We start from the raw sequence: 55,589 nt of genomic DNA, 5'->3' as shown, positions 1-55,589 counted from the left end.
GGAAGTTCTTGCCCGGCTTAAAGAAGAGGGACTCGGCACCATCCAGGGAACTGCGGCTGAGATTCTCGTTGATTCCGTGCGGGAAGTGATCTGCCCCCGCAAAGTCCCCACAGCTGACTGGATCCGGATCATCAAAGAGGCGCACGGAATTGGCCTGCGCTCAACGGCAACGATCATGTACGGGTCGTACGAAACATCCCGGGACCAGATCGAGCATCTTGCCATCCTGCGGGGCATACAGGACGAGACGCACGTGTTTACCGAGCTTGTTACCCTGCCGTTCGTCCACACCAACACCCCTCTCTACCAGCAGGGGATTGCCCGGGCCGGGCCGACCGGGCGCGAAGATCTCCTTATGATCGCGGTATCCCGGCTCTTCCTTGATAATTTCAACAATATCCAGGTGGCATGGGGAAAGGTCGGACTCAAGATGACCCAGCTCGCCCTCTTGTCCGGTGCCAATGATCTCGCAGGCACCATGTTCACCGATGATGTGACCGGCAATGCCGGGGCATCGGGTTCTGACTATCTCGATCCAAAGGATATGGAGCGGATCGTTGCCGATATCGGGAGGAAGCTCCGCCAGCGGACAACGCTCTATGAACTCGTGTGAAAAATACGATAAACCCGGTGGGAAAAACCGGTACGAGAAAGTGATTTTTTATCTCTGATACGGCAATCAGAGCAGTTCCAGCGCAGCACGGCCGGTCATGCCATTCTTGATCCCGCGCCCCATGGCAGAGCGGTTTGCTTCCTTGACGATCCCTTTTAAGAGATCTTCCGTATCGACAATCGACGGACCGATCGATGGTCTGATTTTTGCTGCCGGGTAACTGAACGAGTCAAGCGCTGCGACATCGAATGCACCGCATCCGATCATTCCCACATCCGTCTTGATTGCGACGAGGTTCGCCGGGCCGAGGGGAATAATATACCCGTCAGCCACTTTTCTGGTCAGTTGAACGTCTACCTGCTGCATATCGCTCCTGTATTCATGGTTGGCGCGAGGGAATAATAATCATGTGGCATGGGAATACCGTACAATCACAACTGACCGGGCGTTACGGACCGGTAATTGCGTGGAGCGAATCATGGACCCCTACCTGCAGACCCTGCTCAATGATGTGAAAAACGGCCATAGGCTGAGTGAAGATGAATGCCTGAAGCTGTTCTCTGTCCGCGACCGGCAGGTCTGGCAGATTGCTGCTGCGGCCGATGATATGCGGGAGCAGCGTGCGGGTAAGGCCGTATCCTGGGTCCTGAACCAGAACATCAACGTGACCAACCTCTGCGTCAATGCCTGTGGGTTCTGCGGGTATTCGAAAAAACCCGGCGAGGAGGGGATCTACTTCCATGACAAGGCGGAGATCCAGAAGAAAGCGGCACTGGCAAAGACCCGGGGCGTTTCTGAGATCTGCACGGTAAGCGGCCTTCACCCGGACTTCACTGCACAGTCCTACATCGATGTCTACCGGTGGATCCATGAAGCGGCACCGGGAATCCATCTCCACGCAAGCAACCCGATGGAAGTTGCCTATGCGGCAAAAAAGAGCGGGATGAGCACAAAAGAGGTACTGGTTGCGATGAAGGGAGCAGGGCTGGGATCGCTGTGCGGGACGGCAGCCGAGATCCTGGTGGATTCCGTGCGGGATACGATCTGCCGCGAGAAGATCCCAACCGCCGAATGGGTGCGCATCATCAAAGAGGCACACGGGCTTGGTATCCGCTCAACTGCCACTATCATGTATGGCCACTGCGAGACTGACGCAGACCGGGTGCGCCACCTTACGATCCTGCGGGAGATACAGGATGCCACCCACGGGTTTACCGAGTTTGTACCGCTGTCGTTCATCCACATGAACACGCCGATTTACCGCGCCGGCATCGCCCGGGCGGGAGCGACCGGGAGAGAGGATCTCCTGATGGTGGCCGTTGCACGCTTATTCCTTGATAACTTTGCCAATATCCAGGTCTCGTGGGTGAAAGAGGGGATCAAGATGGCGCAGCTGGGGCTTATTGCCGGCGCCAATGATCTCGGCGGGACCATGTTTGAAGAGAGCATCTCCAAGGGGGCAGGAGCGGTCAATACCGATTATCTCGATCCCAAAGAGATGCAGCGTGTGGCAGAAGATGTGGGCAGACCGCTCCGGCGCCGTACAACCCTGTATGAGCTCCTCTAGTGTGAGCGGGACGGGGGCATTTTCTGATTTCCAAAGACGGATTCACCATGCGAAGACACGACCGTGAGATAACCGATCGCTCCGAGATGGAATCCATTCTCAGGAACGCAGCCGTGTGCAGGCTCGGGTGCGATGATAACGGCAGCCCCTACATCGTGCCGCTGTCGTTCGGTTACCAGGACGGTGCTATCTATATGCATTCCGCCCGTGAAGGACGGAAGATCGCCCTGTTAACGGAGAACCCGGAGTGCTGTATTGAAGTTGACGAATGCATTGAAGTTGTGCGCGAGAAAAAACCCTGCAACTGGGGCATGCACTACCGGAGTGTCATCTGCCGGGGAAGAGCACATTTCGTTACTGACCCTGAAGAGAAACGGGAGGGGCTGAACTGCATCCTGCATCACTATGGTGCAGAATCACACCCGTTCTCAGAAAAAGAACTCGATGGTGTCTGTGTGATCAGGATTGATATTACGGAAATGACGGGAAAAAAGTGCGGGGGCTGATCTCGTCAGCGATGATCCTTTTTGACCAGGCGAACGATCTTATCCCCGATCTTCTGTGCTTTCTCCACGGCTTCTTTATCGGCGAGCACTTCGCCCTCATGATACCCGTTGCCCTTGACCGATCCCAGTGACGAAAATTCATGGGAGCTTAAGAATCCTTCCAGCGTCTGGATCGTCCGGTTTGCACCTTTCTGCGCCTGTACTGCAACCGCGACTCCCTTTCTTCCGGCAAGTTTCCGGTCATGATACAGGGAATATGTCCGGTCGATGAAGTTTTTCAGATGACCGCAGACATCGTAGTAATACGTGGGGGATCCGATCACGAGGACATCGCAGTCAAGTATCTTGTTAACGATAATATCCCAGTCATCGTTCTCGATCACGCACCACTTCTTTTCCTTGCATTTCTCACAGCCCAGACACGGGTGGATCTTCTTTCCTGCAAGCGAGACAAACTCCGTCTTGATCCCCGCACTATGACAGCGTTCGAGAATGACGTTGACCAGATCTGCGGTGTTGCCATCCTTGCGCATGCTCCCTGAAATCCCCAGCACCTTCATATGTTATCCTCCACGTCCGGGTTCATGATTGTTTTGGTGGTTGGTACCAGTCCGAGATGCCGGAACGCAGACCCGATCTCATCCCGTGGATCACGCTGCCGGTAAAAAAGGTGAGAAGAACAGGCGCAGTCGCTGCACCCGAATTTCGGAACCCCGCCCCCGTCCAGCTCCTGTGCAAGCCGGCATTCGAGGCGATCGCCCGTGACTGCAGAGACTGCATATACAAGAGAGAAGCAGGTTGACGTGTGAAGATAGTCCACATGCCATTTCGGATGTTTATCGCGCTGTGCGGCAAGACGGATATGACGCTCAAGACGTTTCAGGCCCCCGCTGCCCAGCGCTGAACCAACGTAGCAGTGCCACCCGGGCCGGAAGTGGATCTCACCGAGCGCACCTATCCGGACCGCACAGCGGGCATTTTTGAAGATGAGACAGTAAATTCCCTTATCCATAACCACTCTTGATCAGGCTGAGCGCAGCGGCGATGTGCCGTCTCCCGCCATCTTCTACCGGCGACCCGTGACCCGGGAAGAGCCCCTCCACATCGAGCGGTGCCAGCCGTTCTAGCGACCGCTGGAGCTCTGCCCGGCTCCCGCCCGGGAAATCGTAGCGCCCGAAAGCGCCATCGGTAAATACCGTATCGCCGCTGATGAGGAGCTTTTCTTTTTCGCAGTACAGGCAGATGCTTCCCGGGGTGTGGCCGGGTGTATGGATGACCGTAAAATCGCCAATAACATCTCCTTCTTTCAGCATGATGTCAGGCATAATCCCGGGCGAGCGGGCGCCAAAGTGCATCGAGAGGTTCAGCGACTCGTCAAGCAGGCCCCGGGCATCGCTCTTATGGATAGCGACCTTGGCCTTGCACATATGCGCGATCTCTTTTATGCGGGCGGTATGATCGAAGTGGCAGTGGGTGAGGACGATGGTCTCGATCCGCTCCTTGTGCGGTGCTACCGCCATGGGCATGACCCCGGCATCCACGAGAATATTTCCCACGATATAGGAGTTTGCCCAGACATCACCGTTTGTAAGCCACTCGACCTGCATGCACAATAATAAGGACTCCGCACAGATGTGTCTTATGGATTTGCTGGTCCGCAGGTGTTCTTGCGGTGTTCCGGAAGATGTGGCAGCGGCAGCCCGGACTGAGGGCATGGATCCCGCACGCATGGCACGACTGGTTGCGGCGGGCAGGGTCGTCATCCCCGCAAACCCCAGCCGGAAGCACCAGCGGTGCGCGATCGGCGAAGGGTGCACAGTCAAGATCAATATAAACGTCGGCACATCGGGAAGCAGGTGCGATGTTGCGATGGAGGAGCTAAAGGCACAGGCAGCGCTCGATAACGGTGCCGATGCCATCATGGACCTCTCGACCGGCGGCGATCTTGTTGCGATCCGGAAGAAGATGCTCGCGCTGGATACAACGGTCGGGACCGTGCCGGTCTATGAAGCGGTGCGCCGGGCAGGCAATGCGATGGATGTGGATGCCGACCTGCTCTTTAAGGTCATCCGCGAGCACTGCCAGCAGGGTGTGGACTTCTTAACGCTCCACTGCGGCGTGAACCGGCAGGCACTCGCGGCGCTCCGGGGCGATCCCCGCCTGATGGGCGTGGTGAGCCGGGGCGGCTCATTCCACTGCGCAATGATGATGCAGCGGGACGAGGAGAACCCGCTCTACGCTGAATACGATTACCTGCTGGAGATCCTCGCGGAATACGATGTGACCGTCAGCCTCGGGGACGGGATGCGCCCCGGCTGCTTACAGGATGCCGAGAAACTCGCCAAGTCAGTCGAGTATATCACGCTCGGCACGCTGGCAAAACGGGCACAGGCAAAGGGTGTCCAGCGGATGATCGAGGGACCGGGACATATGCCGCTCGACCAGGTGGGCTACAATGTGCGGATGATCAAGGAGATCACCGACCATGCCCCGCTCTACCTGCTCGGACCGCTCGTCACCGATATCGCGCCGGGTTACGACCACGTGGTCGCAGCCATTGGCGGGGCGACAGCCTGCCTCAACGGTGCCGACTTCCTCTGCATGGTCTCGCCCAGCGAGCATCTTGCGCTGCCGGATGTCGCGGACATTATCGAAGGAACCCGGGTGGCAAAGATTGCTGCGCACGTCGGGGACACCGTCCGGAAGCACGAGGGCTGGCGGATGGAGCGCGAGGTCCAGATGGCGGAGGCCCGGCATGAGCTGGACTGGGACGAGCAGTTCCGGCTGGCGCTCTATGGGGAGCATGCCCGGAAGATCCACGAGCGGGACGGGGAGACCGAGACCTGTTCGATGTGCGGGGATCTGTGTGCGGTCAAGATGGTGAACGAGCTGTTCGGGACTGCACCTAAGGGGAAAGGGAAGAAGGGGAAGTAAATCTCCAACCCGTTTCGTTTTTATTCACAACCCCGGATTCCATTTTCCTCAAAAAATATAACCTCGGACGATTCTATCATCTATACTAAGAGATGCATCACCTTGTCCAGGATCAATCCGTCCCAGAATAAGCGGTCGTTTGACGAGATACGGCAGGATCTCCGGTCACACCTGCCGGATCTCCGGGAGCGGTATGGTATTACCTACCTGGGGATATTCGGCTCCTATGTCCGGGGCGAGCAGAAAAAGACAAGCGATGTGGACATCCTTGTGGAATTCGACCGCCCGGGAACCCTCCTTGATTTTATCCATCTCCAGAATGATCTTGTGGACCTCCTCGGCGTTAAGGTGGACCTTGTTGAAAAGAACGGGCTCAAACCGGCGATCAAACCCTATGTGCTCGCAGAAGTTGTGCCGGTATGACCAGCCCGAAAGAGAAACGGAGTGCAGGGGAATACCTGTCAGATATGCGGGATGCGATCCATGCCGCCCGCGAATTTTCGCAGGGTGTGACATTCGAAGAGTTCCGGAACAACCGGGAGAAACAGTTTGCTATCATCCATGCCCTTGAGATCATCGGGGAAGCGGCTAAGCAGGTACCGGCATCGGTAAGGGAAGAGTACCCTGATATCCCGTGGCGTGATATTGCGGGGATGCGTGACCGGCTCATCCACGGTTATTTTTCCGTGAATCTTGAACGTTTATGGAACACTGTTCAGGAAGACCTGCCCCATCTTGAGGAATTACTAAAAGATAGCATCCCCTGATGCATTCGGCCGAGGCCCGGCACGAGCTCGACCAGGACAAGCCGTTCCGGCTGGCGCTTTCTCCAGACTGCCAGATTAGGAATATCCCCCCCGTTCTCATCAGGCGTCTTTTTACCCAGTCAGGCATTATCTGGAAGACCCTCTGGAGTTCGGACGGTTATGTGCAATACCTTATTCTTGCAGAGATCCGATCTCTCTCCGGGTCAGAATATGCAGATCGCCGAGATCGATGAAATCTACAAAAAGGTACCGCTGGAGAAGATCCCGTGGAACATCAAGACACCCCCGGACGCTCTCACCGATCTCGTGAAGAGCGGGAAGGTCCGGCCGTGCAGGGCGGTTGATCTCGGGTGCGGTGCCGGCAATTACGCGGTCTGGCTTACCGGGCTCGGGTTTGATGTGACCGGCGTCGACAGTTCCCCGGCCGCGATAGAGATCGCACGCAGGAATGCGGTAAAGAACGGCGTCCGATGCACGTTTGTTGTCGCGGATCTCCTTGGCGACCTTCGCCCCGTGGAGGGCACGTTTGATTTTGCTTACGATTACGAGCTCCTTCACCACCTCCTGCCGGAAGAGCGGGCGGTCTATATCAAAAACGTACACCGGCTTACCCGCCCCCATGCAGTTTATCTCTCGGTCTGTTTCAGCGAGGATGACCCCCAGTTCGGGGGAGTGGGCAAAACCCGGAAGACACCCATGGGGACCATTCTTTATTTTTCGTCCGAAGATGAGATCCGGGACCTGGTATCTCCGCACTTTCGCATCCTTGAACTGAAGACGGTGGAAGTCGCAGCGAAGTTCGGGGGAACCCATACGGCGATTTATGTGCTGTGCGAGAGAAAGTGAACGGGATTTTGGTCACATAAGGGCTGGCGGATGGAACGCGAGGTGCAGATGGCCGAGGCCCGGCATGAGCAGTTCTGGCTGGCGCTCTATGGGGAGCATACCCGGAATATCCATGAGCGGGACGGGGAGACAGAGACCTGCCCGGTGTGCGGGGATCTCTGTGCGGTCAAGATGGTGAATGAGCTGATCGGGACTGATAAGAAGTGCAAAGGGAAGCAACAAGAAAAAAAGTGATTCAAGAATCCTAGTCTATTTCATTAATTATTTTTTCAAATATCTCACTTTCACAATCTCTTGCATAAAGATCAAAGCGATCAGCCCTATATTTGACGATCAAATCTTGAAAAACGGAATTTTTTTCTTTTTTGATGCTTTTAAGACGATTAATTATTTTTAATTCACATTCTTTTGATAATGGACTATCAATCTTTTTCAATCTGATATAAAAAACCAGTTGAATTAATGATTTAATGAATTGATGGAGTGAATATTCTAATTTCTTATTGTTTTTCATTGTGGCATAAATATGATTCAGAGCTCTGAATGTTTCTGTTGTTGTTTGACACAGATTATTCTCAATAGAAATCTCAGCTAATTCACCAAGTCTTTTTATTGTTTCACTTGTTGGAGAACTCAATTCATAATCTGCTGATAAATTCCCCAACCGATCTAATGATTCAACTACTTCACGTAATGATCTCTCAAAAATCGTTTCATCTGTACATTTGGCTGCTGTATAATAACCAATAATTCCAATTGATTGAATGATTTCTGATATCTCATTATATTTCTTGTATTGAAGTCTCAGTTGTCCAATTGAATTGAGAGCACCAACTGGATCACAGATTGCATACCTTTCCTCGCTAATTATTTTTGGATCCGATTTCCTGACAATTTCATCCCCAATATTTGAGATATCATTCACAATTTTCTCTCGAATTTCTTCACTTCTTGGAAAATTAACTGATTTTATAATTATACTACTATCGATCTGATCCAAAGCTGAAATTGCAGAAGATGTTATATGTCTTATTTTCTTTTCTGCTCCATGATTACCTAGTCTATAAATGGAATCAACGATCAAGTGCGTAACATCTTCATAATTTTTTTCTGATGAGTATAAACCGAGATTTTCTAATGCATTTATCGCTGAAATGGTATTGGATCCGATCAAACTATTGGATTTTAGCTTTCCAAATTCTTCCAATGTATCGATTATTATTGAGAAAATGTCTTTATCCCCTTTATCGAGAGCGAGTAAACCTGCCCTTTTCAGATTCTCACAGAAATAATCCGAGACGGTGTCGCTTGATCTGATTGTAGTGTCATTTTGTAAAATTACAGACATGCGTATTAACAACCGTTTGAGCGCGAAATCAAGAATTGAGATGTCATATTGTTTAACCGATATATGGATGACATCAAAAATTGGTTGAAGTGGATCATCTGGGTTATAATCTGAATACACTCTACATTTTGGGAAATTCTTTTCGGATATTGAGTCAATGAGTCTTGAAATGAGGATATCACTTTTTAGCAAGTTTATCGTATTCAGAATATATGGTATTAAAGCCAAAAGTGTGAAAATCCCCAATAAGTATGCGAAGGATACAAAATATCCCAACTTTTCTGTAATATATGGTGATCCATCAATTTCTTTTAAAATCAAGAACTCGTAGGTAATTGAAATTATATAAATTGTAAGTAAAATCCAAAGATCTGGATCCTTTTTAAAAATGTCAACCGTTTTGAAAGAATATTTCTGTGCAGTTAGCTGAACCGCAATCAAAGTTAATGAAATTACTATAGAAATAATCGCAGCTTGACATTGCACCAAAGCACTTAGAAAATATCTACAACTATCTAAATTTGAATTAGTAAAATTTAGATAAGTTATGAATGCTCCTCCCAGAACAAACACGGCGAAAAAAATGCTAAAATAAATTATAATTCTCGCAGGGACGAGATTGGTGAGCTCCCATTCCTGTAATCTGTTATTGAAATGGTTGGTTTTGTAAGGTTCTTCTTCACCGTCAAAATCAATTGTATCTTTTAGGGGAGGTATGTCGCCATCATTCGAAGGAATATCATTTATCGCATTCATATTCCCACGACAAGTTGAAAGACTTGCATCTCTCCAAATTCGATTTCTGCTAAATTAAAACATTGTGTTTAATTCGAAAAATTAACCTTCTGATAAACCTTCACTCAATTTCCTGCTTGAAAGTACAGCATTATGGTCTGAATGATGGGGAGGACCCCCCTCTCCAAAACCCGAGAGGGGGACCCCCACCCCCCTGTCCGGGCCAAGACAGGCTCCCACCCCCCCATGCCGGCATCCGCCCCCCCCTCGCTTCGTGTGGAGTCCCGTCGGAAGAACCTTTTGCCGGTCCGTCCCGGGGAGGGGGGTGGTACCCTGTCTAAAAAGTGAGGGGGGGTATACCCACCCCCTCTCCAAAAAACGTGGGGGGGTCCCCCTCCCCCCCTGTCGTACGAAAGACAGGGTCCTACCCCCCCTCCGGGTGCACGTACCCTGCCACGGCTTCGCGTGGAGTCACGACGGAGAGGGTTTTTTACGGGCGGTCAGAATTCAGGGTGGGGGGTGCCCCTCCTCAGCATGACAGGGGGGACCCCCTCCCCCTCTCCAAAATAAGAGGGGGGGATACCAGCGTACCCTACCCCCCCTCTTGTCCAAGACAGGGTACCCCCTCTCTTGCACGAGACAGGGTACCCACCCCCCATGTGAACCGGAGAATCGGGAATGGTCCGCTTATTTCACCGTGTCCTTCCCGGCACAGCATCCGCAACCCGGGTCATTCAATGTAAATGGGCGGTGGGGCCAGTCACCGCTCCCTCATTTTGCAAGTGCAACAAACCCCTTTTTTCAATCGAACTATGATTTCAAAATTTTCATCGCGATCACGATCCCGATTGAAATCCTTTCACCGATCAATCAAACCTTGATTTTCATTTTTCAATCAAACTCTGGTTGAAAAATTTTCAGCAGACTTTGATTTGAAATTTTCAAGCGAACCTTGATTAAGAAAAGGCTCTGCGTATTCCCTCTCCGTCGTAGACTGGCTCCCCGGACTGGTGCAGATCAGCTTAACTTTTTACAACCGCACCTTGATTGAAAAATTTCAGGCAGACTTTGATTTTATTTTTTCAACCAAACCTTGATTTCAAAATTTTCATCGCGATCATGATCGTGATTGAAAATCGTAGCCGGATCAATCAGACTTTGATTGAAAAAATTTTACCGGACCATGATTAAAATTTTTCAAGTAGACCTTGATTGATAAAAGTTAAACAAATCCTACTTATTTATCTGAATTTATTGGGGGAACCCTCTACCTCCCCATGAGGACTAGAAGAGCGTGAATAGTCAGCTTATTCCTTCGTGTCCTTCCCTGCCATGGCATCCGCAACCTGCGCCATGGTGACCGGCAGGGTTTTTGAAAACGGGATCGACCAGCCGAACAGGAGGGCGTCAATGGTTGCCGTTCCCTGGATTGTTACCTGTATCCCGCCCCGGGTAACAAAGGTCGCGAGTGCCCCTAGCAAAGCGGCGTTCCGCGAGGTGACCGGGATACGGAGCACGGTGCTGCCCCGGGCAGGGATCTTTATCCGCCCGGTATTGCCGGCAGCGATCTCCGTATCCTGATGACCCGAACTGCACCGGACCGTAAACGGCAGTTGCCGCAGGGTGATGCCGAGGGGGTTGGGATTCTCCACGCGGATCATCACCTCAAGGTCGAGGGATGAGAGCGAGAACTTCCGGACCCTGACATCCTCCAGGGTGACAACCGGGTCGTGCAGGACTGGCATGATATGAACGTTCGATTGCCCTGCCTATAAGCATGCCCGGTATCGCCGGGCTATTTCCTCGCCCGGAGTTCCTGCTCCATCCGGATCAGCGCAGTCTTTGTTTCCTCGTCGCTCATGTTCGGATCCTTGAACCGGGTGAACCGCTCGCATATCAGGTCCGGGCACTTCCCGCAGTGCGGGAGTTTCCGCTCATTCACACAGCAGTCATAGACCGGGCAGCACTCAATGCTGGCATAGGCCGTCCAGAACGGTTTACCTTTGGTTGCCTCACACCCGGGGCACTCTGTTTCATGATGGTCGCACCCGCTGCAGGAGTACCCGCAGACGGTCTCGATCTTCTTTGTCATAGCACGACGTTTTGTATCCCCTTCTGATAAAGAAGGGGTCCATGGAGCGTGAAAGTGGGAACCGGTATCAGGATAGAAACCGGTCAGAGATCGCGTCGAAGAGCCTGATATTAGTTGTATGCAACGTATCGAAGGAATATAACGGGGGATTTGGTGTTATGCACCCGGTCTCCCGGTGATCTTCTCCAAAACCGCATCAACGATCTCATGTTCCGTAATATCCACGGTCTTTGTGAACGGCAGGGTCCAGCCGGCTAAGATGTGATCGATCACCGCGTTTCCCTTGATCTCCAGCCGCACACCGCCTTTTTCAGCCAGTGCTGCAATCGCCTCAATGAGCACGAGGTTGTCGGTCGTAACCGGGACATCGATCTCTGTGCTGCTGTTGGCATCGATCTCCAGCCTGCCCGTGTTCCCCGAAGCGATCTCCTCCATGCGCCCCCCGGTCTGGAAAAAAATGGTGAATGGGAGCTCCCGGAGCGTTGCGCTGATGGAATTGGGATTCTGGACCCGGAGTTTCACCACAAGGTCCAGTGATGTGAGGTGGAAGGCATGGATCTTCACCCTTTCAAGGGAGACGACGGGCTCGCGCAGCTCGGGCATAGTTCAACGATGGGACAGCTATGCAGATATAATTTCAGTATCATCAGGCCGGTCACGTACTTTCCCCCGTGCATACGATGCGGCGATACCGATCAGGCTGAGTATGAAAAAGACCGTAAATGCGATATTGACACTCTGCTGCAGTTCGGGATACACTTCCGGAGAGATCCGGACAGTCCCGATGACCGCAGAAAATACGAGCATCGCGATGGCGAGGCTGAGCATCTGGCCTATAGACCTCATCGTGGAAACCATGGCAGAAGCAAGACCGAGGTACCGCACCTCCACGGAACTCATGATGGCGTTGGTGTTCGGCGAGGAGAAGAGACCATAGCCGAAACCGAGAATGACAAGCCCTGCAATAATGACCACAAGCGGTGTTGTGGGGGAAAGGAACATCAGAATGCCAAGGCCGACCGAGGTGCATGCCATGCCGGCAGTGGCAAGGATCCGGGGTTCGATCCTGTCCGAGAGGTGGCCGGCAGCCGGGGAGATAATCATCTGGACAACCGGCTGGGCGATGAGGATCAGACCCGTGGTCTGGGGGTCGATGCCGCGGTTGAACTGCAGGTACAGGCTGAGGAGAAAACCGACGGCAAAAACCACGGCGTAGTTGATCAGGGCTGCGAGATTGGAGAAGAGAAAGACCGGGCTCTTTTTGAACAGTGCGATCTCGACCATCGGTGACGGCACGCGCTGCTCCCACCAGAGAAACAGGGCAAGGACCACAATACCGAGCACCATCCAGGAGATTCCCGACAGGGATGGCAGCAGGGTGAGACCATAGATGCAGCCAAACAGCATCACGCTGTACAGGGCTGCCCCGGTCAGATCGAAGCGCCGTTCTCCCGTCTCTGCCCATTCCCCGGGGATATACAGTAAGGTGAGCACGATCACGAGGAGTGCAAGGGGAATATTGACGAGAAAGATGCCGGGCCAGCCAATATTTTGCGTAAGAACTCCCCCGATGAATGGCCCAAGGGAGAGTCCTGCATACACCGTTGCCGTGATGATCCCGATCGCCCGCCCCCGTTCCCCGGGCGGGAAGACTGAAGTGACGATGGCAATCGACGTCGAGAACACCATTGCACCCCCGAGTGCCTGGATGACCCGGGCCGTGATGATGACGGAACCCGACCACGAGACGGCAGCAAGGAGTGATCCTAATGCGAAAAGGACATTTCCTATGATGAAAAACCGCTTCCGCCCATACAAATCGGCAAGTTTGCCAAACGGGACGATACAGATTGCGGCCGTGAGCATGTATGCCGAGGTAACCCATCCCAGCGTGACGGCATCGATATCAAACGACGCGCTGATGGCTGGCAGTGCAACATTCAGGGAAGAGACGGTATACGGGACAAGGAAGGATGCAAGTGAGGCGACTACCAGAAGGACCCGCTTCTCTTTCTCCCCGCTCATGGAAGAAATGGTTGGATCTGCCGGGAGATGAGGATTATTGTCTGGTTATATCCTGCCGACCACAAAGCACTCAAAACCCTCAGTCCAATTTTGAGAGTATCATGTCATTACCACCGTTTTTTTACAAGGTATTCGAATCCCTCCCCCGGCAGGGCCCGGGGTGTTCGGGTGCAACAAGGAAAGCATTTTCATATCTTCCCCCCCTCCCCCCGGGGGCACGGGTCCTTGATATCGGGTGCGGGAGCGGAACCCAGACCCGGGACCTTGCCGCACTGACTTCCAGTTCCATCACTGCGGTTGACAACCACCAGCCATTTCTCGATGCGGTCAGCAAAAAAGCAAAGGAGGATGGCACGGCGGGACGAATCAAAACCGTTTGCGCTTCGATGGATTCCCTCCCCTTTGATCCGGGACAGTTCGACCTCATCTGGTCGGAGGGAGCTATCTTCATTGTCGGCTTTGAGAAGGGCCTCAACCTCTGGAAACCGCTCTTGAAAAAAGGCGGCTACATGGTCGTATCAGATGCCAACTGGTTCGAGCCCAATCCCCCGGAAGAGCTCATGAAATGGTGGGAGAGTGAGGGATACGTCCCCGTGCCTGAAGAGGAGATGAAGGAGCGGATCAAGCGGGCCGGGCTCCGCCTTGTTGCAACGTACCGGCTGCCGGAATCCGGGTGGTGGGAGAACTACCATGTCCCGATGCTTGCCCGGATTGCAGAATTCCGAAAGACACACGGGCTGGATCCCGGCAATGCTGCGCTCCTCGATGCCTTGGAGCACGAAGCGGACATGTACCGGAAGTATAAGCGGTACTACGGGTACACGTTCTTTGTGATGGAGAATCCTTAAGACCGACCACTATCCTGAAATTATCCTATAGACCTCAGGTACATAACGATGTCAGATGATATTGACGAACAAATCCGGTCGCTTGCCCACACCCTCGGCGTGGATAATTTCGGCGTTGCGGATCTCTCATCTGCGCATGATTTTATTCTGGCGCAGGGAGGGGAACGGGTTGCAAAGTACCCGAGAGCGGTTACCATCGGCATGGTTCTGCAGGACAGCTTGGTCAATCTCCTGCCGGAAGAGGACCTTGCCGCCGCGATCCTGTACCGTCACAGCAGTTACGATGTAGTCAACCTGGCCCTTGACCAGATAGCGCTCCGGGTGGCAAACACATTGCAGCGGGCCGGATTCGATGCGTTCCCCGTTCCAGCCTCAAAACGGACGGACGATGAGCACATCAGCGGCATATTCTCCCAGAAACTCGCAGCACACCTTGCAGGACTGGGCTGGATCGGCAAGAGCTGCCTGCTGATAACGCCAGAACACGGTCCCCGGGTCCGGTGGGTCACCGTTCTTACCAATGCACCGCTCCTCCCGACCGGGTCCCCGATGGAGCAGCAGTGCGGTAAATGCACTGCATGTGTGGATATCTGCCCGCAGCATGCCTTTACCGGAAGACCGTTTCACCCTGATGAGCCCCGGGAGGCCCGGTTCGATGCGGCAGCCTGTGACCGTTATTTCAAGAAACTCGAAAAAGAGCAGGGTGTTGCCGTTTGCGGGTTGTGTTTGTGGGCGTGCCCGCACGGAAGGAAGGCGGGGAAGAAGAGTAAGAAACAGAGGAGATAATCCCTTTTGCCAAATTCCCAGAAAAAATTTTAATGGACGGGCGGCTCAACATGAAAGGTCCGAATGATGGTTAAATACCTGATAGCCCTGGAGATTTCCGCTGACCGGATCGAAAGCGATGATAAATAAGACAGATTTTCCTTTTAAGTAGTAGACACCATCCCAACCCATGGGAAACACAGATACATCCTGAGCATCATACTGGCGATACTGCTTCCGGGCGAAATCAGCGATAAGTTTCCTCGCAGAATCCGGATCGTTCTTTATTGCTGCCGGCAGGTTCCCGATCCGGATATCCGAACAGGAATTATCCACGAAAGCCTTGATCACCATCCCGGAATAGGAATCCACCTCGAAAGAACAATTGCCGGCAGATGCGACAGAATAATCTCCGAGATATTCATTTCCGCACCGGTAAAGTCTGACCGTCCTTCCCTGGTATGTCTGGTTGACAAGATGATTATTGAGAAAAGCACGAATGGACTCTTGGGTACCTTCCTCACCTATGGGGCCGGTAGTACCAATAAGATATTTGTGCATTTCGCTAGTGATATCCGGCTGCGGGACCTTTCCATTCAGCTGGGAAAAGTTCCGAATAATTCCAAAGAAGTTCTTTCCATACAATTCTTTTTGATCAGGGATAGTTCCCGCAGGAATGATCAGAAGCTGAGGTGTCCCAAGAATTTCATTCGTCGCATTGATCACCCAGACAGGTTCAAGATACACTGAAGTATTCTGGCTTGGGGCAGAATATCCCGGTTTCATATCATGGATTGTAAGATTATATTGGCTGTCCGGGCTTGTTCTCTCGCTGTTTTCCTTGAACCTGCGTAACGCTTCTGACGCTGGAATGACATGGACCAGTCCGTCTTCTTCAAGAGAATACCATTTTTTCGAGAGTACGCTCAGGTTTCTCCCGGAATTCAGATCTATCCACATATCCCCTGCATTTCCGTAGATGGGCATTCCGTACGGACTCTGACGGTAAGAGAGACGGCGGTTTCCCAGTCCTGAACGATGTCCAGACGTACCTCCAATAGACCATAGCGAGTCAACAATAGATTCCACTGCCGCATCGGGTGGCATGCCTCCGAAAGGTTCAAGGGCGGTCATTGCAAGAATTTTGCTGTCTTCCGGGGAAGGTGTGTTCTCCTTCCACTGCGGCCCGGAAAAATTAACATATTGGAAGGTATCGATCCCATTGATCCGGAACAGAGGTACGCATGAGTCTTCCAGATTCCCGAACCAATCAATATGGCATAGAGTGTCCGAAGTTGAATTCAACGGAAGATCCTTTTCAGAAGAGAGAAGAAAAACAGATCCGGCTGCAATTATAATGACCAAAATACAGCCAATTATTGCTATAGCGCGTAAGGATGAGTTTTTGTTTTCGGTCATGACACCCTGCTCTCGGAAAAAAATTACCAGATATGAACAAACAACTGAATTAACTAAGAAGTCAGTATTTTATTGAATCTATAAATATTGAACTTATTTGACTCCCTAGAAAATCTTTGGCCTTCGAAGTAAATAATTGACTAAAAAACTAATGTTCAATGCCTAAATTATTAAGAATTTCTGCAAAGCTAAAAAATCGAAAAAGGATTGTGAAAATCACATTTTCGTCAGTTTCAGTATCCGGATAGCCAGCCACGCCGCGTTATCGCCATTGTCCACCCCAACGCATGCGACCGGGACACCCTTTGGCATCTGGGCGATCGAGAGCAGGGCATCCATCCCGTTCAGCGTCCCGCTCACCGGGACACCTATGACCGGTTTGTCGGACCTGGATGCAATGACTCCGGGAAGCGCAGCGGAAAGGCCGGCAATCGCGATGAAAATTTTTGCATTGCTGGTTTTGATATACGCATCCAGCTTATCGGGATCCCGGTGAGCGGAGATGATCTGGGCGTCATATGACACCTTGTTCTCGTCAAGGACCTTTTTGACCTTGTCCGTAATGCCTGCGTCCGATGCAGATCCCGAGATGATCGCCACGTCTGCCATACTTGCCATCCAAACATATATTGTGCTTATATAGATATACTATGAGCAGATCTCCATGGAAAAAGAACTTCTCCTGATGTTGCCGGGCCCGGTCCCGATGCCGGAACGGGTCAGGTATGCTATGATTCGTCAGGCAATGAACCACCGCAGCGCCGAGTTCGGTGCCGCGTATGCCGACTGTGTGCGGGTCCTTAAAACCGCCTTTGGAACGACAAACGACCTCATGGTAATCAGCGGGTCCGGCACTGCCGGCATGGAAGCCGCGATTGCCAACGTGGGAAAGGACAAGGAGATCGCGTGTCTCGTTAACGGGAAGTTCGGCGAGCGGATGCTGAAGATCAGCCAGCGCTACGGAAAAGCGCACGAGATCAAGTCCGAATGGGGAACCCCCCTTGACCTTGCAGCGCTGGAAGCCCGGCTGGAGCAGGGTGCCCAGGTGGTCACGCTCGTGCACAACGAGACGTCCGCAGGTATCAAAAACCCTGCGCAGGAAGTCGGGAAGCTTGCAAAGAAGCACGACGCCCTGTTCATCATGGACGGCATCACCTCCATCGGTGGCGACACTGTTGAGGCTGACAAGTGGGGCGTTGATATCGCCATCACCGGCTCGCAGAAATGTTTTGCCGCACCTGCGGGTCTTGCGATGGTCTCGGTGAGCAGCCGGGCATGGGAGCGTCTTACGAAGAACCCGCCCTATTACCTCGACCTTGCCGCGTACAAAAAGAGTGCCGCCGGAACCCCGATGGAGACGCCGTATACCCCGGCAGTCCCGCTTTTCTTAGCGCTCCGTGAAGCCTGCCTCATCATCGAAGAGGAAGGTCTGGCAGCCCGGATTACCCGCCATCACAGGATGTCGGGGGCAGTGCAGGCCGCAGCAAAGGCATGGGGTCTCTCCCTCTTCCCGAAGATCGATGCAAAGCACGGGTATTCCTCAACGGTCACCGCGGTTGAGTATCCCGCTGGTGTCAAGGATGACGAGATGCGTGCGACCATCAAGAAGATGGGCATCGTTATCGCCGGCGGACAGGATCACTTGAAAGGTAAGATCTTCCGCATCGGCAGCATGGGTGCTGTCAGTGCACCCGAAATCCTCGCGACACTTGCCGCAACACAACACGCTCTGAAGAAGTCAGGGTTCAAAGTGCAGGGCGATGGAGTTGCTGCTGCCTGCGAGGTGCTGGGATGAAGGTGGGCGTTGCCGATACCACCTTCTCACGCGTCAACATGGGAGCGATCGCCATCGACGAGCTCAAGAAGCACGCGAGCGTGGCGATCGAGCGGTCAACGGTGCCGGGAATAAAAGATCTCCCCGTTGCCTGCAAGAAACTGATCGAGGAGCGCCGCTGCGATATCGTAATCGCACTCGGCATGCCGGGCGGAAAAGAGAAAGACCGGCTCTGTGCCCACGAGGCATCGCAGGGACTTATCACCTGCCAGCTCATGACCAACACCCATATCATCGAGGTGTTCGTGCACGAGGACGAGGCAAAGGATGGCAGGGAGCTTGCCTGGCTTGCCGAGCAGCGTACCCGCGAACATGCGGTCAACGCTGTCAAACTCATCCTTCGCCCCCGGGATCTGGAGAATGAAGCCGGTACCGGCCAGCGGCAGGGATTTGAGGATGCCGGCCCGGCCCGCCGCTAGTGCATTGCAGAAGCGTACGGGTTTATGAAGTTCAATAAAAAAGAGATGATCAGCTATGTGTGAAACACAACCAATAAAACTGGGATTTGTTGTCGCGGAATTCAATCGTGACATCACGTACATGATGGAGATCGAAGGCAGGGAACATGCCGCATTCCTCGGCGCCGAAGTAACGGACTGTATCTATGTCCCGGGCGCGTACGACATGCCGCTTGCGATCAAGAAGATGCTCCAGGCAGGAAAAGTCGATGCAGTCATCACCATCGGGTGTGTGATCGAGGGCAACACGCAGCACGACGAAATCGTAGTGCAGCATGCAGCCCGGAAGATCATCGACCTCTCCTTAGAGTTTGGAAAGCCGGTAACCCTCGGCATCTCCGGGCCCGGTATGACCCGGCTTGAGGCGAACGAGCGGATCGATTACGCAAAACGTGCCGTGGAATCTGCCGTCAAGCTTGTCAAGCGATTGAAATGAGATCGCTCTCGGAAAAGATTGCCGCGGTAGCTCCCTCCGCAACGATTGCGATTGCCGATAAGGCCAAGAAGATGACCCGGGAGGGGATCGACGTCATCAGCATGTCGATCGGAGAGCCGGACTTCGATACGCCGAAGCATATCAAGGATGCGTGTATCGATGCGCTGAACCGGAACGAGACGCACTACGCGCCGAGCAACGGCATACCCGAGCTCCTGTCTGCCATCAGCGAGAAGATCACCAAGGAAAACCGTTTCCCCTGCACCCCGTCACAGGTGATTGTTGCCTGCGGTGCCAAGGATGCGATCTACGAAGCGATGGAAGCCGTCATGAACCCCGGTGACGAGACGATCCTGCTCACGCCCGCATGGGTGTCGTACGAACCCTGCGTGCAGATCGCGGGGGGAAAGATCGTCAAGCACGCGGTCAGTCAGAAGACCTTTCAGCTCGATGACTCCCTGCTGGAGCGGGTGAACGCAAAGACCAAGATGATCGTGGTCAACTCACCCTCAAATCCATCGGGTGCGGTGTTTGATAAGAAATCCCTGCAGCTGGTTGCCGATCTCTGCGAGGATCACGATATCTACGCGATGTCGGATGAGATCTACGAGAAGTTGGTGTACGGGAAAGAGCACATCTCCCTTGCGGCACTCGGCGATATGGCGCACCGGACTATCACAATAAACGGGTTCTCGAAATCGTATGCCATGACCGGCTGGAGGCTCGGCTATGCGGTGGCACCGGTTGAGATCATCCGCGAGATGTCCAAGGTGCAGCAGCACTCGATCAGCCAGGCAACCACGTTTGCGATGTGGGGCGGCGTGGCAGCACTTAAAGGAGACCAGCAGTGCGTAGAAGCGATGCGCACTGAGTTTGACAAACGGAGAAAATACGTAATCTCCGAACTGAACCTGATGGGCTACGAGACGGCGCCGGCAGACGGTGCCTTCTATGCGTTTGTCAAAGTTGGTGGCGACGATATGGAGATTGCCACCCGCTGGCTCGAACAGGGGCATGTGGCCGCAACCCCGGGCAGTGCCTTCTATGCCCCCGGGTGGATCCGGCTCTCGTATGCAACCTCGATGGAGAGGCTCAAGGAAGCGATGGGACGGATTCGCAGGGTTGGCGGGAAATAATCCCCTTTAAACCCCGTCCCCGTTTTTCACGTCTTTTCTCCACCAGATCTTTGCAAACGTGGAATCTCCTGATATGACAATCTCCGATCCTTCTGTCCGGATCAATGGTTTGAGATAGTTATCCAGTACCCGTTCCTGTTCCGGCTTCGTGACATTGAACCGGCGCCGGAAAAAGGCGGTCATCTCATCCATTGTCGTAAACCGGTACTCTTTTTTCAGCGGCAGCATCTCCACGTTTGCATAGATCCCCATCTGGTAGAGGACACCAAAGAGGCAGTCTGCTTTTGGCCCAGAATGGTAGAGCAATCCGTGAAGAGGTTCCCAGAGATCGGCATACATCCGCTCCCAGAATGGCAGATCCACAAACCAGAACAGGTACACAGAATCCCGCGATACCGTATCCATCTTCCTGAGAGCCAGCCGGATATCTTCCATGGTAAGGGAGAGCGACGCGATCACCACATCGTACTGTCCGGAGAGATCGCGTGCGGGAATGATATCCTCCCAGCGTTTTTTGATGATGGAAATATTTGTTATTCCCTCCGTTCTCATCCGCTCGCTGAGGATTTCTGCCATCCCTTCCCCCGGCTCTATCGCGGTAATCTCCTTTACCCGTGGCGCAAGCGGAATCGCGAGCGTGCCCGGCCCTGCACCGATATCCAGTACCCGGGACTCTTTTGTAACAGCCAGACCATGGATGGTGGTCTCCACCCGCTCGTCGTATTCACGGCGGGATGTGGAAGCGTACCGCTCGGCATTCTCCCGCTTGTTCCAGTTATGCGAGGGATCATCATGATGCTTTGATGACTCGTGCAGAACCTGTCGTGCTCTCCAGATCCCGTTCCAGTCGGGATCAGAATTCAGGGGTATGGGTGCCGCGCTCATACGATCCAGTATGTACGCAACCGGTTAAAAGGTTCTGTTAAAAAAATGAATTTTCTGCTCACTCATGCCTGAGAGCATCGATCGGATTGAGATTAGCAGCACGCCATGCGGGGTAGATACCGCAGATCAGGCAGATGATAATGCCAAATGTCATTCCATAGGCAATGTGGATCAGGCTTGAGGGAACGAACAGGTATTTTGTGGTCTGCAGCATCAGGCTGCTGATCGCGTACCCTCCCAAAAGGCTCAGTACGCCCCCGATGACACTGCCGATAACTCCTAAAATGACTGCCTCATAGAGGAACATTGCCATAACTTCTTTTCTCTGTGCCCCGATACTGCGCATGATGCCGATCTCTTTGATCCGTTCAGTAACCGACATCATCATGATATTGAGGATGGATACACCGGCGACAAGCATCGATATGCCCCCGATTGCAGAGACGAATGTGGTGATCTGGCCGAATGCCTGGAAGATGGTCTCCATGGTTTTACGGGTATCCATCACATCGACGGTTGTATCCCTCCTGTTCATCTGTTTCTCGATGGCGGTTTTTACGCTGGCAATTTCGTCAAGATTCTTGACTTTCACGACGATCTTATCGTAATCGTTCCGGTTATAGGTAGTATCGAACCAGTCCTTGGTGACTACAATGGCAGAATCTGTGCTTACATCAAATGCCATGCCCCGTTCCTCGATGATACCGGTCACCCTCAGGGTGCCTTTGCTCCCGTCAGTTCCTATGGCAATCCGGGAGCCGACTTTGACATTGTTGTCTTTGGCAAAGGTTGATCCCACAAGACACCCGGAATTTCCCCTGCTGTACCCCCCCTCCTGAAGTTTCAGGAAGTCCGGGACATCATCAGGGTTTAGTCCGTAAACTGCTGCGACTATATCATCACTGCCCACACCGAGTTTCATGCGATCCGAGGTCTGGAGAACCGGTATCGCCACATTCGGTGCGGACACCCGTTTTATCTGCTGGAAATCCTGCTCGGAGATCGTGAGGGCTGTGGAACCACCCCCGCCCCCGCCAAACCCGCGGGCATTTCCCCCCGAATGAGGCGTGACAATGACACTGTCCCCAACCGTTCTCAGGCTGTCGGACACTGAGAGGACCATGCTGTTTCCTAAAATACCCATGGATGCAATGGCGACAACGCCGATGACAATCCCGAGCATTGCAAGGGATGAGCGGAGCAGGTGGATCCTGATATTGCGTTTTGCAATCTCCCAGAAAATCATGTCACTATCCTCCCGTCAGCGATTCTGATTGTCCTCCGCGAGTATTCGGCTATGTGCGGATCATGCGTCACCATGATGATAGTGGTGCCTTTTTTATTCAGGTCAGTCATCAGGTCCATGATACCAGCCCCCGTCTTTGAATCAAGGTTTCCTGTTGGTTCATCGCAGAGGAGGATATCGGGGTCATTGATGAGTGCCCGTGCAACGGCAACCCGCTGCTGCTGTCCCCCGGACAGTTCGGTGGGGGTATGGGTGAAGAGGTTCTCCTCCAGTTGCACAGACCTGAGCACTTCTTTTCCCCGTTCCGGGTTTACCGCTTTCTGGGATTTCAGCATCATCGGAAACGTGACATTCTCGATGATATTGAGAAGGGGAAAGAGATTGAAATACTGGAAGATGAAGCCAATGCGATCCCGTCGAAGGTTGGTCAGCTCGGTATCCGACATATCCCCGATGCGGGTACCGCTGATGTAGATGTCGCCCGTAGTGGGGGTGTCGAGGCATCCCATCAGGTTCAGGAGAGTGGACTTGCCTGAACCCGAGGGTCCCATGACGGAGATGAACTCCCCCCTCTCCACCTGGAAAGAGACTCCGTCCAGCGCAGTGACGTCACCTGCGGGTAACGGGTATACTTTTGTTACGTCCCGAAACACCATGACCGGTTGTTCGTTCATGGTTGTTTCACTGCTTGTATTTCTTCAGGTATACGACCCATCCGCCGATGAATAGTGCAAGGATGACAATTACTGCGACTATCGGGATCATGGGAAGACCCGTGCTTTTCTGAGTTGTTGCATTATATGCTGATATTTTTACATCCTGGACAGAGTTGTACACGTTCCCATCCGCATCCTTGTAGGATAACTGGAGGGGAATGGTTGCGGCATCTGTTGCTGCGAATGTCACTTCGAAGCTGCCGAAATCATCGGGTTTGAGGGCGCCGACCACGTAGGTTTTGTACGGGTCCTGCGGCACTGCAGGCGAGAGAGCTGCGACCATCACGGTATTTGCAGTTTCAAGGCCGGCATTGTTGACATCACCGGTGATGTGGTAGGTACCGGCATCGCTTTTTACCTGCACATTGCTGATAACGGGATTTGCCTGTTTCTTATCAACACCAAAGGCGATCGGGATCTCCATATTCACTGAGTGGGGATTATCCCCGTTGTCGTAGTTCAGGAGGAGATTGAGGGTTGTTGGCTGTTCGGCGGTCACGGTAAAGTTTACCGGAACTGTTGCACCGGATGCAACACTCCCTACAAACACCCGGGACGGTGATGTGGTAATGCCGGTCCCTGAAACATCGAGGATTACATTCTTCACGGTGTTCTCCCGTGGATTTGCAACCTGTGCATAGATGGTCTTTTTCTTGCCCTGCGAGAATGTATCCGGCTTATCAAGGATGGTCAGCACAAGTGGCGTTTCATCAATCTTGACCACTGCCCGGTAAAAAAGGCTGTCTGCATCGCGGAAGCTAAAGGAAAACGTCGGGTAGTATGTCCCGTCCACACCATCAGCGATAACGGAAAAAACAAACGATTGTTTTTGTCCGGGGCCAAGACTGGATGAGGAATCATAGGGATTGCCTGTTGATTTTATGGAGTCACTGGATAATGTGGCATGATTTATATTAACCCCCGTGCCGTTATTGCCGTTTGTTACATCAACGGTAAGGGTACCTTTGTCCCCGGGAAAAAAAACCGCTGGATTATAGGTTACACCGGATACGTAGACTTTGTCTGCAGCAACAATCGATTCGGGCGTGGTGAAATCTGCAGCAACTACGCCAACCATGGCGCATGCCAGCAGAACCAGACTGATAAGGGGGACTAATCGAACGGTATTCATTTACATCACCGTTATTGAATAGACCATGTAGAGAATATACACGACAACGGGGATACCGACACAGAGTGCCGCATCGCGGGGTGAGAGCTTCCGGGCTTGTTGCATACCGAAGATCCAGATGTTGGCACTCCAGAGAAGAAAGACGATCGAGATGATCATCGCGATCTGGCTGAGTTCCATCATTGCGGGATCATGCATCAGTGCTTTGACTGCTTCTGTCATAAGATCGGGATTCTGGGCTGCTGCAGCAGAGAGCTGGGGGACATGAATCCGGGGAATGTAGTCCAGTGCTATGACGAAGGTGATGAGTGTTCCAAAGACCTGGGGCAGGTAGCCGTAACCGATGAATTCTAGCGTTCGTCGAAACGTTCCTTCTCCTTTGAAGACAAAGGAGAGCGCATACATCACGCCAGCCCATATCACCCAGAATATGAACGTGCCGATAAGGGCACCGATGACCGTTGAAAGTACGATGATCGTGCCCATGCCGGGCAGGATCCCGTTCAGCAGCTGTCCGGTCAAACCTCCAAGAAGGTACCCGTACATGGCACCGACAATACCCCCGGCGAGGACAACGAGCACCGGGAATTTCAGGCTCTCTTTCTCATTCATTGCATTCTGGAAGAATGCACCGGGTCTGATGAGTAGATTAATTATTGATTGTTTCATCTGATGTTCTCCGATTTATGTTGAACACAACTGTTGTTGCAGGAATAACAACTTCATTACAGATACCATTCTGGATATCTTAATGATATGGCTGACGGAATCAAAAGTTTGTTGCTCTCATCAATCGCTACTCACTTCAATCCGGCTCAGAGAAATCTTCAATTTTTTTATCAATAGCGTTTGTGAAACGGATGGGCTGGAAGTGTACCCTGCGTTCCCGGTACTCCTGGAACTACAATGCAGCATCTTGGCAGGAACAAATGAAATGTCTGATCATTCTCTCACGATTCAGGCATCCGGGTACTTTTTTTTATCGAAATATGTTGCATAATACGATTGTATTACATTTGTTGCAGGTCTTTTTTAATGGACACATACACTCATAATTTTTCATATTTGTACAGCAATGTATATATTTGCACAATTCAATGACTACATATGCAGACAAAAATCCTTCTCGATGAGGAGCAGATTCCAAAACAGTGGTATAATGTTCAGGCGGACTTGAAATCCCCGCTCGATCCGCCTCTCCATCCGGCAACCCACAAACCGATAGGTCCTGCGGATCTGTCAGCAATTTTCCCGATGGATCTGATACGGCAGGAAGTAACAACCGATCGTCATATCGATATTCCCGAAGAAGTTCGGGATGTGCTTCGCCTCTGGAGGCCAAGCCCCCTGTACCGTGCCCACCGGCTTGAAAAGTTCCTCAAGACCCCGGCAAAGATCTACTATAAGTGGGAAGGTGTCAGTCCCGCTGGCAGCCATAAAACGAACACGTCTATCCCGCAGGCATATTACAACATGAAGGCAGGAATCGAGAGGATCGCAACTGAGACCGGTGCAGGGCAATGGGGTTCTGCCATGTCCTTTGCCACGATGCTCTATAATCTGGAGTGCACGGTCTACATGGTCAGGTCGAGCTATACCCAGAAACCCTACCGTAAATCGATGATGCACGTCTGGGGAGCAGAATGCATACCCAGCCCGAGCACCAAAACGAATGCCGGCCGTGCGATGCTGGAAAAGGATCCCGAAACCCCGGGAAGCCTGGGAATGGCCATCTCTGAAGCCGTGGAGGATGCAGCATCCCACAGCAACACCAACTACGCGTTGGGCTCGGTGCTGAACCACGTCTGCCTCCACCAGACGATTATCGGGCTCGAATGCCGCGAACAGCTGGCAATGGTCGATGACTACCCGGACGTGGTGATCGGATGCGTTGGTGGCGGCTCCAACTTCGCCGGTATCGCGTTCCCGTTTGCCGGTGACAAACTGACCGGGAAGCACAAGGATGTGGATATCATCGGAGCCGAACCGGCATCCTGTCCGACCCTGACAAAAGGATTATTCACCTATGATCTTGCTGATGAGGCCGGCTATACCCCGCTCCTCAAGATGTTCACGCTCGGTCATGACTTTGTTCCCCCCTCTATGCATGCCGGAGGTCTCCGCTACCACGGGGATTCGCCGATTGTCTCCCGGCTTGTGCACGATGGTGTGATGCGGGCCGTAGCTTATCACCAGAGCGAGGTCTTTGATGCAGCCCAGACCTTTGCCCGGACGGAAGGAATCATCGTAGCTCCTGAAACATCCCATGCGGTGAAATCCGCAATCGATGAAGCGCTCAGATGCAAAAAGAGTGGTGAAGCAAAGACAATCCTGTTCAACTGTTCGGGTCATGGCAATTTCGATATGACCGCATACGATGCCTACTATTCCGGGCAACTGGTGGACTATGAATACCCGGACGCGCTGATCAAGGAATCCCTTGCCCGGATACCGAAGATACAATAAGTTTTACGATACAACACCTTTTTTCATGCAAAGAATCGGTTTTCTGATCAACCCGGTAGCCGGTATGGGCGGCGCAGTGGGGCTGAAGGGAACCGATGGTAAGGCAGATGAAGCCCGGCTTCGTGGGGCCTTTCCGCAGGCACAGAACCGGGCGCGTATCACGCTGGCGCTGCTCTCACGGCAGGCCGGGCTGAGTTTTGTTACCTGCTCGGGAGCTATGGGAGAGGCTGCACTCAAAGAGGCCGGTATGCAGAATTATCAGGTGCTCTATCATTACAATGGCGATAGCAGTGCCGATGATACCCGGAAGGCTGCACAGATTTTCCGGAAATCTGCAGTTGACCTGATCCTTTTTTGCGGCGGTGACGGGACCGCCCGGGACATCTTTGATGTGGTGGGCAGGGATGTGCCGATCCTCGGGATCCCGGCAGGGGTGAAGATGTACTCTGCGGTCTTTGCTATTGATCCGGCAACCGCAGCAGAACTCGTAACGGGATTTGATAAATCTGCACTCCGGGATTCAGAAGTGATGGATGTCGATGAAGATGCGTACCGGGCAGGTGAACTGAAAACCCGGTTGCACGGGATTGCCTGTACACCGGTTCTGGCGGGAAAGGTCCAGTTCTCCAAGCAGGTATTTGAAGAAGGGGATGAGGAGCGTGCAAAGAAGGAGATTGCCCGTTTCATCCGCGAGATCATGATCCCTGACGTGCTCTATATCCTTGGTGCAGGAACAACCACCGAATCCATTGCCCGGGAGATTGGGGTGAATAAGACCCTGCTGGGCGTTGATGCCGTGAAAAACGGGAAGATGGTTGCAATGGATCTGACCGAAAAGGCACTCTGGGCGTTGCTTGAGCATGGGCAGGAGGCAAAAATTCTCCTCAGCCCGATAGGTGCACAGGGCTTCATCCTCGGGCGGGGCAACCAGCAGATCAGCACCCGCATTGTGAGAACGGTGGGGATCGGAAATCTTATCGTAGTTGCAACGCCGCACAAACTAAGAGAAACCCCGGTCCTCTACGTTGACTCGGGGGATTCATCGCTTGATGCCGAATTTGGTGACACGGTGCTTGTGGTTTCCGGGTATCGCATGGCCCAGAAAAAACGCATATACCAGCCAGAGCGCGGAAAAAAAGATTAGCTTTTCTGGGGTGCCTGCGGCGGTTTCAGCATCGTAAATGCGATGACAAGACCGATGATTGCCAAGACAAGCACATAGGGAAACACCCCTAGATATGATCCCGTTGCTGTTTTGATGAACCCGGCGAGTTGTGGTCCGGCTATTGCACCAGCTCCATACGCAAGGAAGATTACTCCATAACACCGGGGGTAATCGCTAGTACCGAAAAAGCTGCCGGCAGCTGTTGGCGCGATTGCCAGCCAGCCCCCGAGACACCCCCAGAGCACGGCAAAGGCAATGATGTACACCAGCACGGACTGGACCTGCCACATCAGCAGGGATGCCAGTGCAATGAGGACAAACGAGACCATCGCCGCATTCCTTGGTGTGAACTTATCCGTCAGCGAACCAAAGACGGGGCGTCCGCCGCCATTGAAGACCGCAAAGAACCCGACCAGCATCGTGGCAAGCCCGGTCTCGATACCCACATCGGTACCCACCGGTTTTGCAATCGAGATGGCCATCAGCCCGGCCAGGCAGCCGATGAAGTAGCAGGCCCAGAGCGCATAGAATGACGATGTCTTGAGCATTTGTTCGCGCCGGAACTCACAGGTGACATGCTGACCCGCTACGGGTGCAGGGGGTGTCCACCCCGCAGGTTTCCACCCGGTTTTCGGGAATTTCAGGGGCATGGCTAACAATATCGTTAAGATGATCATCACAACCCCGAAGATCCGAAATGTGTTCATTACTCCATAGGAACCGATGAAATATCCTGCAAGGTTGGCCGTGATGAGTGCAGAGAACCCGAACCCAAGGACCGTAAGACCTACCGCGAGTCCGCGGCGATCCGGGAACCAGCGGGCGGATACTGCGACCGGTACCCCATAGGCAATACCGACACCGACACCCCCGATGATACCATACATCACATAGAGCATCGGGACTGAGTTTGCAAACGATGCCAGCAGCCAGCCGAGGCCGGTCAAAATCCCGCCAACGATCGTCACGTTCCGTGGCCCGTACTGTTCTATATATTTCCCGGTGAGCGGCATGGCGATGGCAAAGAATGCCAGAAAAACCGAAAACGGCAAAAGGATATCATTGGCTGTTACCTGCTGGCCAAGTGTGCCGGTAAAATAATCGGTAAGCGGCTTGACAAAGACACTCCACGAATAGATCGAGCCTAAACACAGGTTGATGACCATACCGAGGATAACAAGCACCCATCGCCCTTTTTCGGGTTCCATGCCGAATAGTTTTTCCTGTACTGTCTCGCTCATTTTCCCTCACAAAAAGGTTAGATTATTCCTCCAGCGTTGAGATATCGCCGGGGTCTATACCCATCTCTTTTGCTTTTAAGACGCGGCGCATGATCTTGCCACTCCGGGTCTTGGGCAGTTTGTCCACGAAATCGATCTCGTGAGGCATTGCGATAGGTCCGATGGTCGTCCGTACGTGATGGAGGAGATCCTGCTTGAGATTATCACTCGGCTGGTTCCCCACGCGGAGGATGACGAACGCCTTGATTGTGTTCCCTTTCACCACATCCGGCTTTCCAATGACTGCCGCTTCGGCAACAGCGTGGTGGGAAACCAGTGCGCTCTCAACTTCTGCGGTGCCGATGTTGTGACCGGCCACGATGATGATATCATCCGCCCGCCCGAGGATCATGATATACCCGTCCTTGCCCTTGACCGCAAGGTCACCTACTGCATAGACACCTTTTATCGTTTCCCAGTATTTCCGGTACCGCTCATCATCCTTGTATACCGTCCGCAGCATGGCTGGCCAGGGTGATTTAACCACGAGAAGCCCGCCGGTACCGGGCTTGACAGAATTACCGTCCTTGTCCACGACATCTGCCTCGATACCCGGGATAGGTTTTCCGGCAAAGCCGGGGCGCATGGGCTCCCCGATCATCGTTGTAATCATATGCATGCCGGTCTCGGTTTGCCACCAGGTGTCAAGGATCGGGATCTTGTCCTTACCAATGACATGGTAATACCACTCGAATGCTTCAGGATTCAGCGGTTCTCCGACAGAGCCTATGATTCGAAGGGAGTTCAAATTGTACTTATTAGGCCAGACCTCTCCCATCTTCATGAACATCCGGATTGCTGTCGGGGCAGTATAGAAGATCGTGATCTTCTGCTCCTCTATAAGATTCCAGAAGCTGCCCGCATCCGGGTAATCGGGGGTCAGTTCGGAAATAAAGACGGTTGCACCGACGGCAAGAGGGCCGTACACTATGTAACTGTGACCCGTGATCCAACCGGGATCTGCAGTACACCAGAAAATATCATTGTCCTTCAGATCGAAGACATATTTACTGGTGTAATAGGTGCCTACCATGTACCCGCCGCAGGTATGCATGATACCCTTCGGTTTTCCGGTAGATCCGCTGGTATAGAGGATGAAGAACGGATCTTCGGCATCCATGACTTCCGGCGGACAAACATCGGACACCCCCTCCATCATCTCGTTGAAATCCAGCTCGCGCTCGTGGAGATCCACCGGAGGATCCCGCCTCCGCAGAACGATAACATGTTCCACGGTGGGAGCATTCATGATCGCTTCGTCGACGATTGCCTTGAGCTGGATTGCCTTGCCGCGGCGGATCGAGATATCTGCGGTGATGACCACTTTTGCTTCGGCATCCTGGATCCGCATGTTCAGGGCACCGGCGCCAAATCCTCCGAATACGACATTGTGGATCGCGCCGATGCGGGCGCAGGCAAGCATGGCGATGAGCTGCTCGGGGACCAGCGGCATGTAAATACAGACACAGTCCCCCTTCTTCACGCCAATCTTCTTCAACGCATTTGCAAAGCGTGAGACCTGTGAGAGGAGCTTCTGGTAGGTAAAGATACGTTCCCGGCCCTCTTCGCCCCGCCAGATAAGGGCCACCTTGTTGCGGCGGTTATCATTCACGTGGCGATCAAGGCAGTTTGCCGTGATGTTCAGCTTGGCATTGGTAAACCACTTGACATAGGGGTAATTCCATTCTTTGACGGCATCCCATGGTTTGATCCAGTCAAGCTCCTTTGCCATATTTTCCCAGAATCCATCCGGGTCGGCAAGAAAGTCTTTGTATACTTTCTCGTAGTCTCCCATCCATGCATTTTTTCTGTACTGTGGGTCGGGTGTGTATGATTTCACATCCTCGACGAGTTTGACATTAAAATCCTCTGTCATGTGCCCACCAATTTAACATTATTAATCATGCAAAACATCCTATATATAATTTGTCGAAGACCCGTTCGACAAATCTGCCCACGGAGATTGGTTTCCGGTGTGAAAAAGAGAAAACGAAGATATTGTTTTTATGGTTCTGGTTCAGCGCGCAGGGGAATCCGCAGTCCGTGGGTTGGATATAAAAAGGGTTATCTGTCCGGGTTTTTCAATATAGGATCGATGCTCGACAAATTCAAGGGGTGCCTGCTGGGTGCAGCGATTGGCGATGCGCTGGGTATGCCCAACGAGAGCGGTGCTCCTAACCTGAACAAGATGAAGTATGGGTACCGCCGCCCCTACAAAGGCCATCCCAACGAAGGCCTGAATCCTGGACAATATACTGATGATACCCAGATGATGATCCTGGTTGCAACCCTTCTTGCTGACGGAAAATTCAATGAGGAGCGGTATGTGACCGCTCTGCGTGAACTCTATGCGAGAGGAAACCTCCGCTTTCCCGACGGGTCTGTTTCCACGGTGTGTGAACAATCGGTAAAAGAGAATGTTCCCCAGAAAGGGGTGAAATCCACCACCTCCGGCTGCCTCCCGATTGCGATCCCGTTCGCCTTGGCATTTCCTGATATGAATGAAGGATGTGAACGATCAGTCCGGGCGTGTAATGTCACTCATTCCCACCCGGCAACCCATGCAGCAGTCTCAACCTTTGTCACCCTCATCTATCATGCTCTCCACGACAGCCCCGATCCTGTTGGAAAAGCTCTGCATAAGGCACAGGCGGAAGACGAATTGCTTGGGGGAAAGATCAGGAATGCACTTGTATTAGAGAAAGAGGGAATGGAAACCGAGACAGCTCTACTCAAAATCGGTAATGATGTATCGGTATTCCAGACATTGCCAATAGCGTTTTTCTTGATCAGCAGGTATTCTCACCCGCCGGATCTGCTCACGGTTGCGGCCAACACCGGGGGAAATACCGATACCATCGCGTGTATCTGTGGCGCATATCTCGGTGCAGCAAAAGGGATCGGAGCACTTCCCGCAGATCTGCTCGAAGGACTTGAAGACCGCCAGCGGATAGAACTGCTCGGTCAGCGGCTGTATAGTGTGTATTCCCGCAAACTGGATAAGGTGTAATTCCTTTTTTTTAATTCGGTCAAATTTCCCGTTTAGCCCGCTCCCCGCTTTAAAAAGCATTAAATTTTGACAATCGGATACTCTTGTTATGAAAATTGCGATTATCGGGGCCTCCGGCTATGCCGGTGGTGAACTGGTTCGCCTGCTCGTTCAGCACTCAACGGCAAAAGTCACGTGTGTCACGTCACGCAAACTGGCAGGAACCCCCCTTGATCAGGTCCATCCTCACCTGAAAGGGTTTACCAGCCTCAAATTCGAAAATCCCGACATGGATTCCATCGATGCCGATGTGGCATTTCTTGCAGTTCCCCATACGGCGGCGATGACCCATACCGGCAAACTGCTGGAACGGGGAATCAAAGTCGTCGATCTCAGCGCAGATTACCGGCTGCCAAAAGACATCTACGAGAAGGTGTATGGCGTTGCACATTCCGATTATTTCCCTGCCCCCTACGGTATTCCGGAGCTTCACCGCAAGGAGTGCATCAATGCAAAGTTTGTCGCAAATCCCGGCTGTTTCCCCACGGGAGCGACCCTTGCAGCAGCCCCCCTTGCAAAATATGCCCATACGGTCATCTTTGACTCCAAGACCGGCGTGAGCGGTGCGGGCGACAATCCGTCTGCCACCACCCACTATCCGAACGTCGGGGACAATGTCGGACCCTACAAATGGACGAGCCACCGCCATCTTGCCGAGATGAAACAGGAACTCTCCGGTCTGGGTTCAAAAGCAAACGTCTACTTTACTCCCCATCTTGTACCGGTGAACCGCGGTATCCTTACCACCGCCCATATCCTGCTCAAAGAACCCCTTGGACAGAAAGAAGTAGAGAAACTCTACCAGGATTTCTATAAAGATGAATATTTTGTCCGGTACCAGAAACCCTCGCTTGCTGCAGTCCGGGGCAGCAACTTCTGCGACCTGATGGTGGAGAGCGAAGGAATGCGTGTCGTTGCAGTCTCTGCAATCGATAATCTGGTAAAAGGCGCAAGCGGGCAGGCGATCCAGAACATGAACCTGATGTGCGGGCTTTCCGAACAGGACGGGCTCGTCAGCGCAGGGATGCTCCCCTAGGTGACTAAAATGCTGGTAAAAGACGCAATGACGAAAAACCCGGTGGTATGCACTGCCGAAACCCCCCTCCGTGATGCGGTTGGTCTGTTCCGGAAGCATCATATCGGTGGCCTGCCGGTGATGGAAGGCGGGGAACTTGTCGGTATGCTTACCGAGTCGGATCTCATCTCGCTCCTTGAATCCGAACGGATCTCTGATGATCTCTGGCTGCCGTCGCCTTTTGAGATCATCGAGATTCCTATACGCGAGTATGTGAACTGGGAAAAGACCAAACATGCCCTGCGCAATATCGGGGATATGCCGGCAAAGAAGGTGATGACTCACCATGTGATCACCGCTACTGAGGATATGGATGTTGAAGCTGCAGCATCCTTAATGCTCAGGGAAGGTGTTACCCGCCTGCCGGTGATGCAGGGGAAAAAACTGACCGGTATTCTTACCCGGGCAGATATTATTAATGCAGTCGGTGCATCCTATCCGGAATCAAATGGTACGGGTGCCTAAATGACATTACGGAGTATCTGTGCAGTCAAGGGAGTCACTGCGTATGGCATGAAAGAAGGAAAGTTCGGTCTGGCCCTTATCCGTGCAAGTGGCACTGCCGCCGGGGTTTTTACCGAAAACCTTGTCAAAGCAGCACCGATAGAACTCATGCGCAAGCAGATAAAGAAAGGCACAATGGAAGCGGTTATCGCAAACAGTGGCTGTGCCAATGCTTATACCGGGAAGCGCGGGTATGAGGATGCAGTTGCAATGACCGAGTTTGCTGGCACTGCACTCGGGGTCGACGCGAAACAGATCGGGATTGCCAGCACAGGGGTCATCGGGCGCTATCTCGATCTCCCGCTCATTGAGCGCCAGTGCAAATTGATTGCCCCGAAACTTGATCGCACATTCGAGGCAGAAACCCTTGCTGCACAGGCAATCATGACAACCGATCTCTACCCCAAGCATGCACTGGTGGAGAAAGAGTCGTTCTGTATCGGCGGTATAACGAAAGGAAGCGGCATGATCGCCCCCAACATGGGTACGATGCTCGCATTCATTTACACCGATGCCGAGATCGGCGCAAAACCGCTTTCCGAAGCCCTGAAAATGGCAACAAAGAGGACATTCAACCGCGTAGTTGTCGATGGTGACATGAGCACCAACGACATTGCGCTCTGCACGGCAACAGGAGCTGCCGGCAAAGTGCATGCAAAGGAGTTCTCCGCTGCACTCGAGGAGTGCTGCCGCTCCCTTGCTATGCAGATTGCCGCTGATGGCGAAGGGGCGTCGAAGCTGCTTGAAGTGACCGTCACGGGTGCACCGAAAGAGGATGATGCAGCAAAGGTTGCCCGCACCGTGATCGAATCCCCGCTTGTCAAGACTGCGGTATACGGCGAGGATCCCAACTGGGGCCGTGTGGTTGCGGCAGCAGGCCGGGCGGGTGTGAAGTTCGATCCCAACGCCGTCTCACTCTGGATCAGCGATGGCAATGTGAAGTACCCTCTCGTTAAATCCGGTGAAATCATCGCCGATCTCAAGAATGCGAAGATGGCCATGCACGGAAAAAAGGTGATCTTTATCCTCGATCTTGCCGCAGGAAAGGCAGAAGCGACTGCCTGGGGTTGTGACCTGACAGAGAAGTATGTCGAGATCAATGGGAGGTACACCACATGATGAAACGCGAAGACGTGCTCATGGAAGCCCTGCCGTACATCCAGCAGTTCCACGGCAAGACCATCGTGATCAAGCTCGGCGGCCACGCAATGGTGGACCCGGTAGTGCTGGAGAACGCAATCCGCGATGCCGTGCTCCTGCACTACGTGGGGATCCGCGTGGTCCTCGTACATGGCGGTGGCCCGGAGATATCCGAGAAGATGAAGGCGATGGGAAAGGAATCCGTCTTTGTCGGGGGTCTCCGGGTGACCGACCCGGAAACCCTTGAGATTGCCCAGATGGTGCTCGTAGGCAAGATCAACAAAGGGATCGTCTCGCTGATTGCGAAATGCGGTGCCCGGGGTGTCGGGCTCTCTGGTAGCGACGGCAACCAGATTATCGCAAGGAAGATGGATCTCCAGAAGATCGAAGTTGAAGGTGTCCAGAAAGAAGTGGATCTCGGGCATGTTGGCGAGATCGAATGGATTGACCCGGCACTCCTGAATACACTGCTCGATACCAGCTACATCCCGGTTGTAGCCCCGATAGCGATTGACCGGTTGGGTGCGAGCCTGAATATCAACGCTGACACGGCAGCGGGCGATATTGCCATTGCCCTCAAGGCCTACAAACTCGTGAATATGACGGATGTTGACGGTGTCATGGATGCAAAACGGACAATGGTATACCGGAAACTGACCATCAATGAAGCAACTGCCATGCAGAAGTCCGGGGCGATTGGTGAAGGCATGATCCCAAAAGTGGGCTCGGTGATCAAGGCAGTAGAAAATGGCGTGAAATATGCCCACATCATCAATGGTAATATCGAGCACAATCTCATCCTCGAACTCTTCACCAGAGACGGTGTGGGGACAATGATCTCATTAAAATGATTTTTATGAGATTTTCGTAGAGGTATTTTATTAATTGGCAATCTACCATTCAATATCAGGGTTTTTAAGGATGGATAAAACAATAAAAATCGCCGTCGGGTTCTTCATCGTTGTGGCTCTTGTATGTGCAGCATTTTTTATCCTGTCCCAGAATGCCGGAAATACTCCTATACCGGGTTTTGGAAGTCCCGTGCAGGATAAAGTGACAGTGTATTTTCTCTATGGTGAAGAATGCCCGCACTGCCATAACGTGATGCCGTTTATCGAGTCACTGAAGAAAAAATACCCGGAAGTGGATTTCCAGATCCTCGAAACCTGGCATAACCAGACCAACTGGGCTCTTTCCCAGTCATTGAACAAGAACCTTGGTGTGAAAAATGCCGGTGTTCCTGAAGTGATTATCGGCAACATTGTTCTCATCGGCGAACGGGATATACCCGCAAAACTGGAAGCTGCCATTATCGCTGAATTAAAAAAAACCGGTAATTGACGGGCAGGAATCCAAGCGATCCCCCATCAACCATTCAGATGCCAGAATTCAACCCACCCTGCTGATAAGATAAAAGGATCATTTTCTTAAAAATAGCAGAACCGCATATTCTTTTATCGTCCTGAACAATAGGTTATGAGACTCTTGTTATGGAAAAAACACAAAAGTTTTTCCTGATCGTGCTGGCAGCCATCATCGTCAGCGCCGGGTTTTTTCTTGCTGCCCCTTCTTTCAATCCCCTTAAGACAGCAACCCCCCCTCCCTCAACAGTCCATACATCTGATCCTGTAACCGCATTCTATTTTTACGGTGACGGTTGCAGCCACTGTGAAAAGGTTAAACCCCTTCTCGCGGCTCTTCAGACAAAATATCCTGAACTCAACCTCACCCGGCTTGAGATCTATAACCATTTTGAAAACCTTCAGAAGTTCACGGAAATGAGCGGCAAGTACGGTATTGCCCGTCCCGGAGTCCCCGCAATCTTTATTGGAAACACCTCATTGTCCGGTGATGTCGAGATCACAAACCGGTTTGAATCTGAGATCCTTATCGAGAAACAGCGGCTCGCGTCCTGTAACATTACTGCCCAACCCGTAATACCGGAAGAGGATCCCAGCTGCACGCAGGAATCCCCGCTCAGTCTGCCGCTGGTTGTCTTTGCAGCTATCGTTGACAGTGCCAATCCCTGCGGCTTGTCCGTCCTGGTCTTCCTGTTGATCCCGATGGCTGCTGCCGGGAGCAGGAGGCGCATCCTGCTTGTCGGTGGTGCCTACATCACCGCGATGTTCCTGTTTCATCTTCTGGTGGGAATCGGGCTTTTCTCGGTGATCTCCTTCTCCGGGTTCTCACGGGTGTTTGCCATTATCGGGGGGGCCGTTGCTCTTCTTCTGGGGATTATAACGATCGCCGATGTGCTCCGGAACAAGGAGACCTTTATCCTGTCCATACCGGAATCGCAAAAAGGCATGCTCGGGAACTATATCCGCATCGCGTCGCTTCCTGCAGCATTTATCCTGGGGATCCTTGCCGGCATCCTCGGCTTTTCCTGTACCGGGGGCATCTATATCAGCATCCTCGGTCTCATGGGAAGGGAGATGACGGTGATGGCCGGGTTACCATGGCTTGTACTGTACAACCTTGTCTATGTCCTCCCCCTTATCCTGATTACCCTTCTCGTTGCGTATGGCATATCCCCTGAACGGGCTGACAGCATGAGAGCGAAGTACAAGAGGACGATCAGGATGATTATCGGTGTGATACTGGTTGCGCTTGGGGCTGTCATCCTTCTCGGGTGGATGGGGTAAATCTCCCGGAATTTTTTTAACTGTTTTTAAAAAAGCAGAATCAGGGAAGATTCCCGTCCCCGGAACATTCGTGCTGGCGCTCCTCGCTCATCGCAATGAGCTGCTCGAATATTTTCTGGACGGCGACAGGATCGATTTTAGCTTCAACCGCCTGATCAAAAACCGTGTTCAGGACTTCGGAAGCCCGGTGCTCATCGTGAACAGGAATTCCCGCATGGATCTTGATTCTGGCAATCTTTATTGCAAGATCCTGTCGGTGTGCAATGAGCCGGATAATCTCTTTGTCAGTCTTGGTGATCTCTGCCCGTACGGTCTCCAGGGACATATGATATACATTTCTGATTCTTTACATAAACGTGTTTATCCTCGCATTAACACCAAAGCAGATATCGGAAGAGCACCCTATCTGATCCGGTGATTTCATGCTCGAACGTATTTCCCGCAGGGAAGAGTTTGATCTTTTTATTGCGTGGATAGCGATATCCCTCTCGTTTGCGATTATCAAGATCGCACCCTATGGTATAACTGGCCCTGTCAGGTCAATAGATCCTGTTGCTGCACTGGTTTTTTTAGGCATCGCCCTCCTGACAGCCGGTATCGGTTTTATCTTTCATGAGATGGCCCACAAGTTTACCGCAATAAAATTCGGGTACTGGGCGGAATTCCGGAAAGACAATACCATGCTGCTGTTCGCGGTGCTCCTTGCAGCCCTAGTCGGTTTTGTCTTTGCTGCCCCGGGCGCAACGGTCATTTACAGCAATTCAGGGAGCGGGCAGGGTTTAACCAAGCGGGAGAACGGTATTATTTCAGCATCCGGACCGGTTGTTAACCTCCTGCTCTGCATCCCCTTTGCCGCACTAGCACTCTTCGGAGGCCATGCGATCGGTGGCCTGCTTACCTATATCGGTATCTTCGGCATCCAGATCAACGCGATGATAGCAGCGTTCAATATGCTTCCCATCAGCGTTCTTGACGGACGGAAAGTCATGGCATGGAATATCCCGATCTTTGCCCTGTTAATAATTGCCTCGTTCGGGACACTCATAGGATCATTCTATCTTCTCTGATCCGCAATTTTTTTTAAAATATAGATGGAACGCTTACTCATTCCGTTTTTAATTTTTCAATAACCCCAACTACTTTCTGCCCTTTCTCAAACGCTTCCTTAAGTGCAGTCGGGTGGTTCTTGATCCCCTTGAATTCATCCATATTATTGGCGATGATATTATCGTAGTATTCGAACCCGGTACCGTTGAATATGGCTGTTATCGCAGGAAATGCCCCGTCAAAGACATGGTCCCAGTTCTGCCCGGCCGTGGAGATGAAGAGACCTTTATGCCGTTTTATATGTTCATCGGGGAAATAGAGTGTTTTTAAGATGAATTTCCGGGCCCAGAGATACTGTCCCCGGTCAATCAGCCCTTTGAGTTCGGCAGTGATTCCCATCGTATAAATGGGAGATGCCACGGCGATACAGTCCGATGCCAGTATTTTTTCAAAGAGAAGGATTGCATCATCTTTCACAACGCAGTCGCCGGTTTTATGACATGCATTACAGCCCCGGCATGGGGCGTAATCCAGATCCTTGAGCACCACTTTCTCAACCAAGGCACCGGCAGCACGTGCCCCATCGAGAAAACTATCGAGCAGCGTTTCCGTATTTCCACGTCGGTGCGGACTTCCGGATATGCCGAGGACGCTGACGGTCATAACTTCACGCCGCAAGCCGTTTTTTGATCTCGGCAAGCATGGTCTTCCCGAGTTTCTCGGCATCAGTCCGGGCGGCAGGGTGTTTCTCGATCGCCCCTTTTTCATCGACTCCATTGATCATCAGGTAGGAGATGTCAGCATCCTTGATGTCAATGACATGGAAGAAACATTTCACTGACGGGATTGCAGCGTCAAAGACATAGTCCCAGTTTTGCCCGGCAGAAGCGAGAAATCCCCCAAGCCTCTTACCCTTGCGTTCCGGGGGAACAATGGGGAGCTTAAGTACATATTTTCTTGAACGGAAAACCTGCGCCCGGTCGATCAGGGCTTTTGGCTGCGAGGCAATACCCATGCAGTAGATCGGAGAGGAGAGCAGGATGATGTCAGCAGCGATGATCTTGTCATGATACATATCCATGCCATCGCGCTGCACGCAGGCATTGAGTTTCTCGCAGGCATTGCACCCCCGGCAGGGATTGATGTTGGCATCGGTCAGGGCGACTTTCTCGATGACAACATCCGGGTCAGCGATCATCCCGCCCAGCACCCAGTCCAGCAGTGTCTCGGAATTACCATGTCTCCGTGGACTTCCGGCAAAGGCGAGGACTTTGATCGGCATAACCGTGATCTTTGTCATGCGTCATAAAAAAGGATTGGATAGGGAACATGAACAAAAGATTACCGAGATGTGTGTAAGGGAGCACAGGTTGGTTATCTGTTCGCATTGTTTCCGGGCTGGATCGTTCTGCCAAAAACATCCCGGAGTTATGCCCCCCTCTCCAGTCACTTGGATGGGGTAAAAAAAATATTAAAAGCAGGGATCCCCCCTAGGGTAGGTCATATACGAGCAGGAATCCTTTTGTATCGTGGGAGAAAATCAGGAAAAAGGTTATCTTTCTGTAACGAGTCCCGGCCCGCTCACACTTTCTTGAAGCAAAGATACCAGTCTTTGCACTCGTATCCTTCGCTCATACGCTTGTCCATCTCTGCCGTTGTCTTTGGCGGAGGCACAACCACTTTGTCGCCCGGCTGCCAGTTCGCAGGTGTGGAGACTTTAAACTTGTCCGTGGTCTGGAGTGCCTTGATCAGTCGTATGATCTCGGGCATGAACCGCCCGTTCTGGAGCGGGTAGTAGATCATCGCCCGCATGATTCCCTTGTCATCGATGAAAAAGACGCAACGGACCGCAGCAGTCGATGACTGTCCCGGGTGGATCATGCCGTACTTTTTTGCAACCTTCATGGTGAGGTCAGCAATGATTGGGAACGGGATGGTTACTCCCATCTTCTCCTTGATCGCATGCACCCATGCTAGATGTGCTGATATGCTGTCAACGGACAGGCCGATCAGCTGGACATTCAGTGACTGCAACTCGTCATAAATCTGCGTAAAAGCCAAAAATTCCGTGGTGCACACCGGAGTGAAGTCCGCCGGATGTGAAAAGAGAACCACCCATTTCCCTTTCAGGGATGAGAGCTTGACAGGCCCCTGGGTGGTCTCTGCCTCGAAATCCGGCGCCGGTTCACCGAGAACGGGAAACGCGATACAGGTATCTTCTTCCATGATGTTTCACCGCAGAAGTGGATTACGGCATTACCTCATCAAGCTGGGCTTTGCCGTAGACATATGCGGGCATACCGGAAAGCAGGAATGTCACACGGAGCGCCTCTTCTACTTCTCCTTTAGTAACCCCAAGATTCTTTGCTCCTGCCAGCTGAGCCCGGACAGCATGCTGGTCCCGCATGGCAGCTGCAATCGCAATTGCGATCAGTTTTTTGGTCTTACCCGAGATCTTTCCATCATCCCAGATGTACTGCTCGAATCTCATAACGAGGTTGAACATCTCGGGTTCCTTGGTGGTCAGCTCCCTGAAAAATTTCGGCACTTTTCCGATCTTCTTCTCAAGGGTTTTGAGTTCTTTTTCCGATCCTTTCTTAGCTACCGGCTTTTTTGCCGGCACTTTTTTTACGGTCGCCTTTTTCGCTGCCATAATAAATCACTCCTCCAGCTGCATGGGTTCGCCGCAGCAGACCAGTTCGCCACCGCCGGCCTCTTTGACCTCAACAACATTGCCGCAGATCTCACACTTAAAGATCTGCCCCTCTTTTGAGACGTTCACCATGGAGAATTCCTCATGATTTCTTCAGATAAGCCAGGGAGCGGGATTCCCGAATACCTGTTTTTTTGCCGGGGCTCCCAGAATTCATGCATGCCGTACTGTGCCCGAGAAGAAAAATGTGAAATCAGATGTTGCTCTTACCGCGTTTTGGCGGATTCTTTGCATCTGCCGGTGTCTTTACGTCAGGACGGATATGGGTCATCGGGAAGCACTGGTACTCTTCGCAGGCGCAGGCGGGACATTTCCTGAGGTCCTGTTCGCTCTTGTCGAGTGTGAGTTCCTTGCCACAGTCGATGCATACATATTTGCCGGGTCCGACTTTCTGTCCTGCGTTGTACGTCTTATTTTCGGTCAAACGATTCACCAAACCTCTCATCTACGCCAAAGATATATATGGGTTGTGTTCGTGCCAGTTGCTTTACCCCATCTCTCTACGGATTTTCAGAAGTGCAGGATCCTATGCAAAGGTATATGCTGATTTTTCACGTCTACTGTTGTATGGGAAAAAAGGTCATCGGCCTTCTGGGGAGTCCCCTGTCTGACGGCAACACCGCACAACTGCTTGACCGTGCGCTCAAGGGCGCTGAGGCTGCCGGCTGCACGGTTGAAAAAATTGAAGTAGCCAGTCTCGATTTCCAGGCATGCATGGAGATGATGTTCTGCAAAGACCATGAGACCTGTATCATAGACGATGACATGCAGCAGCTGTACCCGAAGTTCAGGGATATGGACAGCCTCATTATTGCCACACCGGTTATGACCATGGGAATTCCCGGAAAATTAAAATCGCTGATGGACCGGTTCCAGGTTTTTTTCATGGCCAAGTACATGCGGAAAAAGTCATTCATTGCAAAGGAAAAAAGAGCAGGGCGCCAGGGGCTCTTCATCTGTATATCGGGCATGAAGATCCCGGAGGTTTTTATCGGTGCCAAACTGACCGTTCAGGCATTCTTTGACATCATCGACTGCCAGTACGCGGATGAGCTTTTAATCAGCGACATGGATACGATCCGCGATGTGAAAGAACACCCTGACCTGCTGGATGCTGCCTATCAGAAGGGGTTTGCTCTCGGAAAATTGCTTTCGGCGTAATCTCCACCCACTAAAAACCCAAATCACACCATAAAAATCCGTTGTTGCTGGAATGTCCCGTAATGACTTCCCTATTCCACTAGAGCAGTCCCCGTTCTTTCATGCTCCGATAACCGGTCTTTGTCACAATGATATGGTCGATCAGCTGGATGCCCAGCAGCAGTCCAGCCTCCCTGAGCTGTGTGGTAATTGCGATATCCTGCGGACTGGGTTCAAGGGAACCTGATGGATGATTGTGAACGCAGATCACCGATGCAGCCCGGTCAGTTATCGCATCCGCATAGACTTCACGGGGATGGACAAGGCTGTGGTTGAGCAACCCTACTGTTATGATCCTGCCGGAAAGCACCTCTCCGGCGCCATTGAGGGTAATGCAGATAAAATGCTCCTGCCGTTTGTCCCGTATTTCCGTAATAAGCGGTAGCGGGAGGATGTCCTGCGGTTTCGTCACTTTGATACAGCTATCAGAGGGTGCACAGTAGCGCTTTCCCAGCTCAAAGCATGCCATGAGCTGCGAAGCCTTGGAAGGGCCGATTCCTATAACCTTGAGAAGATCATTATATTGGATTGAGCCCCGATGGTCCTTTAAGAGCCCGCAGATCTCCTTAGCAATCTCACGGACATCCTTACCCTGTGTGCCCCTGCCAAGGATTGATTCGATCAGTTCCTGCTCTGAGAGTGATGCTACCCCTTTCTTGGCAATCTTCTCACGTGGCCTGTCCCGTTCAGGAACATCTTTCATCTTCCTCATAGTAAAAACCCGGTATCCAGGAGATGGCAGAGGCCCGTAATCCTGTGGTGTGTCAGGGGTACTTTTTCGCACAGTAAAAACCTTTCTTTTTGCAGTGGGAAAAAACGCATTTTCTGCCCCATGAAGAATCTTTAAGTCAAATTCCCACCATACCGTATCCTTATGTCAACTATTGAGAATGCAAAAGAGGCGTTTGCCGGAGAGTCCCAGGCAAACCGCAAATACCAGGCTTTTTCAGAAAAGGCCGCAGATGAGGGTTTTAAAAACATTGCAACGCTATACAAAGCCGCTTCGGAAGCAGAGGCCATTCATGCAAAAAAGCTTTTAAAAGTGCTTGCTGCAATTGAACCCACAGCAAAGAACCTTGAAGCCAGCATTGCCGGCGAGACGCATGAGTTTACCACCATGTATCCTGGGTTTATCAAAGTGGCTGAGGCAGAGGGAAGATCCGATGCAGTGCTTGCGTTCACCCATGCGATGAAAGCCGAGCAGGTGCATGCAACCCTATACAAGAAAGCACTCGATGCAGTAAAAGCGGGAAATGATCTTGGACGAGAAAAAATTTTCCTCTGCCCGGTCTGTGGAAATATTGAGACAGGTAAAGCCCCCGACAAGTGTCCGATCTGCGGTGTTTTTGGAAAACAGTTCCGGGAAATCACTCTATAATTATTCACTCGTTTTTCCCAATTTCATTTTCTTTCTCTTTTCTCCCCTCTTTTTTGCGCCGGTGAAGCCACACAACAACAAGAATAAGTGCAATCAGGGTTGCCCATGATGCGGAGTAGATGATAATGATCGGGTTGACAAACACGTTCTGCGGAATAAATACCGGGGGTTTGGGTGGAAGTGCGATGCTATCGAACCTGACGGCAACACGGGTAGGAAATCGCTCTTTTCCATCGAAATAACGAATAGTAACCGTGGCATTTCCTGAAGGAACTAATCCCTCTGCGGGGGCATTGTTGGTGTTGGGAAAAGCGATCGTACGGGTAATCCTGCCGTTTTCATCGCTAATCTCGAGATACCACGCATCCGGATCTGCTTTTGCATAGAGATCCCGGGCGCCCACGATGAGTTTTGAATCTGCCGGCAGACCCACACTCCAGATCCCATTGTCAGTTTTATTTGAAAAGGAAAGGATCCGAACGATCGATTCTCCCTCTTTCATCTGCAGAGTGCCTGATGCCGGATAACAGATCGCTGCCGGTTCTTGTGCTTTGCCCGTGATTGGGGGTGCCACCAGTTCCTGCGAGCAGCGGAACCGATCGTCCATGACCTGGCCATACGTCAGTGCCCGCGGATATATTCTCACCTCATCAAGCCCCCCCTGGAGGTAATCCGAGCATCCCGCATTCGGCCGATCCCCGGTCCCGGCATTTGCACCGAGTATCACGTAATTAGGGTACTCGTAATGGATCAACCCCGATGCGTTCTGTTGGTTTCTCAGCACACCATCAAGATATATCTTCAGGCTCTGCCCATCATAGGTTCCTGTGACATGGTGCCACTGGTTCAATGATATGCTTTCGTGCTGCACAGGGATTTCTGTATCCCCATATCCTTCGATATTTACTGTCCACCACAAGTCCCCGCCGTCGCCAATGCCCAGCTGGTAACCCCCTTCATTGTAAGATGAGATAAATGTCTGCGGGCGGAAAGAGTCGGTATAGAACCATGTGGAGACGGTGATTGCCTTTTCAGGATGATTGTGGGAAGAATACGGAATAACAACGTAACTGTTGATCCCGTTAAACAAGAGAGCTCCCCCACACCCCCCGTTCTCGATACGCAATGTACTGTGAAGCGTCCCGCTATTCCCATGCCCGGAACCATCGAGAACATAAACACCACTGCCCTCGTTAAAATTAAGGTACAACGAAGGTTCTGTTGTTGTGTCCAGCTGTCCAGATGCAACACCCCCCAGCAACAGAAGGAACAGGAAAAAAAGGGCCGGTATACGCAGTCCCCTTCTGCTACAGATGGTGCTCATGGTATCTGATCAATGTTTTATGGGGGCTCATTAAAAAAGAATATTCCTATTGGCTGGTATAAGGCAGAGAGCTCCCCGTCCATATATTTATATGACGGCAGTGCGTTTCTGGAAATGATGACAAAAGTCACCGTCTACTCCACCCAAAACTGCCCATATTGCCGGATGGCCAAGGCCTTCCTTGATAAACACGGTGTCCCGTACGAGAGCATTGATGTTGGTGCGGATAATGAAGCTGCCAAGAAGATGATCGATCTCTCCGGCCAGCGCGGCGTACCGGTAATTTTGATCGATGATGAGGTGATTGTCGGTTTTGACTCAGAGCGCCTCAATGAACTTTTCGGAGAACCTCCGACCAGTGACAGTTACGATGTCGTGATTGTCGGCGCTGGCCCGGCCGGACTCACGGCCGGGGTCTACTGTGCCAGAAAAATGCTAAACACGATCATCATCAGCGAAAATATCGGTGGACAGGCGCTGGAATCGTGGGCGATCGAGAACTACATGGGTTACCGGATGATCTCCGGGGAAGAGCTGATGAAAAAATTTGAAGAGCAGGTAAGGACGCTCAATATACGGCTCGAACTCGATAAAGTGACTTCGGTTTCACAGGACGACGGTCTTTTTAATCTCAGCACAATCTCGGGAAACACGTTGAAGGCAAAGTCGGTAATCCTCACCCAGGGCAACCGGCCGAAAAAACTGGGGGTGGCAAATGAGGAACAATATCTCGGGCGCGGTCTCTCGATCTGCTCTACCTGCGACGGCCCGCTTTACAAAGGAAAGCAGGTGGCCATTGTCGGCGGGGGGAATTCTGCGCTGCAGACCGCTATCGAGATGAGTGATATCGCCCAGTCAGTCAGCCTTATCGTGCGTAGCACTATACGGGCAGATGCACTCTATGTCGAGAAGCTCAAAGAGCGGAAGAACATCACGGTATATACGGGCTCGCATGTGTCAGCCCTGCACGGGGAAAAGTTTCTCTCGGGCATCACGATCAAGGATGAGCAGGGTAAGGAACAACAGATCAACCTCGATGGTGCATTTATTGAGATAGGCTGGCTGCCCAACACGGATATGGTAGAGAACCTGGTAAAACTCAATGAGAAGAAAGAGATCATCGTTGATATCAATGGCCACACCAGCATCCCCGGCATTTATGCCGCTGGGGATGTAACGTCGGTGAAGAGCAAGCAGATCGTTATCGCGTCTGGGGATGGGGCAAAGGCCGCGCTTGAAGCGTTTGAGTATCTGATGATAGCGGGTAAGAACTGAATTATTCTCGGATCATTTTTTTAAAAACTGCGGCTTCTTACCTGTGTTTTCGACAATAAAAGTACACACCTGTTGAAGCAAGTAAGATTACAATTATGCCAATAATGAGGAATCCAAATATTTCTGGATTGAAGTTACAAAATCTCCCAAGGTATTGACGTTGTTGTCCGGATAAAGCGATGTTGTATGACTCGTTTCCAAGTTCGTATGCGCCATGAGCTTTTTCACGCGCTTGTGAATAATTTCCGGTAGCAATTGCCTCATTAGCCTCGGTAATGTAAGCTACTGCCAGTTCGCGTTTAGCTAGAATCGCTGGGAGCCGCAGGTCATTCGTTTTGTACCATGCGATTACAGCGTCAGCATTGTTTATGGGAATTTGTGCAGCGGTGATCTCGTTCTCTGCCCATGCTTTGTCGAGAAGGCGTTCGCCTTCAGTGATCGAATTCTGTGCGTCACCTAATAATGTCAGTGCTTCAGTGTATTTTTGCTCAGGCAGACTTGATGCCGCATCCATGCTGTTTTGCGCTTCTGTAAATTTTCGTTCTGCAGCAGATGTATTTACACCCCTTGCAGTGTTTTCATCGATATGAGATTTGAACCTTTGAAGCGTTTCATCCATCGGCTCTATGCAGCATGAAATTTCTTTTAAATATAGAATTGTTACTCTGGATTCTGTCGTAGATCTGTCAATTGCTCTACCGTTTTCATCTAATTCCTCGATCCTGATAAGTGTGATATTTGATGTTTGGAGAACGTTTGGCGCGGTTCCTTCGAGTTGTAATTGGACTCCGAATACTCTTGGATTTGAAAGTTCAAACCCCGATAGAGAATTGAACTTTCCTCCTTGGATAATAGCAGGGTATTCAATACCCCCGGCAAGAATATCAGGATCCCATTTCGGCTTTTCAAGTTCCGTTGTGTACCGGAGTTCATGAGATAGAGGAAATAACGGTTGTGTTGGCAAATCAATTTTTATGGAAACAACCACCGGTGTACCCGGTACCAAAGCCCCGGGTGGTTCGACAGAGATTCTTGAAACATTATAGGCTATGGCAGATTGGGAAATAACCAGAAAAAAAATGACAATAAGTAAAACCGTTTTACCCAATCTTCGGCATTGCATCATTTAGTGATATATTGAATCTGTAATACTCTTACCGATTTTATAATCGAAAAATGGAATATTGGGTTCGGTCGCTCAGTTCTCCGTTTCTTTCCCCATCTTCCGGTCCTTCTCCTTATACCCCTCGAGCAGCACCGTAGCGATATTCTTCACCGGTTTATCGGTATGACCGGCGATATGGAACTCGCAGAACGGACATGAGGTGATGACGATCTCCGCCCCGGTCTTTTTGATCTCTTCGCCCCGACGCCTGCCGAGTGTTGCTGCCTCCTCAGGGTTTCCGGAGCGTACACCTCCTCCTGAACCGCAGCATATGGATGGCATCTCTACGAGGTCCACAACCTGCCGGATCAGTTCTCTCGGCTGATCGCGGATCCCCTGTCCCCGCATCAGGTGGCAGGGATCATGGTAGGTGGCTTTGATTGGGAGACGTGCCGGAGATTCGATGCCATACTTCGTAAGCAGTTCGTTTATGTCGATAACCTTGAAGGGGGTCTTGTAATCGTTCTTTAACGTAGTACCGCAGCCGGCGCACATGGTCAGGACGGTATCGATACCCCGCGACCTGAACGCCTCGATATTCCGCCTCTGGAGCTCTTCGACATAGGCCAGCTGCCCGGTCCGGATAAGGGGCGAGCTGCAGCAGACCTGATCCCGGGGGATGATGACGCGTATCCCATTGCGCCGGAGCACTTCCATCGCATCGAGCGCTGACTGCGCCTGCCGGAGGTTGTACATGCACCCGACAAAGAATCCGACCGTTGCCTTCACCTGCCCGTACGGCTCGATGACCTCTCCAACATTCTCAAGGAATGTGTCTGAGGTCCGGGGAACACTCCTGCCGGTCTCCCTGATAAGTTCCGCGACCTCAAGGTGCCGGGGCAGCGTAAAGCCCCGCTTATTGGCCTGGGCCCGGAGTTTCTCGATTGCCTTACCCGGAATCTCGATATCTTTCGGGCAGACCTTCCAGCAGGCCTGGCAGGTAGTGCAGGTGAACAGTCCGTCCCTTACCGCATCTGAAATACGGTCGCCGCTGTCACGCGGATCGAGAGCAAGACGCATCTCCTGTCGCATTGCAGTAGGGCCGAGAAACTTTGTTACATCCACGGCAGGACAGACCGAGACACAGCAGAGGCATTCGATGCAGTCCTTTAGTGGCTTCATTGCATCGATCTCGGATTTTTTCGGAAGCACCGCGTGCTCGATGGGCTGCAGGAATGCGATCGCCTCCAGGGTGGGGAGGAGATCGACGACGAGATCCTTTTTCACCGGCAGGTTGATGGGCTCAATTGTAATGCCGTCTTTTGCCTCCTCCATGCAGGCGAGTACCGGTTCACCATTGACCCGGACGGCACAGCTCCCGCACTGGCCCGAGGCACAGGAGTAACGGAACGACAGGGAGGGATCGAGAGTATCGTGAATCGCGTGGAGTACGTGCAGGACGCGGGCACCTTCATTGACATTCACCGTGTAACTCTTCATGTGACCCGTCTCGTCCTTTGCCGGGTCGAACCTGCGGATCCGGACGGTCAGATTCTTCATGCCCCTGCCTCCTTTCGCTCGACTCCTTCGCGGGACTGCGAGATGAATGTGTGGCCGAACGGGGAGTTTGCGGCTTCATATTTCTGTTGTACATCCTTACGTACATGGGCGCCCCGGGACTCCTCCCGTATGAGTGCACTACGGCAGATGAGCGAGGCGGTCAGGCACATGTTCTGCAGGATGCAGCACTCGGCAAGGTTCTGCGCAGATGCAGCACGGAGATTTGCCGTCGAGAGCTGGGTAATGGTCCTCAGCGTATCCCGCAGTTCAGCAGCAGTCCGGAATATGCCTGCTCCCTTCCACATTGCCTGCTGGAGCAGCACCCGCACTTTCGCTGGGTTCTCGGTTCCCGAAAGGAACGCATCCAGGCGGTCCTGCTGTTGTTCGACCTGCATCAGGTCAATCGTCTTTTCCCGTTTCCCTGCGGTACCGGCAGCGTGCCCCGCCCTGCGGCCAAAGACCTGGGTCTCAGCAAGCGCATTGCCTCCAAGCCGGTTGGCGCCATGCACCCCTCCGGCAACCTCCCCGCAGGCATAGAGCCCGGTAAGCGTGGTCTGGCATTTGGGCGTTATCCGCAGGCCGCCCATGATATGATGGGCAGTAGGTGCAACTTCCATGGGCTGGACCCGTATGTCCACCCCGAATTTGAGGAACTGTTCGAGCATCACCGGGAGCCGGGATTCGATCTGCTCCCGGGGGAGATGGGTGACATCGAGATACACACCGCCGTTCTCTGTCCCTCTTCCGCTCTGGATTTCCATGGCAATCGCGCGTGCAACGACATCGCGGGTGGAGAGTTCCATGCGTTCGGGATCGTAATGCTGCATGAACCGCTCTCCCTTGCTGTTTTTGAGTACACCGCCTTCGCCGCGCACCGCTTCCGTCACGAGCCTGCCGCGGGTATCGTATGGATATACAGCCCCGGTCGGGTGGAACTGGATCATCTCCATATCGATCAATTCAGCTCCGGCCCGGTACCCGATCGCATACCCGTCCCCGGTACCGCTCGATGAGTTGGTGGAAATGTCATAAACCTTGGTACCGCCTCCCGTGGCAAGGATGGTGCTGTCGGCCGTGAGCAGGACAAACCGGCCCTTCTCATCCAGTGCTATAGCCCCGCACACCGCATCTCCATCACGGAGCAGGTCAATCACCGTATATTCCTGCATGAGGGTGACCTTGATACCGTCAAGCCGTTCGACAAGCGTGGTCATCATCTCGTGGCCGGTCCGGTCCCCTGCATAGCAGGTGCGCGGGAACCGCTGGCCTCCGAACGGGCGTTGCGCGATCTCGTCATTCTCTGTGACATCAAATACCGCACCCCATTTCACGAGATCGCCCATCCTCAACGGGGCTTCATGCGCGAGAATCCGCACGAGCTCAGGATCATTGAGATAAGCCCCGCCTTTGAGCGTATCTTCGATATGGACCCCGCACGAATCAGCCTCCCGCATGACCGCGTTGTACCCGCCTTCTGCCATCGTGGTGCACCCGCCTTTGCCCACGATGGTCTTTGATACCAGCACTGTATCGCCGTGCTGCGAAGCTTCAATGGCAGCCCGAACGCCCGCTCCGCCGCTCCCGATCACCAGCACATGGCAGTCCACCACGTCATCTGCAAGCATCTTATTATTCTGTGCGTCGTATAGTTACATAAATAGCACAGGAAAAGCGTGAGAGAGCAATGAGATTTTTAATGAAATTTGGCGGGACATCCGTTGCCGATGCCCAGTGCATCAAACGCGTAGTGGATATCCTTGAGCAGCACCACAAAGCCGGCGATGAACTGGCAGTTGTCGTATCTGCGCAGCGCGGCGTGACTGACCAGCTCATCGAGATCGCGGGAAAACTCCCGACTGCAAAGGATGATACTGCAATCGCCCCGTTAATCCAGGCACTGAGCAAGCGGCATATGACCACCCTTGAAGGTGCTGCACCCGCTCATATCGCTGAAGTGGGGGCAGCGATCGAGGATCAGCTTATCAGCCTCCAGAGTATTCTCTTTGCTATCTATAACCTGCGGGAACTCACCCCCCGTTCAAAAGACCACATCATATCCTTCGGCGAGCGACTGCTTGCGCCAATTCTCGCTGCCGCAATCCGCGAGCGCGGTATCCCCTCAATAGCAATTGATGGCTGCGAAGCGGGGATCCTCACAACTTCCCAGCATGGCGAATCCACAGCCCTACACGAGAGCGACGACCGGATAAAAACTAAGATCGGGCCGATGCTCGGTAAGCAGATCCCGGTGATCATGGGATTCATGGGCTGCTCCCGCGAAGGGATTCTCACCACGCTTGGGCGTAGCGGTTCGGACTATTCTGCCTCCATCATCGGTGCAGGTATCGATGCAGACGAGATCTGGATCTGGACTGATGTTGATGGTATCATGACCTGTGATCCCCGCGTGATCAATGATGCACGGGTGATGCATTCCCTTTCATACCTTGAAGTAATGGAGCTCTCCTATTTCGGTGCGAAAGTGATGCACCCGCGTTCGATCGAACCAGCGATGCGCAAGAATATCCTCGTGCGGGTCAAGAACACATTCAACCCTTCGCATCCCGGCACCGTTATTGTCAGAAACGGCCGGCGGGATAACCGTGTAGTCAAGGCGCTTACCTATATCGATAGAGTCGGGGCCATCAACATCAACGGCGCCCAGATGATTGGCCGTCCTGGGATAGCAAAAGCGATCTTCACCATCTTAGCGGATCATGAGGTGAACGTTATGATGATCTCGCAGGGGTCATCAGAAGCGAATATCTCATTGATTGTTGACGAATCCCATCTTGCTACAGCAGTGAATGCTCTCGCCATTCTGGTGAAGCAGGGCATTGTGCGCGAAGTCTCCCATAACCATGATGTATGTGCTGTGGCTGTTGTCGGTGCCGGTATGGCAGGTGCACCCGGAACCGGCGGCAGGATCTTTACGTCTCTCGGTGCAGCGGGTGTCAACGTTATGATGATCTCGCAGGGTTCATCAGAAGCAAACATCTCGTTTGTCGTGAGCCAGAACGATGGTCCGCGTGCGGTGCGGGTACTCCACGATGAGTTCTGCCTCTCGGAGGAATCGGATGAGTAATAATGCGTATAAGGATGCGGGAGTGGATATCGACCTTGAGGCAACCGCCATCAAGTCCTTAATCAAAAATCTCACGTACCGGAGAAAAGGCAGCTGCACCATGATGGGCGGTGTGGGACATTTTGCCGGTCTGATCGATTTCGGTGAACACGCCCTCGCCCTGACCACGGATGGTGTCGGCACGAAGATGCTTGTAGCGGACCAGATGGAGAACTGGAGCACTGTCGGAATCGATTGCGTGGCGATGAATGTCAATGATCTCTACGTCATGAACGTAGAACCCATCGCATTCGTGGACTATATCGCGACAGACAAACTCTCGATTGAGAAGATGGCCCAGATTGGTATCGGGCTCAATGAGGGCGCAAAGCTGGCTAATATCGACATTGTCGGCGGGGAAACTGCCTCGCTCCGTGGTCTGGTAAACGGACTTGATCTTGCCGGTACTTGTCTTGGGATGCAGAAGAAAGACAAAATAATATCCGGAGAAAAAATCCGGCCGGGTGATGTGATCATCGGTGTACCATCAACGGGTGTCCACAGCAACGGCCTCTCACTCGCCCGTAGTGTGGTGGAGAAGTATGCCGGTTATGATAAGAAGATGGAGAGCGGTAAGACATTCGGGGAGGAACTGCTCATTCCCACCCGTATATACCACGAGAGCCTGAATGTTGCAGCAGCCTGTACTGTGCATGGCATGTGCCATGTTACCGGCGGAGGACTGCTTAACTTCAAACGGCTCAGCGATTACGGGTTCCGGTTTGATACCCCGATCACACCCCCACAGATATTCTCATGGATACAGGAAGCAGGGGACATCACGGCGGCTGAGATGTACCGCACTTTCAACATGGGTATGGGATTTGCTTACGTAGTGCCGGATACGAGTGTTGCCTGTATCCGGAAGATGGTGAATGGTGCACAGGTCGTTGGGACAGTCGTTAAAGAGCCTGGTGCGTGGCTGGGCGATCGGGAGATTGTCTAACTCTCACAGATACGAAAACAATCCTTTTTACTTACCTGATAATTGCATACCATTTTATTCTCCTGTTCAGATTCTCCATATCAAATGTCCCGCTGCCCCCGCTGCAAATTTCCTATCCCAAAAGAAGAGCCCGACTGCCCATTCTGCAGGGAACATTTCCCCCGGCTGATGAACCAGCTGGCAAAATCGGATAAAAAGGAGGGATCTCAACACTCTCAGGATTCGCCGGTTCATAAGGTTGGCTATATCGGATTCTGGAAAAGACTGGGTGCGGCTATTCCGGATCTGTTCATTGCCGGTATCGTTGCATTTTTCGTAAATGTCGTTCTTGAACAAGGGAAATTCCCGTATCCTGTTCTTGGTACCCTGCTCATTACGGGTGCGTTCTTCCTGCTTCTCTATTCGCCAATCTGTATCAGCTCACGCTACCAGGCATCGTTGGGAAAAATACTCTTTGGGATTATTGTAGTATATGGTAATGGGCGGCGACTTTCTTTTTCACGCGCTTTGATACGGGAACTCGGCAAGTACGTCTCCCTGATCACCCTGGGCCTCGGATTTGCCGTCATTGGATTTACAAAAAAGAAACAGGGTCTTCATGATCTTCTGGCAGATACTATTGTAATTGACAGATCGGATGGGTTGGTTTATCAGCAAAGGATTGTATCCGATACTGCTGCCACAAGAAAACGACTCAGAACGGCAACAATTATCATCATTATCTCTCTTGTCTGTTCGGTTATCCCGCTCATCTATTTTGGAACAATGACCTCAAAGAATATTTCCACCCATTCAATCGCCGCCTATGGTCTGGCCTCTGCTGCCGATACTATGGCGGATTCAAAATACCCGGAATATTCACTCGAGATGTATGATACAGCAAGAGCACTCCAGCCAGATAATACGGAAATCCAGATGAAAAGACTCTATGTGCTGGGCAGTATCGGGAGGGAGGAGGAAGCGCGGGCTTATCTTGACCAGATGGTCGTCATGTACCCGAATGAAACAACCCCGATGATCTATAAAGGGGATCTCCTGGTCCAGGATGGGAAGTATCAGGATGCGGTTGCCTGCTATGAAAAAGCGCTGTCAGGCGATCCAAAAAATGCCAAAATCTGGGTGAAAAAAGGGGATGCCTACCTTCTCATGGCAATTACCGATATGACAGAGATCCGGGATATGTATAAGAATCTGACCGCCAGTTCAGGAAAACCCGGGTCTTCGGAAGGATCTGTCCAGTATGATGCATTCCAATCCAGTCAGCCCTACCGGGAAGCGGTGAAAGCGTATAACAAAGCAATAGAACTCGACCCTATGACAAGCATCGCCATCAGCGGGCGGATTCTTTCTTCCACACAAAATCTCGTAGAAACCTACGAAGGAATTTTAAAAGATATGAATCATTAGGCTTGATATTCTCTCTGATAAACAATTTACAATTTTTTCGTTTTTAGTGATTTTTTGATTCTGAAAAAACAGGCAACTGGTTCAACTGTAAGGTTCAGGTTCAACCGTGTAAGAGCTCTTCTCGGCACGGTCAGAGACGATCGCACTGTTGCCGGTGGGATCTTCGAGAATGATGGTAACCGGCAGTTCCCCGCACTTCACCCGGGCAATCTTTTCAAGAAGTATCCGGGCGTTTTCCCGTTCCTCCTCATCCCCATCAATTATTGCTGATCCTACAGCCTGCACAATGCGGTCCAGCACACCTTCTATATTGGACACGAAACCCTGGCAGGTGGGGCCGGGATCAATCCGCACCCCAAGTTCCGGTATCTCGATCGCGGCACTCATGCTTCTTACCACCCTGACTGCGAGATCCTCTGGCGTGGCAGCCCGGTACACGTATCGCACCGGTTCACTGTTCTTGAGCATCTGGGTATCGACATAGCGATAGCCGCAGGAAGGACAGATCGCAGAAATGATAAGAATATCAGAAAAAAAGGGAATATTTTCTGTGGTATACAGGTATTCTATCTCTTTATTACACGTTGGGCATGGACCCGGAACGACTGTCCGCAACGTTATGCCCCGCCGATCTTGTCACGTGAGATCTTCACGGACATCGGTGTGAGTACGACATAGCGCTGGTCCCCGAGACCAATGATATCGCCATTGACATCCTTTGCCACTTCTTTTAAGTCCTTTAATACCCGCTCGTAGGAGATCTTGTCCATCTTGAGCCGGGAGATGTCAACGATGACGATATTACCACTGTAGACCTCGTCCTTGATTCGCGGGGTATCTTTAAGGTCAGTAATTGTCGCAATTTTTACCAGCAGTGC

63 protein-coding genes (2 of these 63 only partly in view) are annotated in these 55,589 nt (G+C 52.1%); 31 read left to right on the top strand and 32 right to left on the bottom strand.

What is annotated here, in order from left to right:
* Nucleotides 1–613: the 3' portion of a 5-amino-6-(D-ribitylamino)uracil--L-tyrosine 4-hydroxyphenyl transferase CofH gene (gene cofH / locus WC593_08700; protein ID MFA4825224.1), read on the top strand. Its footprint begins 443 nt before the window's first position; only the last 613 of its 1,056 coding nucleotides appear in the window; the start codon falls outside the window, past its left edge; the stop codon is at nt 611–613.
* Between the two features lie 66 nt (nt 614–679).
* On the opposite strand, the gene WC593_08695 is transcribed toward cofH (WC593_08700), so the two are convergent.
* Entirely contained in the window at nt 680–979 is a 300-nt protein-coding gene (locus WC593_08695; GenBank protein MFA4825223.1) for a YunC family protein, read from the bottom strand.
* Nucleotides 980–1,091: 112 nt separating this feature from the next.
* On the opposite strand from WC593_08695, the gene cofH (WC593_08690) reads away from it, so the two are divergent.
* Together cofH (WC593_08690) and WC593_08685 are read left to right on the top strand one after the other, a co-directional pair.
* Nucleotides 1,092–2,180 (top strand): 5-amino-6-(D-ribitylamino)uracil--L-tyrosine 4-hydroxyphenyl transferase CofH, encoded by a 1,089-nt coding sequence (cofH, locus tag WC593_08690; GenBank protein ID MFA4825222.1) that lies wholly within the window; start codon nt 1,092–1,094, stop codon nt 2,178–2,180.
* A gap of 47 nt (nt 2,181–2,227) precedes the next feature.
* Nucleotides 2,228–2,686, top strand: a complete 459-nt coding sequence (locus WC593_08685) for a pyridoxamine 5'-phosphate oxidase family protein (protein ID MFA4825221.1) — start codon at nt 2,228–2,230, stop codon at nt 2,684–2,686.
* A 5-nt stretch (nt 2,687–2,691) separates the two neighbouring features.
* Here the strand turns inward: WC593_08685 and WC593_08680 are convergent, their stop codons facing one another.
* From WC593_08680 to WC593_08670, 3 genes are read right to left on the bottom strand one after another with little or no spacing between them, the layout of a single operon-like run.
* On the bottom strand, nt 2,692–3,246 hold the full coding sequence (locus WC593_08680) for a flavodoxin family protein (protein ID MFA4825220.1): 555 nt from the start codon (nt 3,244–3,246) through the stop codon (nt 2,692–2,694).
* Complete coding sequence (locus WC593_08675) at nt 3,243–3,698, bottom strand: GIY-YIG nuclease family protein (GenBank protein ID MFA4825219.1); 456 nt, start codon at nt 3,696–3,698, stop codon at nt 3,243–3,245. Before WC593_08675 ends, WC593_08680 begins: the two co-directional genes overlap by 4 nt.
* Complete coding sequence (locus WC593_08670; protein ID MFA4825218.1) at nt 3,691–4,293, bottom strand: MBL fold metallo-hydrolase; 603 nt, start codon at nt 4,291–4,293, stop codon at nt 3,691–3,693. The genes WC593_08675 and WC593_08670 overlap by 8 nt, the downstream gene beginning before the upstream one ends.
* Nucleotides 4,294–4,318: 25 nt before the next feature.
* Here WC593_08670 and thiC point away from each other — a divergent pair, with 25 nt between their 5' ends.
* From thiC to WC593_08640, 6 genes are all read left to right on the top strand, one after another.
* Complete coding sequence (gene thiC, locus WC593_08665; protein ID MFA4825217.1) at nt 4,319–5,620, top strand: phosphomethylpyrimidine synthase ThiC; 1,302 nt, start codon at nt 4,319–4,321, stop codon at nt 5,618–5,620.
* 102 nt (nt 5,621–5,722) lie between these two features.
* Nucleotides 5,723–6,043 (top strand): nucleotidyltransferase family protein, encoded by a 321-nt coding sequence (locus WC593_08660; GenBank protein MFA4825216.1) that lies wholly within the window; start codon nt 5,723–5,725, stop codon nt 6,041–6,043.
* Nucleotides 6,040–6,387, top strand: coding sequence for a DUF86 domain-containing protein (locus tag WC593_08655; protein MFA4825215.1), 348 nt, complete (start codon nt 6,040–6,042; stop codon nt 6,385–6,387). The genes WC593_08660 and WC593_08655 overlap by 4 nt, the downstream gene beginning before the upstream one ends.
* Nucleotides 6,387–6,620 carry a hypothetical protein gene (locus WC593_08650; protein MFA4825214.1) on the top strand — a complete coding sequence of 78 codons (234 nt, stop codon included), beginning with the start codon at nt 6,387–6,389 and terminating at the stop codon, nt 6,618–6,620. Before WC593_08655 ends, WC593_08650 begins: the two co-directional genes overlap by 1 nt.
* The gene (locus WC593_08645; protein MFA4825213.1) at nt 6,598–7,233 is read left to right on the top strand and encodes a class I SAM-dependent methyltransferase; all 636 of its coding nucleotides are present in this window, start codon (nt 6,598–6,600) and stop codon (nt 7,231–7,233) included. The genes WC593_08650 and WC593_08645 overlap by 23 nt, the downstream gene beginning before the upstream one ends.
* 30 nt (nt 7,234–7,263) lie before the next feature.
* The gene (locus WC593_08640; protein MFA4825212.1) at nt 7,264–7,467 is read left to right on the top strand and encodes a phosphomethylpyrimidine synthase ThiC; all 204 of its coding nucleotides are present in this window, start codon (nt 7,264–7,266) and stop codon (nt 7,465–7,467) included.
* Between the two features lie 10 nt (nt 7,468–7,477).
* Here the strand turns inward: WC593_08640 and WC593_08635 are convergent, their stop codons facing one another.
* The 5 genes from WC593_08635 to WC593_08615 all read right to left on the bottom strand — a co-directional run bounded on the left by WC593_08635 (nt 7,478) and on the right by WC593_08615 (nt 13,433).
* The gene (locus WC593_08635; GenBank protein ID MFA4825211.1) at nt 7,478–9,337 is read right to left on the bottom strand and encodes a DUF2254 family protein; all 1,860 of its coding nucleotides are present in this window, start codon (nt 9,335–9,337) and stop codon (nt 7,478–7,480) included.
* Nucleotides 9,338–10,623: 1,286 nt separating this feature from the next.
* Entirely contained in the window at nt 10,624–11,061 is a 438-nt protein-coding gene (locus tag WC593_08630; protein ID MFA4825210.1) for an LEA type 2 family protein, read from the bottom strand.
* 50 nt (nt 11,062–11,111) lie between these two features.
* On the bottom strand, nt 11,112–11,408 hold the full coding sequence (locus WC593_08625) for a DUF3795 domain-containing protein (GenBank protein ID MFA4825209.1): 297 nt from the start codon (nt 11,406–11,408) through the stop codon (nt 11,112–11,114).
* Between the two features lie 156 nt (nt 11,409–11,564).
* Nucleotides 11,565–12,011 carry an LEA type 2 family protein gene (locus tag WC593_08620; protein ID MFA4825208.1) on the bottom strand — a complete coding sequence of 149 codons (447 nt, stop codon included), beginning with the start codon at nt 12,009–12,011 and terminating at the stop codon, nt 11,565–11,567.
* An 18-nt stretch (nt 12,012–12,029) separates the two neighbouring features.
* Complete coding sequence (locus WC593_08615) at nt 12,030–13,433, bottom strand: MFS transporter (protein MFA4825207.1); 1,404 nt, start codon at nt 13,431–13,433, stop codon at nt 12,030–12,032.
* Nucleotides 13,434–13,534: 101 nt separating this feature from the next.
* Between WC593_08615 and WC593_08610 the strand changes: the two genes are divergently transcribed.
* Both WC593_08610 and WC593_08605 read left to right on the top strand, forming a co-directional pair.
* Entirely contained in the window at nt 13,535–14,281 is a 747-nt protein-coding gene (locus WC593_08610; protein MFA4825206.1) for a class I SAM-dependent methyltransferase, read from the top strand.
* A 48-nt stretch (nt 14,282–14,329) separates the two neighbouring features.
* Nucleotides 14,330–15,067: a 4Fe-4S double cluster binding domain-containing protein gene (locus tag WC593_08605; GenBank protein ID MFA4825205.1), complete on the top strand. Its 738-nt coding sequence runs from the start codon at nt 14,330–14,332 to the stop codon at nt 15,065–15,067.
* A 45-nt stretch (nt 15,068–15,112) separates the two neighbouring features.
* Here the strand turns inward: WC593_08605 and WC593_08600 are convergent, their stop codons facing one another.
* Together WC593_08600 and WC593_08595 are read right to left on the bottom strand one after the other, a co-directional pair.
* Nucleotides 15,113–16,465: a hypothetical protein gene (locus WC593_08600; GenBank protein MFA4825204.1), complete on the bottom strand. Its 1,353-nt coding sequence runs from the start codon at nt 16,463–16,465 to the stop codon at nt 15,113–15,115.
* A gap of 216 nt (nt 16,466–16,681) precedes the next feature.
* A complete protein-coding gene (locus tag WC593_08595; GenBank protein MFA4825203.1) occupies nt 16,682–17,074 on the bottom strand; it encodes an AIR carboxylase family protein in 393 nt (130 codons plus the stop codon).
* Between the two features lie 55 nt (nt 17,075–17,129).
* Here WC593_08595 and WC593_08590 point away from each other — a divergent pair, with 55 nt between their 5' ends.
* Genes WC593_08590 through WC593_08575 form a run of 4 tightly spaced genes read left to right on the top strand, consistent with a single transcriptional unit; the run spans nt 17,130 to nt 20,329 of the window.
* On the top strand, nt 17,130–18,260 hold the full coding sequence (locus WC593_08590) for an alanine--glyoxylate aminotransferase family protein (protein MFA4825202.1): 1,131 nt from the start codon (nt 17,130–17,132) through the stop codon (nt 18,258–18,260).
* The gene (gene ribC, locus WC593_08585; GenBank protein ID MFA4825201.1) at nt 18,257–18,718 is read left to right on the top strand and encodes a riboflavin synthase; all 462 of its coding nucleotides are present in this window, start codon (nt 18,257–18,259) and stop codon (nt 18,716–18,718) included. The genes WC593_08590 and ribC overlap by 4 nt, the downstream gene beginning before the upstream one ends.
* A 55-nt stretch (nt 18,719–18,773) precedes the next feature.
* A complete protein-coding gene (gene ribH / locus WC593_08580) occupies nt 18,774–19,193 on the top strand; it encodes a 6,7-dimethyl-8-ribityllumazine synthase (protein MFA4825200.1) in 420 nt (139 codons plus the stop codon).
* On the top strand, nt 19,190–20,329 hold the full coding sequence (locus WC593_08575) for a pyridoxal phosphate-dependent aminotransferase (GenBank protein MFA4825199.1): 1,140 nt from the start codon (nt 19,190–19,192) through the stop codon (nt 20,327–20,329). The genes ribH and WC593_08575 overlap by 4 nt, the downstream gene beginning before the upstream one ends.
* A gap of 6 nt (nt 20,330–20,335) precedes the next feature.
* Here the strand turns inward: WC593_08575 and WC593_08570 are convergent, their stop codons facing one another.
* Genes WC593_08570 through WC593_08550 form a run of 5 tightly spaced genes read right to left on the bottom strand, consistent with a single transcriptional unit; the run spans nt 20,336 to nt 24,977 of the window.
* On the bottom strand, nt 20,336–21,214 hold the full coding sequence (locus WC593_08570; GenBank protein MFA4825198.1) for a class I SAM-dependent methyltransferase: 879 nt from the start codon (nt 21,212–21,214) through the stop codon (nt 20,336–20,338).
* Between the two features lie 58 nt (nt 21,215–21,272).
* Nucleotides 21,273–22,460: an ABC transporter permease gene (locus WC593_08565; protein ID MFA4825197.1), complete on the bottom strand. Its 1,188-nt coding sequence runs from the start codon at nt 22,458–22,460 to the stop codon at nt 21,273–21,275.
* Nucleotides 22,457–23,134 carry an ABC transporter ATP-binding protein gene (locus WC593_08560; GenBank protein ID MFA4825196.1) on the bottom strand — a complete coding sequence of 226 codons (678 nt, stop codon included), beginning with the start codon at nt 23,132–23,134 and terminating at the stop codon, nt 22,457–22,459. Before WC593_08560 ends, WC593_08565 begins: the two co-directional genes overlap by 4 nt.
* Before the next feature lie 7 nt (nt 23,135–23,141).
* The gene (locus WC593_08555; protein ID MFA4825195.1) at nt 23,142–24,308 is read right to left on the bottom strand and encodes a hypothetical protein; all 1,167 of its coding nucleotides are present in this window, start codon (nt 24,306–24,308) and stop codon (nt 23,142–23,144) included.
* A complete protein-coding gene (locus WC593_08550; protein MFA4825194.1) occupies nt 24,309–24,977 on the bottom strand; it encodes a Yip1 family protein in 669 nt (222 codons plus the stop codon).
* Nucleotides 24,978–25,415: 438 nt separating this feature from the next.
* Here WC593_08550 and WC593_08545 point away from each other — a divergent pair, with 438 nt between their 5' ends.
* Complete coding sequence (locus WC593_08545) at nt 25,416–26,774, top strand: TrpB-like pyridoxal phosphate-dependent enzyme (protein MFA4825193.1); 1,359 nt, start codon at nt 25,416–25,418, stop codon at nt 26,772–26,774.
* 25 nt (nt 26,775–26,799) lie between these two features.
* Complete coding sequence (locus tag WC593_08540) at nt 26,800–27,918, top strand: ATP-NAD kinase family protein (protein MFA4825192.1); 1,119 nt, start codon at nt 26,800–26,802, stop codon at nt 27,916–27,918.
* Here the strand turns inward: WC593_08540 and WC593_08535 are convergent.
* Together WC593_08535 and acs are read right to left on the bottom strand one after the other, a co-directional pair.
* On the bottom strand, nt 27,915–29,180 hold the full coding sequence (locus WC593_08535) for an OFA family MFS transporter (protein ID MFA4825191.1): 1,266 nt from the start codon (nt 29,178–29,180) through the stop codon (nt 27,915–27,917). The two genes, WC593_08540 and WC593_08535, sit on opposite strands and share 4 nt — an antisense overlap.
* A 22-nt stretch (nt 29,181–29,202) precedes the next feature.
* Complete coding sequence (acs, locus tag WC593_08530; GenBank protein MFA4825190.1) at nt 29,203–31,095, bottom strand: acetate--CoA ligase; 1,893 nt, start codon at nt 31,093–31,095, stop codon at nt 29,203–29,205.
* A 219-nt stretch (nt 31,096–31,314) separates the two neighbouring features.
* Here acs and WC593_08525 point away from each other — a divergent pair, with 219 nt between their 5' ends.
* From WC593_08525 to WC593_08495, 7 genes are all read left to right on the top strand, one after another.
* Nucleotides 31,315–32,229, top strand: a complete 915-nt coding sequence (locus WC593_08525; protein MFA4825189.1) for an ADP-ribosylglycohydrolase family protein — start codon at nt 31,315–31,317, stop codon at nt 32,227–32,229.
* Between the two features lie 88 nt (nt 32,230–32,317).
* Nucleotides 32,318–33,304 (top strand): N-acetyl-gamma-glutamyl-phosphate reductase, encoded by a 987-nt coding sequence (gene argC / locus WC593_08520; GenBank protein MFA4825188.1) that lies wholly within the window; start codon nt 32,318–32,320, stop codon nt 33,302–33,304.
* A 9-nt stretch (nt 33,305–33,313) separates the two neighbouring features.
* Nucleotides 33,314–33,808 (top strand): CBS domain-containing protein, encoded by a 495-nt coding sequence (locus WC593_08515; protein MFA4825187.1) that lies wholly within the window; start codon nt 33,314–33,316, stop codon nt 33,806–33,808.
* On the top strand, nt 33,809–34,966 hold the full coding sequence (gene argJ / locus WC593_08510; protein ID MFA4825186.1) for a bifunctional glutamate N-acetyltransferase/amino-acid acetyltransferase ArgJ: 1,158 nt from the start codon (nt 33,809–33,811) through the stop codon (nt 34,964–34,966).
* Nucleotides 34,966–35,838: an acetylglutamate kinase gene (gene argB / locus WC593_08505; GenBank protein MFA4825185.1), complete on the top strand. Its 873-nt coding sequence runs from the start codon at nt 34,966–34,968 to the stop codon at nt 35,836–35,838. Before argJ ends, argB begins: the two co-directional genes overlap by 1 nt.
* A 70-nt stretch (nt 35,839–35,908) precedes the next feature.
* The gene (locus WC593_08500) at nt 35,909–36,328 is read left to right on the top strand and encodes a hypothetical protein (GenBank protein ID MFA4825184.1); all 420 of its coding nucleotides are present in this window, start codon (nt 35,909–35,911) and stop codon (nt 36,326–36,328) included.
* A 149-nt stretch (nt 36,329–36,477) separates the two neighbouring features.
* The gene (locus WC593_08495; GenBank protein MFA4825183.1) at nt 36,478–37,632 is read left to right on the top strand and encodes a cytochrome c biogenesis protein CcdA; all 1,155 of its coding nucleotides are present in this window, start codon (nt 36,478–36,480) and stop codon (nt 37,630–37,632) included.
* Between the two features lie 40 nt (nt 37,633–37,672).
* Here WC593_08495 and WC593_08490 read toward each other — a convergent pair whose 3' ends face one another.
* Entirely contained in the window at nt 37,673–37,957 is a 285-nt protein-coding gene (locus tag WC593_08490) for a chorismate mutase (protein ID MFA4825182.1), read from the bottom strand.
* 97 nt (nt 37,958–38,054) lie between these two features.
* On the opposite strand from WC593_08490, the gene WC593_08485 reads away from it, so the two are divergent.
* Entirely contained in the window at nt 38,055–38,699 is a 645-nt protein-coding gene (locus WC593_08485) for a peptidase M50 (GenBank protein MFA4825181.1), read from the top strand.
* Between the two features lie 37 nt (nt 38,700–38,736).
* Here WC593_08485 and WC593_08480 read toward each other — a convergent pair whose 3' ends face one another.
* From WC593_08480 to WC593_08455, 6 genes are all read right to left on the bottom strand, one after another.
* Nucleotides 38,737–39,342, bottom strand: a complete 606-nt coding sequence (locus WC593_08480; protein MFA4825180.1) for a flavodoxin family protein — start codon at nt 39,340–39,342, stop codon at nt 38,737–38,739.
* Between the two features lie 4 nt (nt 39,343–39,346).
* Nucleotides 39,347–39,961 (bottom strand): flavodoxin family protein, encoded by a 615-nt coding sequence (locus WC593_08475; GenBank protein ID MFA4825179.1) that lies wholly within the window; start codon nt 39,959–39,961, stop codon nt 39,347–39,349.
* 299 nt (nt 39,962–40,260) lie between these two features.
* The gene (locus tag WC593_08470) at nt 40,261–40,905 is read right to left on the bottom strand and encodes a peroxiredoxin (protein MFA4825178.1); all 645 of its coding nucleotides are present in this window, start codon (nt 40,903–40,905) and stop codon (nt 40,261–40,263) included.
* A gap of 22 nt (nt 40,906–40,927) precedes the next feature.
* Complete coding sequence (locus WC593_08465; GenBank protein MFA4825177.1) at nt 40,928–41,332, bottom strand: carboxymuconolactone decarboxylase family protein; 405 nt, start codon at nt 41,330–41,332, stop codon at nt 40,928–40,930.
* A gap of 6 nt (nt 41,333–41,338) precedes the next feature.
* On the bottom strand, nt 41,339–41,464 hold the full coding sequence (locus WC593_08460; GenBank protein MFA4825176.1) for a desulfoferrodoxin FeS4 iron-binding domain-containing protein: 126 nt from the start codon (nt 41,462–41,464) through the stop codon (nt 41,339–41,341).
* Nucleotides 41,465–41,585: 121 nt separating this feature from the next.
* Entirely contained in the window at nt 41,586–41,837 is a 252-nt protein-coding gene (locus WC593_08455; GenBank protein ID MFA4825175.1) for a hypothetical protein, read from the bottom strand.
* Nucleotides 41,838–41,959: 122 nt separating this feature from the next.
* On the opposite strand from WC593_08455, the gene WC593_08450 reads away from it, so the two are divergent.
* Complete coding sequence (locus WC593_08450) at nt 41,960–42,553, top strand: flavodoxin family protein (GenBank protein ID MFA4825174.1); 594 nt, start codon at nt 41,960–41,962, stop codon at nt 42,551–42,553.
* Between the two features lie 79 nt (nt 42,554–42,632).
* Here WC593_08450 and radC read toward each other — a convergent pair whose 3' ends face one another.
* Nucleotides 42,633–43,304 (bottom strand): DNA repair protein RadC, encoded by a 672-nt coding sequence (radC, locus tag WC593_08445; GenBank protein ID MFA4825173.1) that lies wholly within the window; start codon nt 43,302–43,304, stop codon nt 42,633–42,635.
* A gap of 162 nt (nt 43,305–43,466) precedes the next feature.
* On the opposite strand from radC, the gene WC593_08440 reads away from it, so the two are divergent.
* The gene (locus WC593_08440; protein ID MFA4825172.1) at nt 43,467–43,970 is read left to right on the top strand and encodes a rubrerythrin family protein; all 504 of its coding nucleotides are present in this window, start codon (nt 43,467–43,469) and stop codon (nt 43,968–43,970) included.
* A 4-nt stretch (nt 43,971–43,974) separates the two neighbouring features.
* On the opposite strand, the gene WC593_08435 is transcribed toward WC593_08440, so the two are convergent.
* Entirely contained in the window at nt 43,975–45,294 is a 1,320-nt protein-coding gene (locus tag WC593_08435) for a LamG domain-containing protein (protein MFA4825171.1), read from the bottom strand.
* 117 nt (nt 45,295–45,411) lie between these two features.
* Between WC593_08435 and WC593_08430 the strand changes: the two genes are divergently transcribed.
* Nucleotides 45,412–46,569: a Uxx-star family glutaredoxin-like (seleno)protein gene (locus WC593_08430; GenBank protein MFA4825170.1), complete on the top strand. Its 1,158-nt coding sequence runs from the start codon at nt 45,412–45,414 to the stop codon at nt 46,567–46,569.
* 37 nt (nt 46,570–46,606) lie between these two features.
* Here the strand turns inward: WC593_08430 and WC593_08425 are convergent, their stop codons facing one another.
* From WC593_08425 to tfrA, 3 genes are all read right to left on the bottom strand, one after another.
* The gene (locus WC593_08425) at nt 46,607–47,677 is read right to left on the bottom strand and encodes a hypothetical protein (GenBank protein ID MFA4825169.1); all 1,071 of its coding nucleotides are present in this window, start codon (nt 47,675–47,677) and stop codon (nt 46,607–46,609) included.
* 90 nt (nt 47,678–47,767) lie between these two features.
* Nucleotides 47,768–49,234, bottom strand: coding sequence for a fumarate reductase (CoM/CoB) subunit TfrB (gene tfrB, locus WC593_08420; GenBank protein ID MFA4825168.1), 1,467 nt, complete (start codon nt 49,232–49,234; stop codon nt 47,768–47,770).
* Nucleotides 49,231–50,859, bottom strand: a complete 1,629-nt coding sequence (gene tfrA, locus WC593_08415; protein MFA4825167.1) for a fumarate reductase (CoM/CoB) subunit TfrA — start codon at nt 50,857–50,859, stop codon at nt 49,231–49,233. Before tfrA ends, tfrB begins: the two co-directional genes overlap by 4 nt.
* Nucleotides 50,860–50,918: 59 nt before the next feature.
* Between tfrA and WC593_08410 the strand changes: the two genes are divergently transcribed.
* The 3 genes from WC593_08410 (at nt 50,919) to WC593_08400 (ending at nt 54,711) form a co-directional block, all read left to right on the top strand.
* The gene (locus WC593_08410; GenBank protein MFA4825166.1) at nt 50,919–52,319 is read left to right on the top strand and encodes an aspartate kinase; all 1,401 of its coding nucleotides are present in this window, start codon (nt 50,919–50,921) and stop codon (nt 52,317–52,319) included.
* Complete coding sequence (gene purM, locus WC593_08405) at nt 52,312–53,304, top strand: phosphoribosylformylglycinamidine cyclo-ligase (protein ID MFA4825165.1); 993 nt, start codon at nt 52,312–52,314, stop codon at nt 53,302–53,304. The genes WC593_08410 and purM overlap by 8 nt, the downstream gene beginning before the upstream one ends.
* Before the next feature lie 84 nt (nt 53,305–53,388).
* Complete coding sequence (locus WC593_08400; protein MFA4825164.1) at nt 53,389–54,711, top strand: RDD family protein; 1,323 nt, start codon at nt 53,389–53,391, stop codon at nt 54,709–54,711.
* 81 nt (nt 54,712–54,792) lie between these two features.
* On the opposite strand, the gene WC593_08395 is transcribed toward WC593_08400, so the two are convergent.
* Nucleotides 54,793–55,326, bottom strand: coding sequence for a ZPR1 zinc finger domain-containing protein (locus WC593_08395; protein ID MFA4825163.1), 534 nt, complete (start codon nt 55,324–55,326; stop codon nt 54,793–54,795).
* Between the two features lie 2 nt (nt 55,327–55,328).
* A protein-coding gene (gene sepF, locus WC593_08390) for a cell division protein SepF (GenBank protein MFA4825162.1) crosses the window boundary here: on the bottom strand, nt 55,329–55,589 show its 3' portion. 108 nt of this gene lie beyond the right edge of the window; the window shows 261 of its 369 coding nt (coding positions 109–369); the start codon falls outside the window, past its right edge; the stop codon is at nt 55,329–55,331.

The organism is Methanoregula sp., from assembly GCA_041645435.1.
Classification (GTDB): Archaea; Halobacteriota; Methanomicrobia; order Methanomicrobiales; family Methanospirillaceae; genus Methanoregula.
Note: the sequence above shows the minus strand (reverse complement) of the source record. Positions and strands in the feature narration are given on the sequence as shown.

What these genes read in the sequence shown, in the direction of transcription:
- WC593_08610 (MFA4825206.1), top strand. Translation starts at nt 13,535, where the DNA reads ATGTCATTACCACCGTTTTTTTACAAGGTATTCGAATCCCTCCCCCGG.
- WC593_08630 (MFA4825210.1), bottom strand. Translation starts at nt 11,061, where the DNA reads ATGCCAGTCCTGCACGACCCGGTTGTCACCCTGGAGGATGTCAGGGTC.
- WC593_08620 (MFA4825208.1), bottom strand. Translation starts at nt 12,011, where the DNA reads ATGCCCGAGCTGCGCGAGCCCGTCGTCTCCCTTGAAAGGGTGAAGATC.
- WC593_08400 (MFA4825164.1), top strand. Translation starts at nt 53,389, where the DNA reads ATGTCCCGCTGCCCCCGCTGCAAATTTCCTATCCCAAAAGAAGAGCCC.
- WC593_08650 (MFA4825214.1), top strand. Translation starts at nt 6,387, where the DNA reads ATGCATTCGGCCGAGGCCCGGCACGAGCTCGACCAGGACAAGCCGTTC.
- WC593_08540 (MFA4825192.1), top strand. Translation starts at nt 26,800, where the DNA reads ATGCAAAGAATCGGTTTTCTGATCAACCCGGTAGCCGGTATGGGCGGC.
- WC593_08450 (MFA4825174.1), top strand. Translation starts at nt 41,960, where the DNA reads ATGGGAAAAAAGGTCATCGGCCTTCTGGGGAGTCCCCTGTCTGACGGC.
- WC593_08485 (MFA4825181.1), top strand. Translation starts at nt 38,055, where the DNA reads ATGCTCGAACGTATTTCCCGCAGGGAAGAGTTTGATCTTTTTATTGCG.
- WC593_08475 (MFA4825179.1), bottom strand. Translation starts at nt 39,961, where the DNA reads ATGCCGATCAAAGTCCTCGCCTTTGCCGGAAGTCCACGGAGACATGGT.
- WC593_08430 (MFA4825170.1), top strand. Translation starts at nt 45,412, where the DNA reads ATGACAAAAGTCACCGTCTACTCCACCCAAAACTGCCCATATTGCCGG.
- WC593_08695 (MFA4825223.1), bottom strand. Translation starts at nt 979, where the DNA reads ATGCAGCAGGTAGACGTTCAACTGACCAGAAAAGTGGCTGACGGGTAT.
- purM (MFA4825165.1), top strand. Translation starts at nt 52,312, where the DNA reads ATGAGTAATAATGCGTATAAGGATGCGGGAGTGGATATCGACCTTGAG.
- WC593_08600 (MFA4825204.1), bottom strand. Translation starts at nt 16,465, where the DNA reads ATGACCGAAAACAAAAACTCATCCTTACGCGCTATAGCAATAATTGGC.
- WC593_08440 (MFA4825172.1), top strand. Translation starts at nt 43,467, where the DNA reads ATGTCAACTATTGAGAATGCAAAAGAGGCGTTTGCCGGAGAGTCCCAG.
- WC593_08480 (MFA4825180.1), bottom strand. Translation starts at nt 39,342, where the DNA reads ATGACCGTCAGCGTCCTCGGCATATCCGGAAGTCCGCACCGACGTGGA.
- WC593_08465 (MFA4825177.1), bottom strand. Translation starts at nt 41,332, where the DNA reads ATGGCAGCGAAAAAGGCGACCGTAAAAAAAGTGCCGGCAAAAAAGCCG.
- tfrB (MFA4825168.1), bottom strand. Translation starts at nt 49,234, where the DNA reads ATGAAGAATCTGACCGTCCGGATCCGCAGGTTCGACCCGGCAAAGGAC.
- WC593_08565 (MFA4825197.1), bottom strand. Translation starts at nt 22,460, where the DNA reads ATGATTTTCTGGGAGATTGCAAAACGCAATATCAGGATCCACCTGCTC.
- WC593_08560 (MFA4825196.1), bottom strand. Translation starts at nt 23,134, where the DNA reads ATGAACGAACAACCGGTCATGGTGTTTCGGGACGTAACAAAAGTATAC.
- WC593_08490 (MFA4825182.1), bottom strand. Translation starts at nt 37,957, where the DNA reads ATGTCCCTGGAGACCGTACGGGCAGAGATCACCAAGACTGACAAAGAG.
- WC593_08495 (MFA4825183.1), top strand. Translation starts at nt 36,478, where the DNA reads ATGGAAAAAACACAAAAGTTTTTCCTGATCGTGCTGGCAGCCATCATC.
- thiC (MFA4825217.1), top strand. Translation starts at nt 4,319, where the DNA reads ATGTGTCTTATGGATTTGCTGGTCCGCAGGTGTTCTTGCGGTGTTCCG.
- WC593_08525 (MFA4825189.1), top strand. Translation starts at nt 31,315, where the DNA reads ATGCTCGACAAATTCAAGGGGTGCCTGCTGGGTGCAGCGATTGGCGAT.
- WC593_08535 (MFA4825191.1), bottom strand. Translation starts at nt 29,180, where the DNA reads ATGAGCGAGACAGTACAGGAAAAACTATTCGGCATGGAACCCGAAAAA.
- argB (MFA4825185.1), top strand. Translation starts at nt 34,966, where the DNA reads ATGAAACGCGAAGACGTGCTCATGGAAGCCCTGCCGTACATCCAGCAG.
- WC593_08570 (MFA4825198.1), bottom strand. Translation starts at nt 21,214, where the DNA reads ATGAGCGCGGCACCCATACCCCTGAATTCTGATCCCGACTGGAACGGG.
- WC593_08615 (MFA4825207.1), bottom strand. Translation starts at nt 13,433, where the DNA reads ATGAGCGGGGAGAAAGAGAAGCGGGTCCTTCTGGTAGTCGCCTCACTT.
- WC593_08460 (MFA4825176.1), bottom strand. Translation starts at nt 41,464, where the DNA reads ATGGTGAACGTCTCAAAAGAGGGGCAGATCTTTAAGTGTGAGATCTGC.
- WC593_08625 (MFA4825209.1), bottom strand. Translation starts at nt 11,408, where the DNA reads ATGACAAAGAAGATCGAGACCGTCTGCGGGTACTCCTGCAGCGGGTGC.
- WC593_08455 (MFA4825175.1), bottom strand. Translation starts at nt 41,837, where the DNA reads ATGAGAGGTTTGGTGAATCGTTTGACCGAAAATAAGACGTACAACGCA.
- WC593_08500 (MFA4825184.1), top strand. Translation starts at nt 35,909, where the DNA reads ATGGATAAAACAATAAAAATCGCCGTCGGGTTCTTCATCGTTGTGGCT.
- tfrA (MFA4825167.1), bottom strand. Translation starts at nt 50,859, where the DNA reads ATGCTTGCAGATGACGTGGTGGACTGCCATGTGCTGGTGATCGGGAGC.
- WC593_08645 (MFA4825213.1), top strand. Translation starts at nt 6,598, where the DNA reads ATGCAGATCGCCGAGATCGATGAAATCTACAAAAAGGTACCGCTGGAG.
- acs (MFA4825190.1), bottom strand. Translation starts at nt 31,095, where the DNA reads ATGACAGAGGATTTTAATGTCAAACTCGTCGAGGATGTGAAATCATAC.
- WC593_08670 (MFA4825218.1), bottom strand. Translation starts at nt 4,293, where the DNA reads ATGCAGGTCGAGTGGCTTACAAACGGTGATGTCTGGGCAAACTCCTAT.
- argJ (MFA4825186.1), top strand. Translation starts at nt 33,809, where the DNA reads ATGACATTACGGAGTATCTGTGCAGTCAAGGGAGTCACTGCGTATGGC.
- WC593_08410 (MFA4825166.1), top strand. Translation starts at nt 50,919, where the DNA reads ATGAGATTTTTAATGAAATTTGGCGGGACATCCGTTGCCGATGCCCAG.
- WC593_08635 (MFA4825211.1), bottom strand. Translation starts at nt 9,337, where the DNA reads ATGAATGCGATAAATGATATTCCTTCGAATGATGGCGACATACCTCCC.
- WC593_08595 (MFA4825203.1), bottom strand. Translation starts at nt 17,074, where the DNA reads ATGGCAGACGTGGCGATCATCTCGGGATCTGCATCGGACGCAGGCATT.
- argC (MFA4825188.1), top strand. Translation starts at nt 32,318, where the DNA reads ATGAAAATTGCGATTATCGGGGCCTCCGGCTATGCCGGTGGTGAACTG.
- WC593_08470 (MFA4825178.1), bottom strand. Translation starts at nt 40,905, where the DNA reads ATGGAAGAAGATACCTGTATCGCGTTTCCCGTTCTCGGTGAACCGGCG.
- WC593_08675 (MFA4825219.1), bottom strand. Translation starts at nt 3,698, where the DNA reads ATGGATAAGGGAATTTACTGTCTCATCTTCAAAAATGCCCGCTGTGCG.
- WC593_08655 (MFA4825215.1), top strand. Translation starts at nt 6,040, where the DNA reads ATGACCAGCCCGAAAGAGAAACGGAGTGCAGGGGAATACCTGTCAGAT.
- WC593_08590 (MFA4825202.1), top strand. Translation starts at nt 17,130, where the DNA reads ATGGAAAAAGAACTTCTCCTGATGTTGCCGGGCCCGGTCCCGATGCCG.
- WC593_08435 (MFA4825171.1), bottom strand. Translation starts at nt 45,294, where the DNA reads ATGAGCACCATCTGTAGCAGAAGGGGACTGCGTATACCGGCCCTTTTT.
- WC593_08550 (MFA4825194.1), bottom strand. Translation starts at nt 24,977, where the DNA reads ATGAAACAATCAATAATTAATCTACTCATCAGACCCGGTGCATTCTTC.
- radC (MFA4825173.1), bottom strand. Translation starts at nt 43,304, where the DNA reads ATGAGGAAGATGAAAGATGTTCCTGAACGGGACAGGCCACGTGAGAAG.
- WC593_08605 (MFA4825205.1), top strand. Translation starts at nt 14,330, where the DNA reads ATGTCAGATGATATTGACGAACAAATCCGGTCGCTTGCCCACACCCTC.
- WC593_08685 (MFA4825221.1), top strand. Translation starts at nt 2,228, where the DNA reads ATGCGAAGACACGACCGTGAGATAACCGATCGCTCCGAGATGGAATCC.
- WC593_08575 (MFA4825199.1), top strand. Translation starts at nt 19,190, where the DNA reads ATGAGATCGCTCTCGGAAAAGATTGCCGCGGTAGCTCCCTCCGCAACG.
- WC593_08545 (MFA4825193.1), top strand. Translation starts at nt 25,416, where the DNA reads ATGCAGACAAAAATCCTTCTCGATGAGGAGCAGATTCCAAAACAGTGG.
- ribH (MFA4825200.1), top strand. Translation starts at nt 18,774, where the DNA reads ATGTGTGAAACACAACCAATAAAACTGGGATTTGTTGTCGCGGAATTC.
- WC593_08555 (MFA4825195.1), bottom strand. Translation starts at nt 24,308, where the DNA reads ATGAATACCGTTCGATTAGTCCCCCTTATCAGTCTGGTTCTGCTGGCA.
- WC593_08640 (MFA4825212.1), top strand. Translation starts at nt 7,264, where the DNA reads ATGGAACGCGAGGTGCAGATGGCCGAGGCCCGGCATGAGCAGTTCTGG.
- WC593_08680 (MFA4825220.1), bottom strand. Translation starts at nt 3,246, where the DNA reads ATGAAGGTGCTGGGGATTTCAGGGAGCATGCGCAAGGATGGCAACACC.
- WC593_08515 (MFA4825187.1), top strand. Translation starts at nt 33,314, where the DNA reads ATGCTGGTAAAAGACGCAATGACGAAAAACCCGGTGGTATGCACTGCC.
- ribC (MFA4825201.1), top strand. Translation starts at nt 18,257, where the DNA reads ATGAAGGTGGGCGTTGCCGATACCACCTTCTCACGCGTCAACATGGGA.
- cofH (MFA4825222.1), top strand. Translation starts at nt 1,092, where the DNA reads ATGGACCCCTACCTGCAGACCCTGCTCAATGATGTGAAAAACGGCCAT.